General features: G+C 65.3%; 55 protein-coding genes and 2 pseudogenes (1 of these 57 only partly in view). 37 read left to right on the plus strand and 20 right to left on the minus strand.

Translation table 11 applies throughout. The features are described from left to right. Positions 1-106 precede the first annotated feature (106 nt). The gene (locus P9254_RS20985; RefSeq protein WP_278057075.1) at positions 107-1,369 is read right to left on the minus strand and encodes a ubiquinone biosynthesis hydroxylase; all 1,263 of its coding nucleotides are present in this window, start codon (positions 1,367-1,369) and stop codon (positions 107-109) included. Between the two features lie 107 nt (positions 1,370-1,476). Between P9254_RS20985 and tesB the strand changes: the two genes are divergently transcribed. From tesB to P9254_RS21020, 7 genes are all read left to right on the plus strand, one after another. Further along, entirely contained in the window at positions 1,477-2,340 is an 864-nt protein-coding gene (gene tesB, locus P9254_RS20990) for an acyl-CoA thioesterase II (protein WP_066998363.1), read from the plus strand. Positions 2,341-2,587: 247 nt separating this feature from the next. Then, complete coding sequence (locus tag P9254_RS20995) at positions 2,588-2,926, plus strand: P-II family nitrogen regulator (RefSeq protein ID WP_066998360.1); 339 nt, start codon at positions 2,588-2,590, stop codon at positions 2,924-2,926. A gap of 49 nt (positions 2,927-2,975) precedes the next feature. Next, positions 2,976-4,304: an ammonium transporter gene (locus tag P9254_RS21000; RefSeq protein ID WP_405023091.1), complete on the plus strand. Its 1,329-nt coding sequence runs from the start codon at positions 2,976-2,978 to the stop codon at positions 4,302-4,304. A gap of 294 nt (positions 4,305-4,598) precedes the next feature. After that, on the plus strand, positions 4,599-4,874 hold the full coding sequence (locus P9254_RS21005) for a hypothetical protein (protein ID WP_278057076.1): 276 nt from the start codon (positions 4,599-4,601) through the stop codon (positions 4,872-4,874). A gap of 203 nt (positions 4,875-5,077) precedes the next feature. After that, positions 5,078-7,735 carry a DNA translocase FtsK gene (locus P9254_RS21010; protein WP_278057077.1) on the plus strand — a complete coding sequence of 886 codons (2,658 nt, stop codon included), beginning with the start codon at positions 5,078-5,080 and terminating at the stop codon, positions 7,733-7,735. Positions 7,736-7,878: 143 nt separating this feature from the next. Next, positions 7,879-8,547: an outer-membrane lipoprotein carrier protein LolA gene (locus P9254_RS21015; protein WP_066998340.1), complete on the plus strand. Its 669-nt coding sequence runs from the start codon at positions 7,879-7,881 to the stop codon at positions 8,545-8,547. Positions 8,548-8,650: 103 nt separating this feature from the next. Next, positions 8,651-9,451 (plus strand): exodeoxyribonuclease III, encoded by an 801-nt coding sequence (locus P9254_RS21020; RefSeq protein ID WP_095799650.1) that lies wholly within the window; start codon positions 8,651-8,653, stop codon positions 9,449-9,451. Positions 9,452-9,484: 33 nt separating this feature from the next. Here P9254_RS21020 and P9254_RS21025 read toward each other — a convergent pair whose 3' ends face one another. Both P9254_RS21025 and P9254_RS21030 read right to left on the minus strand, forming a co-directional pair. Then, positions 9,485-9,943, minus strand: coding sequence for a cyclic nucleotide-binding domain-containing protein (locus P9254_RS21025; protein WP_067322970.1), 459 nt, complete (start codon positions 9,941-9,943; stop codon positions 9,485-9,487). A gap of 246 nt (positions 9,944-10,189) precedes the next feature. Beyond that, positions 10,190-10,873: a response regulator transcription factor gene (locus P9254_RS21030; protein WP_066998380.1), complete on the minus strand. Its 684-nt coding sequence runs from the start codon at positions 10,871-10,873 to the stop codon at positions 10,190-10,192. A 146-nt stretch (positions 10,874-11,019) separates the two neighbouring features. Between P9254_RS21030 and P9254_RS21035 the strand changes: the two genes are divergently transcribed. Next, positions 11,020-11,553, plus strand: a complete 534-nt coding sequence (locus P9254_RS21035) for a L,D-transpeptidase family protein (RefSeq protein ID WP_245466583.1) — start codon at positions 11,020-11,022, stop codon at positions 11,551-11,553. Between the two features lie 77 nt (positions 11,554-11,630). On the opposite strand, the gene P9254_RS21040 is transcribed toward P9254_RS21035, so the two are convergent. Further along, positions 11,631-11,888 carry a DUF1127 domain-containing protein gene (locus P9254_RS21040; protein ID WP_127216602.1) on the minus strand — a complete coding sequence of 86 codons (258 nt, stop codon included), beginning with the start codon at positions 11,886-11,888 and terminating at the stop codon, positions 11,631-11,633. A gap of 131 nt (positions 11,889-12,019) precedes the next feature. Here P9254_RS21040 and gcvA point away from each other — a divergent pair, with 131 nt between their 5' ends. Continuing rightward, positions 12,020-12,946 (plus strand): transcriptional regulator GcvA, encoded by a 927-nt coding sequence (gcvA, locus tag P9254_RS21045; RefSeq protein WP_278057078.1) that lies wholly within the window; start codon positions 12,020-12,022, stop codon positions 12,944-12,946. A 72-nt stretch (positions 12,947-13,018) separates the two neighbouring features. Here the strand turns inward: gcvA and P9254_RS21050 are convergent, their stop codons facing one another. The 6 genes from P9254_RS21050 to tsaD all read right to left on the minus strand — a co-directional run bounded on the left by P9254_RS21050 (position 13,019) and on the right by tsaD (position 17,112). After that, positions 13,019-13,444, minus strand: coding sequence for a DUF1761 domain-containing protein (locus P9254_RS21050; protein ID WP_095779794.1), 426 nt, complete (start codon positions 13,442-13,444; stop codon positions 13,019-13,021). Between the two features lie 50 nt (positions 13,445-13,494). Then, positions 13,495-14,166 carry a class I SAM-dependent methyltransferase gene (locus P9254_RS21055; RefSeq protein WP_278057079.1) on the minus strand — a complete coding sequence of 224 codons (672 nt, stop codon included), beginning with the start codon at positions 14,164-14,166 and terminating at the stop codon, positions 13,495-13,497. Next, the gene (locus P9254_RS21060) at positions 14,163-14,588 is read right to left on the minus strand and encodes an EVE domain-containing protein (RefSeq protein WP_067322984.1); all 426 of its coding nucleotides are present in this window, start codon (positions 14,586-14,588) and stop codon (positions 14,163-14,165) included. Before P9254_RS21060 ends, P9254_RS21055 begins: the two co-directional genes overlap by 4 nt. A 102-nt stretch (positions 14,589-14,690) precedes the next feature. Next, on the minus strand, positions 14,691-14,987 hold the full coding sequence (locus P9254_RS21065) for a YciI-like protein (protein WP_278051713.1): 297 nt from the start codon (positions 14,985-14,987) through the stop codon (positions 14,691-14,693). A 17-nt stretch (positions 14,988-15,004) separates the two neighbouring features. Next, a complete protein-coding gene (locus P9254_RS21070) occupies positions 15,005-16,030 on the minus strand; it encodes an NAD(P)H-dependent glycerol-3-phosphate dehydrogenase (protein ID WP_278057080.1) in 1,026 nt (341 codons plus the stop codon). Then, positions 16,027-17,112, minus strand: coding sequence for a tRNA (adenosine(37)-N6)-threonylcarbamoyltransferase complex transferase subunit TsaD (gene tsaD / locus P9254_RS21075; RefSeq protein ID WP_278057123.1), 1,086 nt, complete (start codon positions 17,110-17,112; stop codon positions 16,027-16,029). Before tsaD ends, P9254_RS21070 begins: the two co-directional genes overlap by 4 nt. A gap of 229 nt (positions 17,113-17,341) precedes the next feature. Between tsaD and hemC the strand changes: the two genes are divergently transcribed. From hemC to P9254_RS21105, 6 genes are all read left to right on the plus strand, one after another. Then, the gene (hemC, locus tag P9254_RS21080; protein ID WP_127216349.1) at positions 17,342-18,268 is read left to right on the plus strand and encodes a hydroxymethylbilane synthase; all 927 of its coding nucleotides are present in this window, start codon (positions 17,342-17,344) and stop codon (positions 18,266-18,268) included. A gap of 1 nt (position 18,269) precedes the next feature. Further along, positions 18,270-18,983: a uroporphyrinogen-III synthase gene (locus P9254_RS21085; protein ID WP_278057081.1), complete on the plus strand. Its 714-nt coding sequence runs from the start codon at positions 18,270-18,272 to the stop codon at positions 18,981-18,983. Between the two features lie 105 nt (positions 18,984-19,088). After that, positions 19,089-20,561, plus strand: a complete 1,473-nt coding sequence (locus P9254_RS21090) for a COG4223 family protein (RefSeq protein ID WP_278057082.1) — start codon at positions 19,089-19,091, stop codon at positions 20,559-20,561. Between the two features lie 10 nt (positions 20,562-20,571). Then, entirely contained in the window at positions 20,572-22,143 is a 1,572-nt protein-coding gene (locus P9254_RS21095; RefSeq protein ID WP_278057083.1) for a heme biosynthesis protein HemY, read from the plus strand. A 32-nt stretch (positions 22,144-22,175) separates the two neighbouring features. Then, positions 22,176-22,655: a tellurite resistance TerB family protein gene (locus P9254_RS21100; RefSeq protein ID WP_278057084.1), complete on the plus strand. Its 480-nt coding sequence runs from the start codon at positions 22,176-22,178 to the stop codon at positions 22,653-22,655. An 18-nt stretch (positions 22,656-22,673) separates the two neighbouring features. Next, complete coding sequence (locus P9254_RS21105; RefSeq protein WP_278057085.1) at positions 22,674-23,390, plus strand: glutamine amidotransferase; 717 nt, start codon at positions 22,674-22,676, stop codon at positions 23,388-23,390. A 69-nt stretch (positions 23,391-23,459) separates the two neighbouring features. Here P9254_RS21105 and P9254_RS21110 read toward each other — a convergent pair whose 3' ends face one another. The 7 genes and pseudogenes from P9254_RS21110 to P9254_RS21140 all read right to left on the minus strand — a co-directional run bounded on the left by P9254_RS21110 (position 23,460) and on the right by P9254_RS21140 (position 32,287). Then, a complete protein-coding gene (locus tag P9254_RS21110) occupies positions 23,460-24,698 on the minus strand; it encodes an MFS transporter (RefSeq protein WP_278057086.1) in 1,239 nt (412 codons plus the stop codon). A gap of 157 nt (positions 24,699-24,855) precedes the next feature. After that, the gene (locus P9254_RS21115; protein WP_278057087.1) at positions 24,856-25,956 is read right to left on the minus strand and encodes an aminotransferase class I/II-fold pyridoxal phosphate-dependent enzyme; all 1,101 of its coding nucleotides are present in this window, start codon (positions 25,954-25,956) and stop codon (positions 24,856-24,858) included. A gap of 110 nt (positions 25,957-26,066) precedes the next feature. Next, positions 26,067-26,531, minus strand: coding sequence for a MucR family transcriptional regulator (locus tag P9254_RS21120; protein WP_095782679.1), 465 nt, complete (start codon positions 26,529-26,531; stop codon positions 26,067-26,069). A gap of 190 nt (positions 26,532-26,721) precedes the next feature. After that, complete coding sequence (locus P9254_RS21125) at positions 26,722-27,426, minus strand: ROK family protein (protein ID WP_278051701.1); 705 nt, start codon at positions 27,424-27,426, stop codon at positions 26,722-26,724. A 16-nt stretch (positions 27,427-27,442) separates the two neighbouring features. Beyond that, entirely contained in the window at positions 27,443-28,819 is a 1,377-nt protein-coding gene (gene zwf / locus P9254_RS21130; protein ID WP_278051700.1) for a glucose-6-phosphate dehydrogenase, read from the minus strand. 16 nt (positions 28,820-28,835) lie between these two features. Next, positions 28,836-29,843, minus strand: coding sequence for a phosphogluconate dehydrogenase (NAD(+)-dependent, decarboxylating) (gene gnd, locus P9254_RS21135; protein WP_095779804.1), 1,008 nt, complete (start codon positions 29,841-29,843; stop codon positions 28,836-28,838). 31 nt (positions 29,844-29,874) lie between these two features. Further along, positions 29,875-32,287: pseudogene (locus P9254_RS21140) on the minus strand (glucan 1,4-alpha-glucosidase). A 222-nt stretch (positions 32,288-32,509) separates the two neighbouring features. On the opposite strand from P9254_RS21140, the gene P9254_RS21145 reads away from it, so the two are divergent. Together P9254_RS21145 and P9254_RS21150 are read left to right on the plus strand one after the other, a co-directional pair. Continuing rightward, positions 32,510-33,787, plus strand: a complete 1,278-nt coding sequence (locus P9254_RS21145) for a sensor histidine kinase (protein ID WP_095826252.1) — start codon at positions 32,510-32,512, stop codon at positions 33,785-33,787. Then, entirely contained in the window at positions 33,787-34,527 is a 741-nt protein-coding gene (locus tag P9254_RS21150; RefSeq protein WP_066998258.1) for a response regulator transcription factor, read from the plus strand. The genes P9254_RS21145 and P9254_RS21150 overlap by 1 nt, the downstream gene beginning before the upstream one ends. Before the next feature lie 22 nt (positions 34,528-34,549). Here the strand turns inward: P9254_RS21150 and P9254_RS21155 are convergent, their stop codons facing one another. After that, positions 34,550-34,888 (minus strand): putative quinol monooxygenase, encoded by a 339-nt coding sequence (locus P9254_RS21155; protein ID WP_095826251.1) that lies wholly within the window; start codon positions 34,886-34,888, stop codon positions 34,550-34,552. Between the two features lie 142 nt (positions 34,889-35,030). Between P9254_RS21155 and P9254_RS21160 the strand changes: the two genes are divergently transcribed. The 10 genes from P9254_RS21160 (at position 35,031) to P9254_RS21205 (ending at position 45,537) form a co-directional block, all read left to right on the plus strand. Further along, on the plus strand, positions 35,031-35,225 hold the full coding sequence (locus tag P9254_RS21160; protein WP_067323038.1) for a tautomerase family protein: 195 nt from the start codon (positions 35,031-35,033) through the stop codon (positions 35,223-35,225). After that, on the plus strand, positions 35,225-36,115 hold the full coding sequence (locus tag P9254_RS21165; RefSeq protein ID WP_095826272.1) for an SMP-30/gluconolactonase/LRE family protein: 891 nt from the start codon (positions 35,225-35,227) through the stop codon (positions 36,113-36,115). Before P9254_RS21160 ends, P9254_RS21165 begins: the two co-directional genes overlap by 1 nt. A gap of 95 nt (positions 36,116-36,210) precedes the next feature. Continuing rightward, complete coding sequence (locus tag P9254_RS21170) at positions 36,211-37,227, plus strand: ABC transporter substrate-binding protein (protein WP_066998252.1); 1,017 nt, start codon at positions 36,211-36,213, stop codon at positions 37,225-37,227. A gap of 45 nt (positions 37,228-37,272) precedes the next feature. Then, the gene (locus P9254_RS21175) at positions 37,273-38,736 is read left to right on the plus strand and encodes a sugar ABC transporter ATP-binding protein (protein WP_278057088.1); all 1,464 of its coding nucleotides are present in this window, start codon (positions 37,273-37,275) and stop codon (positions 38,734-38,736) included. A gap of 1 nt (position 38,737) precedes the next feature. Continuing rightward, positions 38,738-39,712 carry an ABC transporter permease gene (locus tag P9254_RS21180; RefSeq protein ID WP_127247317.1) on the plus strand — a complete coding sequence of 325 codons (975 nt, stop codon included), beginning with the start codon at positions 38,738-38,740 and terminating at the stop codon, positions 39,710-39,712. Between the two features lie 3 nt (positions 39,713-39,715). After that, complete coding sequence (locus tag P9254_RS21185; RefSeq protein WP_095779808.1) at positions 39,716-40,663, plus strand: ABC transporter permease; 948 nt, start codon at positions 39,716-39,718, stop codon at positions 40,661-40,663. Positions 40,664-40,809: 146 nt separating this feature from the next. Then, a complete protein-coding gene (locus P9254_RS21190; protein ID WP_067323051.1) occupies positions 40,810-41,835 on the plus strand; it encodes a BMP family protein in 1,026 nt (341 codons plus the stop codon). Positions 41,836-41,998: 163 nt separating this feature from the next. Next, complete coding sequence (locus P9254_RS21195; protein ID WP_278057089.1) at positions 41,999-43,510, plus strand: ABC transporter ATP-binding protein; 1,512 nt, start codon at positions 41,999-42,001, stop codon at positions 43,508-43,510. 30 nt (positions 43,511-43,540) lie between these two features. Beyond that, positions 43,541-44,596: an ABC transporter permease gene (locus tag P9254_RS21200; RefSeq protein ID WP_095826246.1), complete on the plus strand. Its 1,056-nt coding sequence runs from the start codon at positions 43,541-43,543 to the stop codon at positions 44,594-44,596. Then, entirely contained in the window at positions 44,593-45,537 is a 945-nt protein-coding gene (locus P9254_RS21205; RefSeq protein ID WP_278057090.1) for an ABC transporter permease, read from the plus strand. Before P9254_RS21200 ends, P9254_RS21205 begins: the two co-directional genes overlap by 4 nt. A 161-nt stretch (positions 45,538-45,698) precedes the next feature. Here the strand turns inward: P9254_RS21205 and P9254_RS21210 are convergent, their stop codons facing one another. Next, positions 45,699-46,466, minus strand: coding sequence for an SDR family NAD(P)-dependent oxidoreductase (locus P9254_RS21210; RefSeq protein WP_095799677.1), 768 nt, complete (start codon positions 46,464-46,466; stop codon positions 45,699-45,701). 280 nt (positions 46,467-46,746) lie between these two features. On the opposite strand from P9254_RS21210, the gene P9254_RS21215 reads away from it, so the two are divergent. After that, positions 46,747-46,896, plus strand: a complete 150-nt coding sequence (locus P9254_RS21215) for a hypothetical protein (protein WP_082953811.1) — start codon at positions 46,747-46,749, stop codon at positions 46,894-46,896. A gap of 155 nt (positions 46,897-47,051) precedes the next feature. Further along, entirely contained in the window at positions 47,052-48,053 is a 1,002-nt protein-coding gene (locus tag P9254_RS21220; protein ID WP_278057091.1) for an LLM class flavin-dependent oxidoreductase, read from the plus strand. A 158-nt stretch (positions 48,054-48,211) separates the two neighbouring features. Here the strand turns inward: P9254_RS21220 and P9254_RS21225 are convergent. Beyond that, positions 48,212-48,870: pseudogene (locus P9254_RS21225) on the minus strand (cysteine hydrolase family protein). A 190-nt stretch (positions 48,871-49,060) separates the two neighbouring features. On the opposite strand from P9254_RS21225, the gene exbB reads away from it, so the two are divergent. From exbB to P9254_RS21265, 8 genes are all read left to right on the plus strand, one after another. Further along, positions 49,061-50,059: a tonB-system energizer ExbB gene (exbB, locus tag P9254_RS21230; RefSeq protein WP_278057092.1), complete on the plus strand. Its 999-nt coding sequence runs from the start codon at positions 49,061-49,063 to the stop codon at positions 50,057-50,059. Positions 50,060-50,066: 7 nt separating this feature from the next. After that, positions 50,067-50,546 carry a TonB system transport protein ExbD gene (exbD, locus tag P9254_RS21235; protein ID WP_278051694.1) on the plus strand — a complete coding sequence of 160 codons (480 nt, stop codon included), beginning with the start codon at positions 50,067-50,069 and terminating at the stop codon, positions 50,544-50,546. After that, a complete protein-coding gene (locus P9254_RS21240) occupies positions 50,543-51,520 on the plus strand; it encodes an energy transducer TonB family protein (protein WP_278057093.1) in 978 nt (325 codons plus the stop codon). The genes exbD and P9254_RS21240 overlap by 4 nt, the downstream gene beginning before the upstream one ends. 159 nt (positions 51,521-51,679) lie before the next feature. Then, positions 51,680-52,774, plus strand: coding sequence for a transporter substrate-binding protein (locus tag P9254_RS21245; protein WP_278057094.1), 1,095 nt, complete (start codon positions 51,680-51,682; stop codon positions 52,772-52,774). Then, the gene (locus P9254_RS21250; protein ID WP_095826241.1) at positions 52,771-53,373 is read left to right on the plus strand and encodes an ANTAR domain-containing response regulator; all 603 of its coding nucleotides are present in this window, start codon (positions 52,771-52,773) and stop codon (positions 53,371-53,373) included. Before P9254_RS21245 ends, P9254_RS21250 begins: the two co-directional genes overlap by 4 nt. 19 nt (positions 53,374-53,392) lie before the next feature. Further along, positions 53,393-54,259: an ABC transporter permease gene (locus tag P9254_RS21255; protein WP_176478976.1), complete on the plus strand. Its 867-nt coding sequence runs from the start codon at positions 53,393-53,395 to the stop codon at positions 54,257-54,259. Continuing rightward, positions 54,256-55,176, plus strand: a complete 921-nt coding sequence (locus P9254_RS21260) for an ABC transporter permease (RefSeq protein ID WP_067323079.1) — start codon at positions 54,256-54,258, stop codon at positions 55,174-55,176. Before P9254_RS21255 ends, P9254_RS21260 begins: the two co-directional genes overlap by 4 nt. 33 nt (positions 55,177-55,209) lie before the next feature. Next, positions 55,210-56,764, plus strand: the 5' portion of a protein-coding gene (locus tag P9254_RS21265; RefSeq protein ID WP_095827469.1) for an ABC transporter substrate-binding protein. 89 nt of this gene lie beyond the right edge of the window; 1,555 of the gene's 1,644 nt are visible here — the first part of the coding sequence; the start codon lies at positions 55,210-55,212; its stop codon lies off the right edge, out of view.

The following is a 56,764-nucleotide window of genomic DNA, read 5'->3' on the forward strand; positions in this document are numbered from 1 at the left end:
TCTTCGACCAAGGTCACCGCATGGATCCTCGGGTCTTGGCGTCCGCTTCGCTCCCGCTCCGCCCGTGGATGACGACGTCGCGTAGGCACCGGCCAATTGCTAGGCGCTAGATCGCTTCGCCCTTCAATAGCCGCGGCGTGTCGCCTGACAGGCCAGACGCCTGACGGATGAAGAAGTCCTTGAGCTTCGGCATGCGCTCGACGAGGCCGAGGCCGAGGTCGCGCACGGCGCGCAGCGGGCCGATGTCGTTGGAAAACAGGCGGTTCAGCACGTCGGTGGTGACGCCCATCTGCAGCGTGTCGAAGCGGCGCCATTGCTGGTAGCGCTCGAGCACGTCGAGCGCGCCGATATCCTGGCCGAGCCGGTCGGCCTCGACCACCACTTCGGCAAGTGCTGCGACATCCTTGAAGCCGAGATTGAGGCCCTGACCGGCGATCGGATGGATGCCGTGCGCCGCATCGCCGGCGAGCGCGATGCGCGGTGCGACGAAGGCGCGCGCAAGGATCAGGCCGAGCGGCCAGGCGCGCGGCTTGTCGGCGACGCGGATCTCGCCGAGCTTCAGCCCAAAGCGCTGCTCCAGCCCATGCTCGAAGACGAATTCGTCACCCTCGACCAGCTTCTGCGCGTCTTCCGTGCGCTCCACCCAGACGATCGAGGAGCGATTGGTGCCGTCCTCCTCAGGCTTCAGCGGCAAGGTGGCGAAGGGGCCGGCGGGCAAAAAATGTTCCTCGGCGCGGCCATTGTGCGGGCGCTCATGCGCGACCGTGCAGACGATACCGGACTGGCCGTATTCCCATTTCACCGTCTTGATGCCGGCCATGTCGCGCAGCTTCGAATTGACGCCGTCAGCGGCGACGAGCAGGCAGGCCTTAAGCGCGGCGCCGTCGGCCAGATGCACGGTGATGCCGGCGCCGTTCGTGTCGAAGGCGCTGACAGCCATGCCTTCGATGACGTCGATGCCGAGTTTTTCGGCGCGGCGGCGCAGCGCGCCGTTGAGGACCCGGTTGGCCACCATATGGGCGAAGGGTTCGCCGGGCGCCACCTCGCCGTCGAAGGTCAAAAACACCGGGCGCACCGGATCGGCGGCGCGCGAATCGGTGATGATCATCTCGGTGATAGCCTGCGCCTCGGGCGCGATCTCGTCCCAGACGCCGAGCTGCTCCAGCATGCGGCAGGCCGCGGCGGCGATCGCCGAGGCGCGGCCGTCCTTCTGCCAGACGCCGGCAGGTGCCGCATCGACAATGGCGACGGCAAGGCTCGGTCGCGCCTGCTTCAGCGACACGGCCGCGGCAAGGCCGACGTAACCGGCGCCCGCCACCAGCACGTCCACCGAGGTTTTGTCCGCTGCATCCGCCTTGCGGTCGACCATGGCACTTTCCTTTCGCGGCCTCCGGCCACCGCGCCGGCCGTTGCAGCTTGACTGCCCGGCTCTCCTGTCCGAAACCCGCCATGACACATCTTCAAGGGAGGTGGAACATGACGGCGGCCATGGACGAGCTTCTCGACATTCTCGACCTCGAGCAGCTCGAACACAACCTGTATCGTGGTCGCAGCCCCAAGCTCGACTGGCAGCGCGTGTTCGGCGGCCAGACGATCGCTCAGGCGCTGGTCGCCGCCCAGCGCACTGTCGAGCCCGGGCGCCATGTGCATTCGCTGCACGGCTATTTCATGCGGCCCGGCGACACCAAGGTTCCGATCGTCTATGAGGTCGACCGCATCCGCGACGGCGGCTCTTTCACGACGCGCCGGGTGGTGGCGATCCAGCATGGGCAGGCGATCTTCTCGCTGGAAGCCTCGTTCCAGCAGGACGAGGTCGGGCTGGAGCATCAGCTGCCGATGCCACGCAACGTGCCGGCGCCCGACACGCTTTTGTCGCAGCGCGAGCTGCTCGGCAAGTTCGGCGAGGCGGTGCCGGAAGGCATCAAACGCTACTGGGAGCGCGACCGGCCGATCGAGATGAAGCCGGTAATGCTCAAGCACTATACCAGCCGCGAAAAGCTGGAGCCGGAGCAGAATATCTGGATCCGCACCACAGGCCCGGTGCCGGAAGACCGCGCCACGCAGGCGGCGGTGCTTGCCTATCTCTCCGACATGACGCTGCTCGACACCTCGACCTTCGCGCATGGCCGCGCCATCTTCGATCGCGACATCCAGGCGGCCAGCCTCGACCATGCCATGTGGTTCCACCGCAGTCATTCGCTGGACGACTGGATCCTCTACACGCAGGACAGCCCCTCCACGCAAGGCTCGCGCGGTTTCACCCGCGGATCGCTGTTCGCCCGCGACGGAACGCTGATCGCCTCGGTCGCCCAGGAAGGCCTCATCCGGCTGAAACGCTGAGCCGCTTCGAGGCAAGCCTAGAAAGTAGGCATTTTCCAAATTTTGCCCATTTTTTAATCATGAGCCATTGCGGCACTGCGCCCGTTTGTTGAGCAAGGGCTGCGGATCCCGTTTGTTTACAACAGGTTAATGTCCTGCTTCGGCAATTGGCACGGAGCTTGAATCCTGTCCTGCACTCTCCGGCTCTCCTCGGGATCGGTGAAGGTGTGCAAACGCGGGGGACCGCAACAGCAAAGGGTGAAACCTTATGAAAATCGTGATGGCAATCATCAAGCCGTTCAAGCTCGACGAGGTGCGCGAAGCGCTCACCGCCGTCGGCATCCAGGGCCTGACCGTCACCGAAGTCAAAGGCTACGGGCGTCAGAAGGGACATACGGAAATCTATCGCGGCGCCGAATACGCGGTCAGCTTCCTGCCCAAAATCAAGATCGAGGTCGCCGTCGGCGCCGACATGGTCGACAAGGCCGTCGAAGCCATCAGCTCCGCCGCCAAGACCGGCCAGATCGGCGACGGCAAGATCTTCGTCTTCGGCATCGACCAGGCGGTGCGCATCCGCACCGGCGAAACAGACACCGACGCGCTCTGAGCGGCGACCAGCTATTCCAACGGAGAGTTCAATGAATATTCCTTCCCCCTTGAAGACGACGGGACGCGCGGCCGCTGCGCTCGCTCTCGTAGCGTTCAGCACCGCCGCCGCTTTCGCGCAGGAGGCCGCTCCGGCAGCCACGGCCGCAGCGCCGGCCGCCCCGGCGCCCGCGCTCGACACTGGCAACACCGCCTGGATGCTGACCTCGACGGCGCTGGTGCTGATGATGACCATCCCGGGCCTGGCGCTGTTTTACGGCGGCATGGTGCGCAAGAAGAACGTGCTCGCCACCATCATGCAGAGCTTCGCCATCACCTGCCTGGTGACGGTGCTGTGGTTCATGTTCGGCTACTCGCTGGCCTTCTCCGACGGCGGCGGCATGAACAAGTTTATCGGCGGTGCCTCGAAATTCTTCCACCACGGCATCACCACTTCCTCGCTGTGGGCGCCCGGTGTGGCGAACATCCCTGAATTCGTCTTCTCGATGTTCCAGATGACCTTCGCCATCATCACCCCCGCGCTGATCGCCGGCGCCTTCGCCGAACGCTTGAAGTTCTCGGCGCTGCTCATCTTCATGGCGCTGTGGCTGCTGGTCGTCTACGCGCCTGTCGCCCACTGGGTATGGGGCGGCGGCTTCCTCGCCACCGCCGGTGTGCTCGATTTCGCCGGCGGCACCGTCGTCCATATCAATGCCGGTGTCGCGGGCCTGGTCTGCGCGCTCGTTCTCGGCAAGCGCGAGGGCTACGGCACCACCAACATGGCGCCGCACAACCTGGTCTATTCGGTCATCGGCGCCTCGCTGCTGTGGGTCGGCTGGTTCGGCTTCAACGCCGGTTCGGAACTGGCCGCCGACGGCCTCGCCGGCGCTGCGATGTTGAACACGCAGGTCGCCACCGCCGCGGCGGCGCTGGCCTGGATGTTCGCCGAATGGATCGTCGCCAAGAAGCCTTCGGTGCTCGGCATCATCTCGGGCGCCGTCGCGGGCCTTGTCGCGGTGACGCCTGCTTCCGGCTTCGTCAACCCGACCGGCGCCTTCTTCGTCGGCATCATCGCCGGCGTCGTCTGCTACCTGTCGGCGGTCAAGCTCAAGCACGCCATGGGCTATGACGATTCACTCGACGCCTTCGGCGTCCACGGCGTCGGCGGCATCGTCGGCGCACTGCTGACCGGTGTGCTCGCCGATCCGGCGATCAACAGCCTGTCGTCGGGCGCCTCGCTCGCCAAGCAGGCATACGGCGTCGCTGTCACCATCGTATGGACGGCGGTCGCCACCTTGGTGATCCTCTACATCGTCAAGGCGCTGGTCGGCCTGCGTCCGAGCACCCAGGAAGAGGTCGAGGGTCTCGACGTCACCCAGCACGGCGAAGTCGTGCCGTAAGGCCGACCCTGCCAAGGACCGGCGGATACTCCTCCCGCCGGTCCGGATATCAAGGAAAGCCGCGGCGCGGCTTTCCGATTTACTCCCAAGATCCCGTCGTGATGCTCTCGAAAGGGGCTCACGCCTTGAGGCCCGGAAGATCTTCCGGGCCTCCTTTTTTCTCGGATATGAGCATTGAGCGTTTCGATCACATTCACTTGATCGCGAATGTGTGAAACGTCCGCCCTTCCGGTTCCGTACTGGGATTGCGACCGCCATCGTGGTGTCGCCAAATATCAGGGAAGGAACCGACCAATGAACTGCAAGAACATCTTCCTGGGAGCAATGGCTCTGTCGATGGTCAGCGGTGTTGCACTTGCTGGCGCGCTCGACTCGCCTGACAACATGGCCCCGTTCTTCACCGATTCCAGCATGAAGACCATGAAGTCCGAGGCCGATTTCAAGGCCGCCTGGGCGACGACAGCAAAAGACAAGCAGGACGCGATGATGAAGGAGTGCCAGGACGCGGCGATGAGCAAGCCGCATGCCGAATTCTGCGTCAACCTGATGCAGTACGCCGGCCATAAGTGATTTGCGGCAGGTCGGGTCCTTACGGGCCTGATCGTTTCATCTTTGAGATGGCGAGCTTCATGGGCCCGCCATCTCCTTTCCGGGAGCATCTCGGTAAAAGGCCATGGTTAATGCGCCCTTAACCTTCCCGCCGATAGTCTGGGAGACGAATCTCCCGGCATGCGCCACGCATCCGGCCAGGCATCGACACACGGGGAAGAGGCATGCGTTCAGGCGCTTCAGCACCGCTCGCGCTGACCGATACGGGGCACGGCATCCAGGCGTTCGCGCGGCGGCAGGTTGGGCGCCTGGTCGGCGCCGGGATGTTCGTGTTCACCGCTTTCGGCGTCGCCAGCCTCGCTACCTGGAACGTCGCCGATCCAAGCTTCTCGCACGCCACCAACAATCTCGTCACCAACGCCATGGGCTATGCGGGCGCGGTGTTTTCCGACGTTGCCATGCAGTTCTTCGGCCTTGCCGCCGTCGCCGGGCTGGTGCCGGCGGTGATCTGGGGTTTTCTGCTCTTCTCCGCCCGCGGCGTCAACAGGCTGGGCAAGCGCGGGCTTGCCTGGTTCGGCTTCGCGCTGCTTGCCGCGGCGATTGTCGGCTGCGTGACGCCGCCCAACACCTGGCCTCTGCCGACCGGTCTCGGCGGCGTGTTCGGCGATATGGTGCTGAAGATCCCGGGCATCGCCGTCGGCGGCTATCCGAAGGGCCTTTTCGCCACCATCATCGCCGTTGTGCTCGCCATGCCGGCGCTCTGGCTGTTCGCCTATGGCTCGGCGCTGATCGCGCGCAAGAACGGCTTTGCCGTCATGGAGCGCGCCGCCGAGCCGGAACCGCGCGAGCACGACGATCTGCTCTTCGATGAGGATGAAGACGAGGGCGACGAAGGCATTCTTGCGCTCGGCGCCATCACCCATTGGTGGCTGTCCTTCCGTGCATGGATGCATCGGCGTGCCGCGCGCCGCAGGCAGGAGCGTGACGAGTTCGAGCCTCAGATTGAGCCGCGGGCCAGCGCCTGGCGCCGCGCCGCCGAACGGGTCGAATCGGCCGAGTACGCCGAATCCAGGATGAGCCCCGGCGGCCGCGCCCGTGTCGAGCCGGAATTCTTCGCCGCAATGGTCAACGACCGCAGCGCTTCGGTCGATCCCGTGGACGACAACGTCTTCGACGACGAGGAGGCCGATCTCGACGACTTCGACGACGAAGAGCCGGTCCAGCGCCGCGCCAATGTGCGCAATTTCCGCTCGGACGCGGCGACGCGCGTGGAGGCGCCTGCGCCGCGTCCGGTGCAAGGCGCACGCGTTCAGCGCGAGGCGCAGACCTCGCTCATTAGCTCCGGTACGTTCGAGATGCCGTCGCTGCATTTCCTGTCCGAACCGAAGAACGTGGCGAAAGACCCTAGCCTGTCGAAGGACGCGCTGGAGCAGAACGCAAGGCTGCTCGAAGGCGTGCTCGAGGATTTCGGCGTCAAGGGCGAGATCATCCATGTCCGCCCGGGTCCGGTCGTCACCCTCTATGAGCTGGAGCCTGCGCCCGGCATCAAATCCTCGCGCGTCATCGGCCTTTCCGACGACATCGCCCGCTCGATGAGCGCGATCGCCTGCCGCGTCGCCGTCGTGCCCGGCCGCAACGCCATCGGCATCGAGCTGCCGAATGCCAAGCGCGAGACGGTCTATCTGCGCGAGATCATGGCGAGCCGCGACTTCGAAACCACCAAGGCGAAGCTCGCCTTGGCGCTCGGCAAGACCATCAACGGCGAGGCGGTCATCGTCGACATCGCCAAGATGCCGCATGTGCTGGTCGCCGGCACCACCGGCTCGGGCAAGTCGGTCGCCATCAACACGATGATCCTGTCGCTGCTCTACCGGCTCACCCCGCAGGAATGCCGGCTGATCATGATCGATCCGAAGATGCTCGAGCTCTCGGTCTATGACGGCATCCCGCATCTGCTCACGCCCGTCGTCACCGATCCGAAGAAGGCCGTGGTGGCGCTGAAATGGACGGTGCGCGAGATGGAGGACCGCTACCGCAAGATGTCCAAGGTCGGCGTGCGCAATATCGACGGCTTCAACGCACGCGTCAGCCAGGCCGAGAAGAAGGGCGAGAAAATCTCGCGCACCGTGCAGACCGGCTTCGACCGCCAGACCGGCGAGGCGATCTACGAGACGGAGGATCTCGACCTCGAGCCGATGCCCTATATCGTCGTCATCATCGACGAAATGGCCGACCTGATGATGGTGGCCGGCAAGGACATCGAAGGCGCGGTGCAGCGCCTGGCGCAGATGGCGCGCGCCGCCGGCATCCACGTCATCATGGCGACGCAGCGCCCGTCGGTCGACGTCATAACCGGCACCATCAAAGCCAACTTCCCCACCCGCATCTCCTTCCAGGTGACGTCGAAGATCGACAGCCGCACCATCCTCGGCGAGCAGGGCGCCGAGCAGCTGCTCGGCATGGGCGACATGCTCTACATGGCGGGCGGCGGCCGCATCCAGCGTGTCCACGGTCCCTTCGTCTCGGACGACGAGGTCGAACGCATCGTCGGCCATCTCAAACTGCAGGGCGTGCCGGAGTATCTCGACGCCATCACCGAGGATGACGAGGAAGACGACGAGGACGGCGCCTCGGGCCGGGGCGGTTCCGGCGGCGGCGGGAGCGGCAATTTCGAGGATTCCGACGATCCCTACGATCAGGCGGTGGCCGTGGTGCTGCGCGACGGCAAGGCCTCGACCAGCTACATCCAGCGCCGGCTGGGCATCGGCTACAACCGCGCGGCGTCAATCATCGAAAAGATGGAGAAGGAAGGCATCGTCGGCCCGGCCAACCACGCCGGCAAACGCGAGATTCTCGTTCCCACCGAGGACGATAAGTTCTAGCCCGGCGAAGCCTGCGAGAGGCGGCCGGCAACTTTGAACCCTCTGGCGCGTTGATGCGACCAACCGCCGTGCGACCCGCCAAACTTAGGCCCAACTGGCGGTCCAGAGACTGCGACCAAGGCAAATCACAGGAAGTGACCGGCATGAAGACCCAGACAGATTTCGCTCCGACCCGCCGACAGCTGCTCGGCCTTGGCCTGGTGCTTGCGGGCGCCGCCGCCATCAATGTCGTGCCGGGCTTCCAACTTCTGGCCTTGGCTCAGGCCGCCGTTCCGCCGGCGGCGCAAAAGATCGCCGACCATTTTTCCTCGGTCAAATCGATGAGCGGCGAATTCGTGCAGTTCGGCCCGAAGGGCGAGCAGACCGGCGGCAAGTTCTTCCTCGAACGTCCCGGCAAAATCCGTTTCAACTATGACGGATCGTCGAATTTCCGAGTGATCTCGGACGGCAAGTCGGTCGTCATCCTCAACAAGAAGCTGAACACCTCCGACCTCTATCCGCTGTCGAAGACGCCCTTGAAGCTTTTGCTCGACGACCGGATCGATCTCTCCGGCGGGCGCGTGAAAGCCGTCAAGGAAGAAGACGACCTCACCACCATCCAACTCTCCGACAAGTCGGTGTTCGGCAACGCCAAGATCACCATGATGTTCGATCCGAAGACCTATGAACTGCGCCAGTGGACGATCACCGACGCGCAGGGCAAGGACACGACGGTGATGATCTTCAACGTCAAGGAAGGCGTCTCCATTCCGGACGGCACCTTCGCGATCGACTATACGGCGAACCGCGAGCTCAATACCAAGACGCGGTAGGTCCGCCCATATTCAGGGCAGGGCCGGCTTGCAGCGCGGGCCGGCTTGTCTTTATGGCGCGTGGCTGGCAGTAGATCGGCGATCTTTTGCCGGACCTGCCTGAATGCCCTTCACCATAGCCACCTGGAACATCAACTCGGTGCGTCTGCGCATGCCGATCGTCGAGCGGCTGCTCAAGGAGCACGCGCCGGACGTGCTCTGCCTGCAGGAAACCAAGGTCCCGGACGAGCTGTTTCCGGAAAAGGCTTTCCGCAAGGCCGGATACCAGCACATCCTGTTCCACGGCCAGAAAGGCTATCACGGCGTGGCGACGGTGGCGCGCCGGCCGATCGCGCTGGTCGAGAAGCGGCGTTTCTGCGAGATCGACGACAGCCGGCATCTCTCGGTCAGGGTCCAGGCCGGCGGCAGGTCGATTCTGCTGCACAATTTCTACGTTCCGGCCGGCGGCGATGAACCCGACCCGGACATCAACCGGAAATTCCGCCACAAGCTCGATTTCGTCTATGAGATGAACAGCGTGCCGGCGAGCGAGCACGATGCCTCGATCCTGGTGGGCGACCTCAACATCGCGCCGCAGGAGCATGACGTGTGGTCGCACAAGCAATTGCTCAACGTCGTCAGCCACACGCCGGTCGAGACCGAAAACTTCGAGGCGATGCGGCGGGCCGGCGGCTGGGTTGACCTGATGCGGCTCAACGTGCCGGCCGAGCAAAAGCTCTACACCTGGTGGAGCTACCGCGCGAAGGACTGGCAAGCATCGGACCGCGGCCGGCGGCTCGACCATATCTGGTCGTCCGCCAATCTGGTGCCGAGCTTTGCCGGTTACGAGATTGTCAAGGCGGCGCGCGGCTGGGAGAAGCCGTCGGACCATGTGCCGGTCATCGCGAAGTTTGAATTGGATTGAGCGCTATCAATCGGCAGAGACGCTGCGGCGCGTCTATTCCGTAAACCGTGGCGCGAGCTCCTCGATGCGGGCGATCATCTCTTGGAATTCCTCCAGGATGCGCTCATGCAGCTGCACCGCGAGCTCCGGATATTCCTCGAGGATGCGGCGAAACATCTTTCGGCTCAAGCGGATAACTTCCGAATCGATCGCGGCCGAGGCGCTGGTCAGCCGGTTGGTGTCGGCGATAAGGGCCAGTTCGCTGAGCATGGCGCCGGGGCCTGCCGTGCCGATCGGGACGCGTTCGCCGGTGCCTTGCTCGCGATAGAGGACTATGCGCCCGCTGACGACGATATAGGCCGAGTCGGCCACGTCATCCTCGCGGTAGAGCTTGTGGTCGGCCTGCAGAAAAGTGGTCTCGGCGCCGAAGGCCAGCAGGCGCAATTGTTCCTGCGTGAAGCCCTGAAAAAGCTTCACGGCGGACAGGATGCGGATGTCGTCATCCAGCGCCATGCTAGCTGTGTCCCCGAGCGGTCAGTCCAGTCCCTCCTTTGGAGCGCCGTCTCCTTGCGGGAGCGCGCACTCCAACTTTCAATCACGCATCGTGCGATGCGTGCAGCGAGCCGATCCATCACCCTCCAGCATCAGGATCGTACCCGAGGCAATCCCGCCCGACCGCCTATCTGTTTGGTTCGACGCAATTCCGATCGGAAAACCGCTTTCACACTTTTCCTGGAATCGCTCTAGATCATGAAATGTTTAAGGAACCAGCTTGTAGCCGCCGCTTTCTGTCACAAGAATTTCGGCATTGGAAGGATCGCGCTCAATCTTCTGGCGCAGCCGGTAGACATGGGTTTCCAGCGTGTGGGTGGTGACGCCGGAATTGTAACCCCACACTTCTTCCAAGAGCACGTCGCGCGTTACCACCTTCTGGTCGGCGCGATAGAGATATTTGATGATCGAGGCTTCCTTTTCGGTCAGCCGCACCTTGGCGCCGCGCGGATCGATCAAAAGCTTCTGGCTGGGCTTGAAGGTGTAGGGGCCGACCGAGAAGGTGGCGTCCTCGCTCTGCTCGTGCTGGCGCAACTGCGCACGGATGCGCGCCAAGAGCACCGCGAAGCGGAAAGGCTTGGTGACGTAATCGTTGGCGCCGGCCTCGAGCCCCAGAATGGTGTCGGAATCGGTGTCGTGGCCGGTCAGCATGATGATCGGGGCCTTATAGCCGCCCTTGCGCAGGATCTTCACCGCCTCGCGACCGTCCATGTCTGGCAGGCCGACGTCCATGATGAGCAGATCGACAAGGCCGCCGCGCGCCGTGGCGACGCCTTTTGCGGCAGTGGCTTCCTGCTGGACGTCGAATTCCTCGTAAAGCGCCAGTTGCTCGACGAGGGTGGCTCGCAGGTCGTCGTCGTCGTCAACGATCAGAATGGTGCGTGATGTCATGATCAATCCGTTGTTTTAAAAAGAATATTCAGTTGACCTCCCCCCATTTATGCGGAAGCTCACCGGCGCAACAGTCGTTCACAGTGATTTGTTCCGTGAGACAATCATACAAGAAAAAACGCGCGCGCAATGCGGCAGGCGAATTTTTGCCGAAGGGGCTGCATGTCCTGGTTGTGCGTGCGAGGCCCGGCAACCCTGCGCAGGGATTGCTGCAAGCCGGCCAAACGGTGTTTCCCTGCGCCCTCGGGCGCGGCGGCATTTCCGCCAGCAAGCGTGAGGGCGACGGCGCGACGCCACTGGCTGCGATGCGGATATTGTCAGGCTATTTCCGCAACGACCAGTTTCCCGGCGGCCGCCGGACGGGGCTGGCGATGGCGCCGATCGGCCCGGATCTCGGCTGGTGCGAGGTGCCGGACGACCGCAACTACAATCGGCCGGTGAAGATCCCTTACGGCGCCAGCCATGAACGGATGCGGCGCGCCGACCGGCTCTACGATGTGTGCCTGGTGCTGGACTGGAACATCGTGCCGCGCCGGCGCGGGTGCGGCAGCGCGATCTTCTTCCATCTGGCGCGTCCCGGCTTCACGCCGACGCAAGGCTGCGTCGCGGTGACGGCGCGCACCATGGCGAGGCTGCTGCCGCTGCTGTCGGACCGGACCGTGGTGAAGGTGGTGAGGTAGGGGAGTAGGGGAGTAGGATATGTCACGGAGGACGCACGTCCACCGAAGCGAGATTCTCTGCCTACTCCCCTATTCCCTCAGTGCCGCTTAGGCTGCTGCCAGCCGGTATCCAGCAATCCGATCCGGCCAAGCTCCCGGTTCATCGCCTTTGCGACGTCCCTGCGCTCGACGCCGATGTCGCGCAGCTGACGGTCGGAGAGATCCTCGACGGATTCGTCGGGAAGCCGAGCGGCGACCCCGGCCTGGCGCAGCCACTCGAATGCCGAACGCAGCCAAAGCGTGATGCCGGAGTTGGATTTCGGAGCGGCGTGGGACTTCAGGACGATCTCGGTCATGGCGCTATCCGTGTTCTCCGGATATCAAATCCGGTTTGATGGTTTATCGATGCAGCCATCTTGCCGGATTGAAAAACAAACGGGAAACGAGTAGTTCTTGTCCGATTATCAAGTTTTTTTTGGAGATAGGGATGGCCCGCTTGCTGCCCGGAACGCGTGCGTTGAGGACGTTCGAGGCAGCGGCGAGGCACCTCAATTTTACCCGTGCCGCGGACGAGCTTGGCCTGACGCCGGCGGCGGTCAGCCACCAGATCAAGGAAATAGAGGATCAGCTCGACCTCGTGCTGTTCACGCGCACCAGCCGCACGATGCGGCTGACCGAAGCGGGAAACGTTCTGTTCGAAGCCTCGGTCGATGCGCTCGACCTGCTTGGCCGCGCCGTTACCCGCGCGCGCAAGATGGCGAGAGGCACGGCGCTGCTGAAAGCGACGCTCGACGCGCAGTTCGCAACCAAGTGGCTGATGCGGCGCGTCGACGGTTTCCGCCGGCAAAAGCCGGGCGTCGAGTTGCGCTTCGACATTACCTATGAAGTCAGGGATTTCGAGCGGGACGATGTCGATATCGGCATTCGTTTCGGTACCGGTAAATATCCCGGGCTCTGCGCGCACCGGCTGTTCGAGAACATCATCATCCCCGTCTGCAGCCCGGCGCTGCTCGCCTCAGGCCCGCCGCTGAAGGAGCCGCGCGATCTCTTCCACCATACGCTGGCGCATATCGAATGGTCACGGCAGGGCGTCACTTGGCCGAACTGGAGCATGTGGATGCACGCGGCAGGGGTCGAAGATTTCGACGACAGCCGCACCCTTGTCTTCGGGTCCTCGGCCGACGCCGCGCAGGCGGCGCTCGACGGCAATGCGGTGGCGCTTGCCGACTTCGCCATGGTGGCCAACGACCTTTCGCAAGGGCGGCTGATCCGGCCCTTCGAACTCGGCATCAAGGTCGCGGCGGAGTTCGCCTATTTCCTGGTTTATCCGGAAGCGATGAAGGACGACGCGCGCATCGTCGCCTTCCGCGAATGGCTTCTCGACGAAGTCACGAAAGACGCAGACGCGGGTTAGCGACGCTCCGGACCGCTCTCTCTGTTTATCGGGCGCAATTCCGACGGAACCGTTTCACTTCCTGGAATTGCTCTAGCCTGCCGGCGCGGCCGGCGCGCCGAACCAACCGATCACGGCGCCGATGATGAGCAGCACGCCGAGCCAATGGCCGGCATCGATCAGCGTGAGGTCCCAGCCAAAGCCCTGATAGCGGTGGTTGACCGACAACGTGGTGGCGACGAAGCCAAACCAGAGCACAAAGCCGAAGATCACGCCGGCGAGCGGGTTGGGCTCGCCGCCGGTCATCGCGCCGACCACCAGCGTCATGACCAGCGCCATGACGAGCTCGGCGACGAAGCTGACGATGAACGGAACGGCCGAGCGCTTCATCGTCGCCGGATCGAGCTTTGCCGCCTTCAGCCAGGGCCTGCTCAGGCCCATGTACCAGGCGGCACCGAACAGCCACGCCACGACGGCTGCGGCGATCACCGCCAGCCAGTTCACCGTTGAGAAATCCATAGAATTCCCTCCCGAAAGATGAGCGATGGAATCCCTGTTCGCCGGCTGCGTCAAGCCGAAGCGGCGGAAACCCATCGCCACACGGTCGTGCGCTTGACCTCGGCATCCTCCAGCACGCGCGTCACCGGCACCTGGTAGACGGCGAGCGATTGCAGTCCGGTCTTCGGCAGATAGGCGCGCCCGGGATCGCCGACGAGGATGTCGGCGCCGCGCGCGTTGAGGCTTGTGAACCACGGCGTCAGCCTCTCCGCCAAAGGCTTGTCGTAGAAGACATCGCCGGCCAAGACGACGTCCCAGCCGTCATCCGTGCCGATGGAGTCCGCATCCACTAAATCGGCCTTCACGCCATTGGCTTCCAGGTTGAGGGTGATGACCGTCGCGCAAAAGGGATCGATATCGGCCGCGGTCACTTCAGCCGCGCCGGCTTTCAAGGCAGCGATGGCGACCATGCCGGAGCCGGAAGCGAAGTCGAGCACGCGTTTGCCCTGCACCGTCGCCGGATGGTCGAGCACATAGCGGGCAAGGCCTTGGCCGCCGGCCCAGGCGAAAGCCCAGAAGGGCGGCGGCAGGCCGATCTCGGCCAGCTCCTCCTCGGTGCGCAGCCAGAGGTCGTGCGCCTCGTCAGCCAGGTGCAGCAGCACTTCCGGCACGTGCGGCGGCGCCATCAGCGCCGTATTGTCGAGGATGAATGTCTTTGCGTTTTTGGGGGTGAGTCTGGTCACGGCGCCGGGTCGAGGCCGGCCATGCGGCAGACTTCTTTCCACTCTGCCGGCGTCACCGGCTGCACGGAAAGCCGGCCAAGCCGCACCAGCGCCATGTCGGCCAGCTTCGGATTGGCCTTGACCTGTTCCAGCGTCACCGGCTTCGGCACGTCCTTGCAGGCGCGGATGTCGACGCATTCCCAGCGTGGGTCGTCGGTGGTGGTGTCGGGGTGGGCAAGCGCGCAAACCTCGGCGATGCCGACGATGTCGAGGCCTTCATTGGAATGGTAGAAAAAGCCGAGATCGCCGATCTGCATGGCTTTCATGTTGTTGCGCGCGGCGTAGTTGCGCACGCCGTCCCACTGCGTGCCGGCCTTGCCCTTCGCCTTCAGCGCCTCGAAGGAAAAGACCGAAGGTTCGGACTTGAACAGCCAGTAGTTCATCTCAGTTGTCCCCTTGCCATTGTCGGTTCGCCACGATTGAAGCGTTGGCGCTCTTCCTTATCCTTTCCCCGTTCTCGCGGGGAGAGGGAGCGCCGCGACCGGTCACGCGGCGGCGGGCTTCTGGAAGACCCAGTTCCATGGACGGATTTCGACGCTTTCGAACAGGCCGGCCTTGGCATAGGGGTCGGCGGCCGCCAGGGCTTGCGCGCCGGCCATGTCGGGCGCCTCGATCATCACCAGGCTTCCGTCAGGCTTGCCGGCAGCGTCGAGGAAGGGCCCTGCAAAGGCAAGTCTTCCTTCGTTGATCAGGCCTTCCAGGAACGCCGCATGCGCCGGCCTCGTGTCGGCGCGCAGCTGCAAGCTGCCGGGCTTGTCCTTGCAAATCAACGCAAACAGCATGTTTCAACTCCGAGGCTTCAAATGTCGGTTTCGGTCTTGAGCGGCCGCGTCATCAGCGCCGTCACAGCCTGGCCGATGGTCACCTTGCCATCGAGAATGGCGGCGACCGCGGCAATGATCGGCGCCTCGATGCCGCGCTCGGCGGCTATGCGGGCGGCAATGGCGGCCGTCGGCACACCTTCGGCGAGCGGCAGGCCGGTGAGCTCCTTGCCTTGGCCGAGCGCCAGGCCGTAGGCGAAGTTGCGCGACTGCGCCGAGGAACAGGTGAGCAGCAGGTCGCCGAGGCCGGAGAGTCCCATCAGCGTTTCCGGCCTGGCACCGAAGGCGGCGCCGATGCGGCGCAGCTCGACGAAGCCGCGCGTCACCATGGCGGCCTGGGCGCTGGCGCCAAGCCCGGCGCCCGTTACCGCGCCGGCGGCGATGGCAAAGACGTTCTTCAGCGCGCCGCCGATCTCGACGCCGATGAGATCGTCGCTGGAATAGCAGCGCAGATTCTCGGCCGAGAAGCGGGCGGCGAGATCGGCCGCCAGTTCTCCGTTGCGGCCGGCCACCACCACGGCCGTCGGCAGGCCGCGCGCGACATCGCTGGCGAAGCTCGGGCCGGAAAGTGCCGCGACCGGGTTGTCGGGCAGGTTTTTCTCGACGATCGAGGACAGCAGCGCGCCGGTATCGCGCTCGATGCCCTTGGCGCAGAGGACGAGCGGCACGCCGGATGGCACATGGCCGGCGGCGACGGTTAGCACCGCGCGCAGCGATTGCGCGGGCGTTACCGCCAGCACGCAATTCGCACCGTCGAGCGCAGCAGCGATATCGCTGGTGGCGACGATGCCGGGCTCGATCGCGATGCCGGGCAGATAGTGCGGGTTTTCGCCACGGTCGATCGCTGCGACGGTGTCGGGATCGCGGGCATAGAGGCGGACAAAATGGCCGGCGCGCAGCATGGCGAGCGCCAGCGCCGTGCCCCAGGCGCCGCCGCCAAGCACCGCTACGCGCCAGCCGCTGGGCGCCTTGGCCTGTGCGCCGTTCGTGACCGCGTCAGTCATGCCTTTGCCCCGCGACGGCCCGAGCCGACCAAGGGAGCGGAAACACTGTCCAGCGGCCAGCGCGAGCGCGGCACGAAGTCGGCGGCGCTCGCGTCGACCATCCCGGCGCGCAGCCGCTCGATGCCCGCCCAGGCGATCATCGCGGCATTGTCGGTGCAAAGCTTTTGCGGCGGCGCGACGAATGCGAAGCCGGCCTTGGAACAGCGCGCCTCCAACGTCGCCTTGATCGCGCGGTTGGCGGCGACGCCGCCGGCGACGACCAGCGCCGGCTTTGCCGTGTCGGGAAATTCCTTGCGGAAACGGGCGAGCGCCCGCGCGACACGGTCGCCCAGCGCATCGGCCACCGACGCCTGGAAGGAGGCGCAGATGTCGGCGACGTCCTGGTCGCTGAGCGGCGCGATTGCCGTTGCCGCCTGGCGCACAGCCGTCTTCAGGCCGGAGAAGGAGAAATCCGGCTGCGCCGAGCCTTTCATCGGACGCGGGAAGGCAAAGCGGCTCGCATCGCCGCCGGCCGCGGCCTTTTCGACATTCGGCCCGCCCGGATAGGGGAGGCCAAGCATCTTGGCCGTCTTGTCGAAGGCTTCGCCCAGCGCATCGTCGATGGTCGTTGCCCAGCGCTGGTAGTCGCCGACGCCGCGTACAGCGACGATCTGGGTGTGGCCGCCGGAGACCAGCAAGAGCAGATAGGGAAAGTCGAGCCCCTCGGTCAGCCGGGCAGTCAGCGCGTGACCTTCGAGGTGGTTGATGGCGATCAGCGGCTTATTCGCAGCGGCGGCAATCGCCTTGGCAGTCATCAGACCAACGATCAGCCCGCCGACCAGCCCCGGCCCGGCAGTCGCGGCGACGGCGTCGACCTCATCGAGCGATACGGCCGAATCGGTCAGTGCTGCCTCGACGATCCCATCCAGCGCCTCGACATGGGCGCGCGCGGCAATCTCGGGCACGACGCCGCCGAAGGCGGCATGCTCCTCGATCTGGCTCAAGACGACATTGGAGAGGATTTCGGGCGCGGAGTCGCCGTCCAGCGCCACCACGCTGGCGGCCGTCTCATCGCAGCTTGTCTCAATGCCCAGAACGCGGATCAATTCGTCGCTGTCCTCGAAGATTGTGTCTCCGACCTTTCCTATATAGGAGGTCTGTCGATAGTCAGGTGGTGCCGGCCTGCGAATGGCGGTTTTCTGCGCTTCCGGCGCTCACGTACCCAAAAGTACGCTCCGCTCCGGTTCTCGAAATCCGCCATTTTCGGCTCGGCCTGACCTGAATCTCGGCAGACCTCGGAATCGCCTCGGGGGTTATCACGGACCGCGCGCCATGCAAACAACCTTGAAAATCGGAACACGCGGCAGCCCGCTGGCGCTCGCCCAGGCGCATGAAACGCGGGCGCGGCTCATGCAGGCGCATGGCCTGCCCGAGCAGGCCTTCGAAATTGTGCCGATCTCGACCAGCGGCGACCGCATTCAGGACCGGCCGTTGTCGGAAGCGGGCGGCAAGGGCCTGTTCACCAAGGAGATCGAGGAAGCGCTGCTCGATCGCCGCATCGATATCGCCGTGCATTCCTCGAAGGACATGCCGACGGTGCTGCCCAACGGGCTGGAGCTTTCCGTCTTCCTGCCGCGCGAGGACGCGCGCGACGCCTTCATCGGCAAGACCGCGAAGCGGATCGCCGATCTGCCGCATGGCGCCACGATCGGCTCGTCGTCGCTCCGGCGCCAGGCGCTGCTCCGCCGGATGCGGCCGGACCTCAATGTGGTGATGTTCCGCGGCAATGTGCAGACCAGACTGCGCAAGCTGGATGAGGGCGTGGCCGAAGGCACCATCCTCGCCTATGCCGGGCTGAAGCGGCTCGGGCTCGAGAGCGTGATCACCGATCTGATGCCGCTGGATGTCTTTCCGCCGGCGCCGGGGCAGGGGGCGATCGGCATCGAAAGCCGCATCGGCGACGGCGTGGTCGAAAATATGCTGGCGGCTATTCACGACATGCCGACCGGCCAGGCGCTGGCCTGTGAGCGCGCCTTTCTTGCTGCGCTCGACGGCTCCTGCCGCACGCCGATCGCCGGCCATGCGACCGTCTCGGACGAAAACCTGTCTTTCGCCGGGCTGATCATCTCGCCCGACGGCACCGAGTCGCATGAGGTCAGATTGAACGGCCCGGCCCGGGACGCGGCGAATATCGGCGCGGAAGCCGCGCGGGCCGTTCGCGCCAAGGCCGGCGCAAAATTCTTCGACGGCTGGGCCTGACATGGTCCGCGTCCTGGTGACGAGGCCGGAACCGGGCGCCTCCCGCACGGCCCGGCGGCTTCAGGCCCAGGGGTTCCAGCCCGTCCTGCTGCCACTGACGGAAACAGTGGCGTTGCCGGTCGAGGCAAGCGTCTTGCCCGCTGCTGCCGCGGTTGCCGTCACCAGCGCCAATGCGGTGCGCTATGCGCCCAAGGAACTGGTCGCCGCGCTTGCCGCCCTGCCTTGCCATGCGGTCGGGACAAGGACGGCGGAAGCCTGCCGTGCGGCTGGATTTACGTCCGTCTTTGAAGGCCCAGGCGATGCCGAAGCACTGGCCGGCCAGATAACCGCCGAACTTACGGGCAAGGAGATGGTTTATCTTTGTGGCCGGGTGCGCTTTCCGGTGTTCGAAGAACGGCTGGCGGCAGCCCGGGTGCGTGTCCGGCCTGTCGAGACCTACGACACCATCGAATTCGATTATGGCGACGATGCCGTCGTTGCCCGATTGTCGGGCACGCCGGTCGAGGCAGTGCTGCTCTATTCGGCCAAGGCGGCACCCGTGATGATTGGCCTGGCCATGCGCCCAGCACTGCGGCATCTCTTTGAACGGGCGGAGTTTTTGGCCCTTTCCGCGCGAATCGCCAACCCATTGGACGGGGTTGGCGGGCAAAAGGTTCGCATTGCCTCTCAACCCGACGAGGACGCGCTGTTCCAGCTTTTGTCGCTACCGGGCTGAGCCGCGTCATCACACCGCCCCTTTTCACCGCTTGGTGATGTGGTAGAGCATCCTTGAGCTCTAGACCCTTCGAACCATCCTCAAGCCAATTTGCGGAGCCCAAGCATGGTCAAGACGCCTAAGGTGCGACATTCGAAGAGCCGCCGCGAGCCGGTGACCATCGAACTCGAACCCGGCGCCGTCTCGCGAATCACCGACGAGGATGCCGCCAATACCGATACCAACACGGAACGAACCGACGAGGCGAAGGCAGAGGAAGGGGCTGCTGCTTCGCAGCCGGAAGCTCCCGAAGAGCCGATCCATGCCGAACAGGCCGACATCGAGCCGTGGGAACACACCGACGCGGCGCGGGGCGGAGCTGACCAGGCTGGAACCAACAAGGATGGGGCGCAAGCCTCCTATCCGGGCACGGATGAGGCTCCGAAGAGCGAACCAAAAAGCTTCGGCTACAGTTTCGAGGATGCGTCGGCAGCCAAGACCAGTTCTGCCGCCTCGGCGTCGAAGCCGAGCGAAACCCGAAGCGACGATCGCGACTTCCCGGCCGCCAGGCGCTCAGGCGTCAACATGATTGCTGCCGGCGTGATCGGCGGCGTTGTCGCGCTTGCCGGCGCCGGTCTTCTGCAAGCGGTAGGGCTGCTCGGTTCTCCGACTTCGGTCGGCGGGCCCTCGCCCGACGGCGTCACCGGCGAGATCGCTTCGCTGAGAAGCCAAATCGCGGCACTTAAGGAGGCGGCCGATACCGGCGCTTCGGCCAAGGTCGACGGCCTGTCCTCGGCGCTCGACCAGGTGAAGTCGGACGTCGCGGCGCTGAAATCCTCGCCCGGCCAGGGCGACGACGGCGCCGCGCTCAAGGCGCTCACCGACAAGGTCGGCCAGGTCGAGACGTCGGTCGCCGACCTGCAGAAGGCCGGAAATGCTGCACCGGTCGATCTCGCCCCGCTCAACGAGAAGCTCGCCGGGCTCGACGCGCTTGTGAAATCGGCGGGCGACGCGGCGAAGGCGGCGGACAGCCGGATCGCGGCGCTGGAACAGTCGGTGCAGCAGCTCTCCGGCAAGGTCGAGGCGCAGGCCTCGCAGCCGAAGATCGCGTTGGCGATTGCCGCTTCGGCGCTGAAGGCGGCGCTCGATCGCGGCGCGCCGTTCACGACCGAGCTCGACACGTTCGCCGCGATTGCGCCCAACGCGCCGGAGCTTGGCGTTCTGCGCGGCTATGCGGAAAAAGGCCTGCCCACGCGAGCCACCATCGCTTCCGAGGCCGACGCCGCCGCCAACGCCATGGTCGAAGCGGCAACGCCGGTCGACCAGAATGCCGGCTTCTTCCAAAGCCTGGTGTCGAGCGCGAAATCGCTGGTGCAGGTGCGGCCGGTCGGCGCCGTCGAAGGCAAGGGCGTGCCGGAAACGGTCGCGCGCATTGAAGTGGCAGTCAGCCAGGGCGACTATGCCAAGGCTCTCGCCGAATACGATACCCTGCCCGATGCGTCGAAGGCGGCCGGCGCCGATTTCGCCGGCAAACTGAAGGCGCGGCTCGAGGTCGAAAAGCAGATCGAAGCGCTGATTGCCGGCGCGACCAAGGCATGAGGAACGTCAGATGATCCGCATCCTCGCCTTCCTCGCCGTCGTGTTCGCGCTGGGGCTCGGCTTTGCCTGGCTGGCCGACCGGCCGGGCGAGATGATCGTCACCTTCAACGGTTACCAGTACCAGGTCACGCTGATGGTGGCGGCGGTGGCGATCGTCGCCGTGGTCTCAGCGGTGATGATCGTCTGGTGGCTGATCAAGTCGCTGTGGAACAGCCCCTACGCGATCTCGCGCTATTTCCGGGTCCGCCGCCGCGATCGCGGCTACCAGGCGCTGTCGACGGGGATGATCGCGGCCGGCGCCGGCGACGGCGCGCTGGCGCGTAAGAAGACCAAGGAGGCGGCCAAGTTGATCAGTTCCGACCAGGAGCCGCTGATCAACCTGCTCGATGCGCAGGCCTCGCTGCTCGAAGGCGACCATGACGGCGCGCGGGAAAAGTTCGAGCGCATGCTCGATGATCCGGAGATGCGGCTGCTCGGCCTGCGCGGGCTCTATCTCGAAGCTGAGCGACTGGGCGACCGCAACGCCGCGCGCCACTATGCCGGTCGTGCCGCAGCCGTGGCACCGCAGCTTGCCTGGGCGGCGGAATCGACGCTTGAAGAGCTGACCGAGTGCGGCGACTGGGACGGCGCGTTGAAGCTGGTCGAGGCGCAGAAATCGACAAGGCAAATCGAACGCGATGCCGCCAACCGCCGCCGCGCCGTGCTGCTCACTGCCAAGGCGCAGGCGCTGGTCGACAGCGATCCGAACGCTGCCCGGACCGCGGCCCTCGAAGCCAACAAGCTGGCGCCCGGTTTCGCGCCGGCCGCGGTGATCGCGGCCAACCTGCTGATTAAGCACAACGATGTGCGCAAGGGTTCCAAAATCCTGGAGACCGCTTGGCGGGCCGAACCGCATCCGGATATTGCCGAGCTCTACATCCATGCGAGGCCGGGCGATGCCGTGCTCGATCGCCTCAACCGGGCGAAAAAGCTGCAGGAATTGAAGAAGAACCATGCCGAATCGTCGATGGCCGTGGCACGCGCCGCGCTCGACGCGCAGGATTTCGCCACCGCCAGGCGCGAGGCGGAATCCGCCATCCGCATTGATCGCCGCGAAGGCGCCTATCTGTTGCTGACCGACATCGAGGAGGCCGAAAGCGGCGACCAGGGCAAGGTGCGGCAGCTGCTGTCCAAGGCTGTGCGCGCGCCGCGCGATCCGGCCTGGGTGGCGGACGGTGTCGTCTCGGAGCGCTGGGCGCCGGTATCGCCGATCACCGGCAAGCTCGACGCGTTCACTTGGCGCGCGCCGATGGAGCGGCTCGGGCAACTAATCGACAGCGAGGTTGAGGAGGCGGTTCCCGCGATCGCTGCATCGGCGCCCGCTTTGCCGGCTGACGAGAGAGCGATCGACCTTGAGCCCGATAGTTCGGCCGAGAAGGCGGCCGCCGAGGCGCCGAACGGCATCGAGAGGGAAACCGAGGTCGCCGCCGCCGATGACACGGTGGTCGAGCAGGCGCCGGAGTTGCCGCGCTTGCCGGATGATCCCGGCGTGACGCCGGAAGACGAGGCGGAAAAATCGCCGCGCCGGTTTCGTTTGTTTTGAGGCTCGGCTTGGCGGACAGGGAAAAAGCATCGATGTTCGAACGCGTATTGTCCTTCCTGAGGGATTTGCCTGCTGCGGGCGCGAGCAAGCCAAGCGCGGACGATCCGCGCGTCGCGGCCTCGGCGCTGCTCTATCACGTGATGAACGCCGACGGCGTGCGCCAGGATATCGAGTGGGAGCGCTTCAAGGAGATCCTGGCCGAGACCTATTCGATCAGCGGCGACGAGCTCGACGCGCTGGCCGCCGCCGGCGAGCGTGCCGATAACGAGGCGATCGACCTCTATGCCTTCACGAGCGTGCTCAAGCGCCATCTGGATGCCGAGGCGCGCAAGGGCTTCATCGGCCTGATGTGGGAGATCGTCTACGCCGACGGCGAGCTGCACGAGCTCGAGGACAACACCGTCTGGCGCGTCGCCGAACTGATCGGTGTCGAGCGCCACGACCGCATCGAGGCGCGCCGCAAGGCGGCGGCCGAAGCCCCGGGCGCTCGGGGCACATCGAGCGACGAATAGCTGGACTTTTCTTCTTCCATGCGACCCAGACCCAGGCCGAGACCAAAAATCCTGATCGTGCTGCATCAGGAGACTTCGAGCCCCGGCCGCGTCGGCCATATGCTTCTGGAAGAAGGTTTCGATCTCGACATTCGCCGGCCGCCGCTTGGCGAAGAGCTTCCCTGCACTTTGGACGGCCACGCCGGGGCGGTGATCTTCGGCGGGCTGATGAGCGCCAACGACCAGGACGAGTTCGTCCGGCGTGAGACCGAGTGGCTCGAAATCCCGCTCAAGGAAAACCGGCCTTTTCTTGGGATCTGCCTCGGCGCGCAAATGCTCGCCAGGTATCTTGGCGGCAGGGTCGAGGGTCATGGCGAAGGACTGGTCGAGATCGGCTGGTATCCGCTGAAGGCGACCGACGCCGGCAAGAAACTGCTGCACTGGCCGGAGATGGTCTACCAATTCCACCGCGAGGGCTTTTCCCTGCCGAAGGACGCGACGCTGCTCGCCACGGCCGAAACCTATCCCAACCAGGCTTTTCGTTATGGCGAGAATGCCTGGGGCATTCAGTTTCATGGCGAGCTGACCAGGGTGATGATGCAGCGCTGGGTGGTGCGAGGCGCGCATCGCTTCGAGCTGCCCGGCGCGCAGCCCGGCCGCGATCATCTCGGCGGCCGGCTGATCTGGGACATGCACCTCAAGCGCTGGCTCGGCGAATTTTTGAGCCTGATCTTCGGCAAGCCGGCCGTCGGATAGATTTGCCGCAATTGCAGAGGGAAGCCGCTGCACTCTTCTAGTCCGGCCGTCAAGTTGCTGCGCCGGCAATTAGTTCCTGCTATTCAAATGCCGCACCTGCCGCAGCGCAGGGAACAACCAAGCCCAGATCCCGGCGACCGCGACGGCGCCGATGCCGCCGATCACCACCGCCGGCACAGTTCCGATCAGCGCCGCCATGGTGCCGGCGCGGAACTCGCCGACTTCATTGGAAGCGCCGACGAAGACCTGGTTGACGGCGTTGACGCGGCCGCGCACCTCGTCCGGCGTCCAGAGCTGGATCAGCGTCTCGCGGATATAGACGCTGAACATATCGGTGGCTCCGAGCATGGCGAGCGCCACGATCGACAGCCAGGTGATGGTCGAGACGCCGAACAGGACGGTGAAGGCGCCGAACAAGGCGACGAAACCGAGCATGATCTTGCCGGCATGGTCGCGGATCGGATGGCCGGCGAGCCAGACCGCCACGGCGATGGCGCCGATGCCGGGCGCCGAGCGCAGCAGGCCGAGGCCCCAGGGCCCAAGCTCCAGAATGTCGCGGGCATAGACCGGCAGCAGCGCCGAGGCGCCGGAGAGCAGCACCGCGAACAGGTCGAGCGAGATCGCGCCGAGCACGATCTTCTCGCCCCAGATGTAACGAAAGCCGGCAAACAGGGTCTGCATCGTCGGCTTGTCGGTAGCCGTCTGCTGCGCGGGCTTGGGGATGGTGAAGACGAGCAGCGCGGCGAAAAGCATCAGGATCGCCGCAGTAGCGTAGGCGATCTCCGCCGAAAGGCCGTAGAGCAGGCCGCCGGCGACCGGGCCAACGATGGTTGCCGTCTGCCAGGCGGACGAATTCCAGGCAATGGCGTTGGCGAAATCCTGTGGCGGCACCAGATTGGCGACCAGCGAGGACGAGGCCGGCCCGTAGAAGGCGCGGGCGATGCCGAACATGGCGAGCACGACGAAGATCGGCAGCGGGCCGCCAAGGCCGCGCAGCGTCAGCAACAACAGAGTGAGCGCACAGCCGGCCTCGACGAACGACGCCAATGTCATGATCAGGCGGCGGCCGAAGCGGTCGGCGACGACGCCGGTGACAAGCACCAGGAGCAGCGACGGCAGGAACTGGACGATGCCGACGATGCCGAGGTCGAAGGGATTGCGCGTCAGGTCGTAGATCTGCCAGCCGACGGCGACGGAGACGATCTGGGTGGCGAAAGTGGTGAGGAAGCGCGCCGTCCAGTAGCTGAGATACGGCCGGTGCCGGAAGGCGGCGTAGCGCTGTTCAGGTGAAGTTGCTTCGGCGGTCATGATTCGAGGGCCCCGTTGTGACATCGGCCGGCGGGGCACTTCCACGGTGGGCGCTGTTCCGGTCGGAGACCTTTAGCCCAGTTCGCCTCGTCGCGCGCGCAAAAAATCGGCGCGGCATGAAGGATCTTCGGGATTGTCGTTCGCGGTGGAAAGAGGCTCAGTCTCTCAGCGCGGCGGAAATCGCTTGCAACCCGCCGCGCAATTCCGCCTCCTTCGGCCAGCCGAAGCCGACGCGGAAGAAGCGCTTCGGCATCTCGAACCAGTGGCCGGGGCCGACATAAGTGCCGTGTTCTTCCAGGAGCCGCAAGTAGAACCGGTCGAGGTCGAAGCCTGCATCGACATTCAGCCGCGGGAAGCCGACCACACCGCCTTGCGGACGCACCCAGTCGACCAGCGGCTCGCCGTCGATCCAAGCCTGGACGATATCGCGGCGCTTGGCCATCTCCGGCAACAACGATGCAAGGAAGGCATCGCGCCGCTCGAGCATGAAGCGTGCGATCGCCTCGTCGATGACACTGCCGCAGATGCCGATCTGCTCCTTGGCGGCGAGGAACGTCTCTTGCAGAGCGTGGTCCTTGCTGACCAGCCAGCCGATGCGGATGCCCGGAATGCCGAATGCTTTCGAAAGGGAACAGACGCTGATCGCGCTTGGACTGAGCGATGCCGCGGAGGGCAGGCGCTCGCCATAGGACAGATCGCGATAGGTTTCGTCGACCAGCAGCCGGCAGCGGCTGCTTTCGGCAAGCGCGACCAACGCGTCGAGATCGGCGCCGGTCATCATCGTGCCGGTCGGGTTGTGCGGGCAGGTGACGCTGATCAGCCTGGTGTTCGGCCGCACCGCCGCCGCGACGCGCGCGACATCCACGGCGAAGCCCCGGTCGAAGTCGAGATCGACATAGCTGATCGCGCAGCCGATCGCCTTGGGCGTCCCGATATTGGTGGCATAGTTCGGCCGCACGACGACGAGATGGTCATCGGCCGAAAGCAGCGAGGTAGCAATGATGAACAGCGCGCCGGCAGCGCCGGCTGTAACCAGCACGTCGTCCGGGGATAGCGCTTTGTCTTGCCCGGCGATCAGCGCGCGCAATTGCTTATCGCCGCGATGCTCGCCGTAGAACAAGGTGAGGTCGGGCAGCGAGAGGCCGATATCGGCAAGCTTCTGGTCGGCGATCGAGCTTTCGGAGAGATTGAAGCGGATCCGGTCGTAGCCGTATTCCTCCGGCGCTTCTTTCTCGATCACCATCCTCGCATAGTTCATGGCTCACCCGAACAGCCTTCGCTTGTCTTATCCAAGCCAAAAGCAGGAAGCCTGCCAAGGCGGATTTCTTGACAGGCTTCTTCAAACCGTTGGCACAGGGCCAAGATCGACTAGGCGGGGGCCTTTACCTTCCTGGCCTTTGCCGGCTTCTCCGGCTCGGCTTCGGCCTTGCGGCCGAGGCCGATCGACTTGGCGAGCTCGGAGCGCGATGCCGCGTAGTTAGGCGCGACCATCGGGTAGTCTGCCGGCAGGCCCCATTTGGTCCGGTAGGCTTCCGGGCTCAGCCCGAAATGCACGCCGATATGACGCTTCAGCGATTTGAACTTCTTGCCGTCCTCGAGGCAGATGATGTAGTCCGGCGTCACCGAGCGCCGGGGATTGACGGCAGGAACGGGCGGCGGTGCCGGCGGAGTCGGCGGCTGGTTCAGCGCGCCGATCGAGGAGGCGACATTGGCGATGAGTTCGCCCAGGCCCGAAGCAGGCAGCCGGTTCTTGGCGACATAGGCCGACACGATGTGGGCGGTGAGCTCGAGCAGGTCGACATCTTCCTTGGCTGTATTGGTTTCCTCGTCCACGTCAGTCCTCCTCTATGCCGCACGGCCGCAAATCGGGATGAAAAATCAGCGCGCTGCCGCGCTCTTGGCGCGCCGAGGCGGGCGCATGTGCGGCAGGCCGGCGGATTCCTAGTCGGCAAATCTGCGCGGCGCAACGACAGGTCGTGCGACTACACGTTATTTTGAACGACTATACTGAAAAGTAAAAATATCAGACGATCAGCGCCTTATCGCGCCACAGTCGAAACCCGCCTTCGAAGGCACGTGTGTTGTCGCCGCGCCTGGATTTTGCAGGCAATTCATCGAGCTTGTCGACATTGCCGCCGCCGATGACCACATAGTCCGGCTGCAAGGCGGCGCGAAGCCTGTTTACGACATCGAAAACGTATCTGCGCCATTTTTTCTTGCCGTGCTTTTCCAGGCCGCGCTCGCCGACATAGTCCTCGAAGCTGCCGCCCTTCTTGTAAGGAAGATGAGCAAGCTCCATCGGCTGCCCGACATTGTCGAGGATCATGGCGGCGCCCAGGCCGGTGCCGAGGCCGAGGAACAGCATACGGCCGCCGTCATAGCTGCCGATCGCCTGCAGGAGCGCGTCGTTGACGACTTTGACCGGCTTGCCGAAGGCGGCGGCGAAATCATAGCCGTTCCAGCCCTTGCCGAGATTGAAGGGATCGAGCGACGGCTTGTTGTCCCTGACCGGACCGGGATAGCCCATCGAAATGACGTCGTAATCCAGGCCCTCGGCCAGCTTCTTCACCGAAGCCACCATCTGCTCAGGTGTCAGGCCCGGCCCGGACTCGGTGCGGCGCATCTCGCCGCCCGCGCTGGTGAGAATTTTCACACGCGATCCGCCGACGTCGATGGTGAGGACGACTTGCCCGTCCTTCGTCGAAGCCCGTTTTGCTGCTTTCGCCATCCGGTCCCCTGAGAAGCTATTTCGTCGGATTGATCCAGCCATTGGGCGGGCCGAAGCCGTTCATGGCGTCGGCCGGCCCCCAGGTCTTCGGCGCGTAAATCGGAGGCGGCGTGGTGTCGCCAAGCACCGGTCCGACGATCCGCCATGCAAGCTCGGCCGCGTCCTGGCGCGTGAAGAGCTGGCCGTTGCCGTTCATCGCGTCGCCGATCAGCCGCTCATAGGGCGGCATGTCGCCCTTGGTGTCGTCGAGCGCGGTCAGTTCCACCTGCTCGCCGATCATGTCGTCGCCGGCTACCTTGCGCTGGGCGCCGATCGAGATCGCCACCTGCGGATCGATACGGAAACGGACATAGTTGGCGTCGCCCGGCTTGATCGGATCGAACACGTCGAGCGGCGGACGCTTCAGCCGCACGATCACTTCTGTCGCATGCACCGGCATGTTCTTGCCGGCGCGGATGAAGAAGGGCACGTCCTGCCAGCGCCAGGTGTCGACGAAGAAGCGTACGGCGGCGAAGGTCTCGACCGGCGAGTTCGGCCGCACGCCCGGTTCGGCCAGATAGCCGTCGAACTGGCCGCGCACGACATCGTCCTTGGTAAGCGTTCGGATGGCGCGCAGCACCTGAACCTTCTCGTCGATCAAATCGTCGGCAGAGCGGCCGACCGGCGGCTCCATGGCGAGCAACAGCAGGATGTTGAGCAGATGGTTCTCGATGACGTCGCGGATGCAGCCGACGTCGTCATAGAATTTGCCGCGGCCTTCGATGCCAAAATCCTCGGCCATGGTTATCTGCACGCTCTCGACGAAGTTGCGGTTCCAGATCGGCTCGAGGAAAGCGTTGGCGAAACGGAAATAGAGCAGGTTCTGGATCGCTTCCTTGCCGAGATAGTGGTCGATGCGGAAGATGGACTGTTCGTCGAACACCAGGTGCAACACGCGGTTCAGCCAGCGGGCCGACTGCAAATCGTGGCCGAAAGGCTTTTCGACCATCAATCTGGCGCCCCGCGCGGTGCCGGATTGTTCGAGCCCCTGGACGACGGTTTCGAACATGGTGGGCGGCACTGCCATGTAATGCAGCGGCCGCTGCGCCGAGCCGAGCGCCGTCTTCAATCTCTCGAATGTCACCGGGTCGCGATAGTCGCCGCTGACATAGCGCAGCAGCGAGGCGAGCTTGGCGAACACCGTGTCGTCGACGGCGCCCAGCGCATTGACGATGCCGTCGCGGGCACGGTCCACCAGCTTGCCAAGATCCCAAGGATCGAAAGCGACGCCGATCACCGGCTCGCTCAGCGTTCCCTTGGCGACCATGTGATAGAGCGCCGGAAATATCTTCTTGTGCGCAAGATCGCCGGTTGCCCCGAAAAGCACCAGCGTGTCGGACCTCTCCTGGCTCATCCCGTCACTCCCGCTCTCACGCCTTCGGCTTTTCGACATGGCCGCCGAAAGCGTAGCGCATGGCGGACAAGAGCTTGTCGGCGAAGGCGGATTCGCCTTGCGAGGAGAAGCGGTCGAACAGCGCCGAGGAGAGCACCGGCGCCGGAACGCCGGTGTCGATCGCGGCCTTCAAGGTCCAGCGGCCTTCGCCGGAATCGGAGACGCGGCCGCCGAACTGGGCGAGCGACGGATCGTTCTTCAGCGCGCCGGCGGTGAGATCGAGCAGCCAGGAGCCGATGACGCTGCCGTGGCGCCAGACTTCGGCCACGGCGGGCAGGTCGATGTCGAACTGATAGTATTGCGGGCTTTCGAGCGGGCTGGTTTCGGCGTCCGCCGTGCGGGCGCGCTTGCCGGCATTGGCCGATTTCAGGATGTTGATGCCCTCGGCGTAAGCGGCCATGACGCCGTATTCGATGCCGTTATGAACCATCTTGACGAAATGGCCGGCGCCGCTCGGCCCGCAATGCAGATAGCCGTAAGGCGCGGTTCCTGCGTCCTTCGGCGGATTGGAGCCCGGGTCGGCGCCCGGCGCCAGCGTGGCGAAGACCGAATCCAGGTGCTTCACGGCGTCGTCGGGGCCGCCGATCATCAGGCAGTAGCCGCGCTCCAGCCCCCAGACGCCGCCGCTGGTGCCGACATCGACGAAATTGATGCCCTTGGTCGCCAGCTTCGCGGCCTGGTCGACGGCGTCGTGATAATAGGAATTGCCGCCGTCGATGATGATATCGCCCGGCTCCATCAGCGCCGCAACCTGGTCGACGATCCTGCCGGTGATCGCCGCCGGCAGCATCAGCCAGGCGCAGCGCGGCTTGGCGAGCTTGGCGACGAACTCCTCCAGCGAGGCGGCGCCGATGGCGCCGTCCTTGACCATGCCGGCGACACTTGCCGAATTGATGTCGTAGACGACGCATTCGTGGCCGTCGCGCATCAGGCGGCGCACCATGTTGGCGCCCATCCTGCCCAGTCCCATCATTCCGATCTGCATGGTGTTATCCTAATAGCTTGAGGAAAGAACCTTACTGGCTATCCGAAGGATCGATGCCGACGGTGAAGTCGACATTCTCCCAACGGCTCGCTTCGGGCCAGAAAAATGTGAAGACGACCGTCGATCCCGGCTGCAGGCCGGCGACATCCAGGTCAACCAGGTGGACGCCGAAGGCGTTCTCCACCGTGTTGTCGTCGCGCACCGTCAGCCACTTGTCGCTACTCCAGTGAACCACGCCGCGCGCCGCAAGTTCCACGCGCAGGAGCTTGCCGGCGGGAAGCGAGCGGATCTTGTTGTTGAAGCGCCATGTCCTAAACGGCGACACGGTCTTGCGCTCGATGTAGCGCTCGACGCCCTGCGGCGGCATGTCGAAGACCTTGCCGTCGCGCAGCGAGCGCAGCAGCTTGATGTGCTCGGCATGCGCCCAGACCAGCGGCATGGCGCTGCCCGATGGCGCGCCGAGCCGCAATTCGCGCTCCGGCAGGTCGGGTCTGTCCCAGACCTGCTCCGGCAGCAGGCCGCCTGCACCGGCAGAGCGCTCGAAGGTCTCGAGCAGCTCGGCCGCTTTGCCGGGTCGCCCCGCGGCCAGCTCGTAATGCGCGCGCTCGCCGGCGAGCAGCGGCCAGGGCCGGCCCCGGCCGGTGCCATCGAAGGGCGAACCATCCTCATGCTCGCCATAGCCGTCGCCGGAATAGCGGTACCAGAGCGGGCCCTGCGGCAACTCGCAGCGCAGAAGCGCGTCGATGGCTTTGACGGTGTTGACGATCCGCGTATCGTCGGCGGCTCTCAGCCCGAAGCGGACCAGCGCCAGCGCATCGGGACTTATGATGGCCTCGGCCGGCCGATGGCTATCGCCGGGCGGCCGGTTCTTGATCGGCACGAAACCGTCCTTCGGCGAAGCGGCGCCAGCACGGTCGGGCGGTGCGATGCGGACATAGTAGCCGTCGACGCCCTCCCTGGCGCAGAGTTCGGTGCCGGTGACATAGGTCCAGCGCTCGATCTGGTCGTTCCAGCAATCGGCCGTCTCGCGCAGATAGTTTGCCGGCTCTTTTTTGTCGCAAGCATCCAGCATGTCAGCCGCCGCAAGCAGCGCCGCGATCTCGACGCCGAGCGTGAACGGGCTGTAGCCGGCGTCCTCTTCCCAGCGGTCCTCGCCGGTGACCGGGCCGTTGCGCACCACATAGGAAGCCGCGCTTTCGATCATGGCTAGGAAGTCGTCGAGCTTCGCGCGCGGCAGATGACCCGCGCGGCGGAGCGCGTCGGCAAGCAGCAGCGGAAAGGCGCATTCGTCCATCTGAATGCCAGGCCAGTAGGGCGTGCCGCTCGCCCAGCAGTTCTGCGGCCAATGACCGTCCGGCTGTTGGATCGAGCGGAGATAGGTGAGAATATCGAGCGCCTGCCAGGCGTCGCCGGCTGCAAGGAAGCCCCCCGCCGTTTCGACCAGGTCGCGCGGCCAGACCAGATGGTAGCCGCCGAGATCGTCGTCGCCCTTGTTGAAGCCCCAGGGGATCGAAAGACTGGCGACTGCGGCTCCAGGCCTGGCGATCGACAGATGCGAGGCAAGCACCGCGGTACTGACGCGGTAGGAGGCCGGAGGCGGCTTGCCTGTCGAGCGTCTCCAGGCCGGACTGAAATTTCCGCCAGCTGGCGGCATAGGTTTCGGCGGCCGCATCGAAACCGTCCTTCAGGCTGGCCAGCGCGGCTTCAGCCGCCTCTTCCGGCGAGGCGCCGAAGCCGAGCGCCAGCAATGCGGTGCCCTTGCCTGTCGAGAAGCCGATCTCGCCGGTCAGCGCCACATTGCCATCCTCCGCGCGCTCAGCGGCAGGATCGAGCGCGCCGCTATTTCGCAGCTGCTGCCAGCCGTCGGAGAAACCGACATAGCCGGCCGAGCAGGCGCCACAGGGCAGCGAGGCGGCAAGCGCGAGCGAGACGCCGCGGCCTGACGCAAAGAGGATACGCTGCCCCTTGTGCTCGCCGAGCCAGGCGGTGTTGCCCATGCCGCGATTGACGAGATGCGGCGCGAGCAGCGCGTAGACCTGGTAGTCCGAGGCTGAGCCTTTGAGCGCCGCGAATGTAATTTCCTGCAGCAGAACGGGCCGTTTCGAATCCGTAACAATGCGCTTTTCAATCCGATAGGAGCCATTGACCGCCGTGTTGACCAGGCGATAGCCGGGGACGCCGGCTTCGAATGGCTCGACAAGATGGGCGGCATCGCGTTTCTCTTCCGAGAAATAGCCATCGGGACCGGTAATGATCAGCCCCAGGTCGCGCGTGCAGGCGCTGTCGAGGCGGGGATAATAGACCTCGTTCAATATGCCGTGACTGATGGTGAACCAAAGCAGGCTGTTCGCTGAAAGCCCGGTGCCGACGCCGCTCTTGGCGCTTGACGTCCAGCGCGCGGGAATTCCCGGGGCGCCCTGAGCAACGGTCGGCGTCACTGCCATCAATTGGCCTCCTGCGGCCGTTCCTAGACCAGGAGCCGGCGGCTTTTCAATCGCCGCACCCGAAGTTGATCGGGCTCGGGTCGCTTGACCCATCGTTGACAGCGGCGCCGTCAAGCGCTCACTATTTCTCGGGCAGGGAGGAACTGCGGAAACAGGATCGAGGCCGCGCGGCGCAGCTTGGCTGTCGTTCCACGGCATTCATCAGGGGGACAGGGAGGAGACATGTCGGAGGTATCTCCCCAGCTGATCGATCGGCTGCTCGCGATCTCGCGGGCGCTCGCCGGCCATATCGATCCGGGCTCAGCGTTCCGGGCGACAGCGATCGAAATCGGCACGCTCATCCCGCACGACCATATCGATCTGGCGGTGTTGTCGCTCGATGGGCGCATGCATGCCTGCTACGAGGCCGGCTTCCATACCAGCTGGAGCGATCTGGCGCAGCATCCGGTCGAGGGCAGCCCGATCCGGCGCGTGCTGTGGGGCGACACGCCTTATCTTCTGACCGACAACGCGCTTCTCGACGACCGATTCCACTTCGAGGGAGCGTTCGACGGACCGATCTTCGCCGCCAAGCTGCGCAGCCGCATCATCGTGCCGCTGCGGGCACGCGGCAGCGTGATCGGCGCGCTCAACATCAGCCGGCACAAGGCCGGCTGCTACTCGCAAGAGGACGTCGAGGTCGCTCAGCAATGCGCCGACCTCATCGGGCCCTATATGTTCGCGCTGATCCAGACAGAGGAAGCGCGCCGCGCCATGCTCGCCGAAAGCGAGGCGCGCAACCGGGCGGAACTGCTGAGAGTCGGCGCCTCGCAACTGACCGAGGGCATGGAGCGCGAGCGGCGCCGCATGGCCATGGACCTGCACGACCAGACGCTCGCCGACCTTGCCCGCATCGCACGTCAGGTTTCTGCGTTCCGCAGCCGGGGCGTGGCGCGGACGGCCCAGCTTGCCGATCTCGAGCAGGAGGTGGCGGGCTGCCTCGCGGAGCTGCGCCACATCGTCGACGACATGCGGCCGAGCGTCCTGGAACTGTTCGGCCTGCGCGACGCGGTCGAGGCACATCTCAACCGCAGCGTTGCCAGGGCCAAGCCGCCGATCGCGGTGCGCATCGCCGACACCAGCGACGGCAGCGCCGACGGCCTGTCGGAAACGCTTCGCACCGCGCTCTACCGCATCGTGCAGGAAGCCATCAACAATGCGGTCCGTCATGCCGCGCCAAGCCGCATCGAGGTGCAGCTGGCGTCGACGGCAACCACATTCAACGTGACCGTCACCGACGACGGGCATGGCTGCGGCGCGATCGATCCCGCCGCTCAAGGCGGCATCGGCCACATGCACACGCGAGCGGCCCTTGTCGGGGCGCGGCTGCGTTTCGAGCCGGCCGACCGCAAGGGCGGCACCAGGGTCGTGATCGAGATCGATCGCGAGTCCGCCGAGGCCGAGGCGGCGGCGTGCGGCACCGCGATAACCGAAGCTCAGCCGGTGGCGGAGGCAGTCTGATGCTGGTCATGATCGCCGAAAATGACGGGCTGCACCGCACCTTCGCGCGGCGGACCGTCGAGCAATTGTGGCCCGGCGATGTCGAGGTGATCGAAGCCGGCGACGGCGAGGACGCCATCAATCTTGCGGCGGAACGGCAGCCGCCGCATGTCGTGCTCGACCTGCAACTGCCCAAGGCGACCGGAATCGAGGTGGCGCGCGCCATCTGGAGCCAGCGCGCCGGCACGCATATCCTGTTCTGGTCCAACTTCGCCGACGAGGCCTATGTGCGCGGCGTGGCGCGCATCGTGCCGCCGGGGTCGGTCTATGGCTATGTGCTGAAATCGGCGACGGAAGAAGGCATGCGCTCGGCGCTGCGGGGCGTGTTCCGCGAGGGGCATTGCATCATCGACCGCGAGATCCGCGGCATCCAGCACCGCGTCCAGGACCGGTTCGAGGGCATCACCGACGGCGAATATGAAAGCCTGATCGACATCGCGCTCGGCCTCACCGACCGAGCGATCGCGGCGCGGCGCGGCCTGTCGATCCGCGGCGCGCAGAGCCGCATCAAGCATGTCTACGAGAAGCTCGGAATAGTGCCGCCGGAGGAGGGTGCTGGCGAGGCGTCGGTGTTCAATTCGCGCACCCGCGCGATCTATCTGGCCATGGCCCGAGGCCTGATCAACATCGATGCGCTGCGGCGCGAGCAGGAGCAACTCGACGCCTGGCTCGCGCAGGCAACGCCGTTGCAGGAGCAGTAAGCCCCGCGATGGGCGGACAGGCTCAGCTTGAATGCTGATTGCTCTTGGCCCTCAGAACGATCGGCTCGGTCTCGATCAATCGAAGCGACCTGACCATATCAGCCGTCCGCGCCTTGTATTTGAGAAAGTGCGGCGCGGTCAGGTGAGCTTGGTATGCGGAATGATCGACATAGCATTCGATGACGCGCACCGTTTCGGGCGAACCCTTTATCGAGACCGCGTGCAGGAACAACACGCCAGGCTCGTTCTGCACCGAGGCCTCGATCTCTTCGGCGAGCAAGGCCCTGAAGCTTTCGAGCTGGGATGCCTCGATCTCCAGTTCCGCAATCCGCACGATCGGCCTGCCGCATCTCTCTGCCATCCATGGTTCTCCTGTCTGCAGCCGTGGATGCCGGTGCCGACTGTGCAAAACCACAGTCGGTGCTGCGCTTAGACCGCTATCGCCCGGTCCGCGTCCCGACTAGCTTTTGTCCTACAAAAACAAAAATCCCGGGGAAGCGCTCATGCCGTTCGTCAGCATACGGATACTCGAGGGTCATTCGCAAAAGCGCAAGAACGAGATCTCTCGCCGGGTCACCGAGGCGATCAGCGAGGTCGCCGGACTGCCCATGGACGCGATCTGGGTGGTGATCGAGGACGTGCCGGGCAGCGACTGGTTCGTCGCCGGCAAGCCGGTGCGGGAACCCAAGAGCCCGTGATGTCGATCCCGGCGCGCGCCCGTCATTCCGGCTTTGATGACGTCGTCGGCAATGCGGCGATGGAGCGGCTCGCCACCGGCTACGGCTTCATCGAAGGTCCGGTGTGGCATCCCTATGAGAAATGGCTGGTCTTTTCCGATATTCCGCAAAGCCGCATGTACCGGCGCAGCGCTTCCGGCGAAATCGCGGCGTTCCGCGACCCGAGCCACATGGCCAACGGCAACACGCTCGACCGGCAGGGGCGGCTGGTGACCTGCGAGCACGCCAGCAGCCGCGTTACCCGCGCCGAGCCGGGCGGCACCACGACCGTTCTCGCCACGCATTACCAGGGCAAGCAGCTCAACAGCCCGAACGACATTGTCGTTGCTACTGGAGGCTCGATCTATTTCACCGATCCGACCTACGGCCGAGCGGAATTTTACGGCGTGCCGAGGCCGCAGGAACTGTCCTACCAGGGTGTCTACCGGATCGACGGCGACGGCGCCGGGCTGACGTTGCTTGCCGACGATTTCGCGCAGCCCAACGGGCTCTGCTTCTCGCTCGATGAATCGCGGCTCTTCGTCAACGATACCACGCGTGGCCACATCCGTGTGTTCGGCGTCGAATCCAATGGTGACCTCAATGGCGGCGCCGTATGGGCTGTGACCGAGGGCGATGCGCCAGGCGCGCCGGATGGGATGAAGATCGACAGCCGCGGCAACCTCTATTGCACCGGCCCGGGCGGCATCCATGTCTTTGACGCGTCGGGCGATCTCCTCGGCGTCATCGCGACGCCGGAAGATTGTGCCAATTTCACCTTCGGCGACGAGGACCTGCGGAGCCTCTACATCGCCGCGTCGACGTCGCTCTACCGGCTGAGGGTACGGGTGCCGGGATTGAGGCTGTTTTGAGCGGGACCGTTCGCGCTCAGATCGGATGGGAGTGAAGCCGGCCCGCAGGGGCCGGTGGGAAGTGCAGCAGTCAACACATCTGGGAGGATAATGACATGAAGAAACTACTGGTCTTGAGCGCCTTTGCAGCCATGCTCGCCTCGGGCACCGCGCTTGCCGACACGAGCGGCAAGAAGATCGCCTTCTCCAACAATTATGCCGGCAATTCGTGGCGCCAGGCGATGCTCGACAGCTACGCCATCGTCACCAAGAAAGCGGTCGAGGACAAGGTCGTGGCGGCGGCGGATGTCTTCACCACCGCCGACAAGGAAGTGCCGACGCAAGCCGCGCAGGTGCAGAACCTGATCCTGCAGGGCTATGACGCCATCGTCATCAACGCCGCCTCGCCGGATGCGCTGAACGGCGCCATCAAGCAGGCCTGCGACGCCGGCATCGTCGTCGTTTCCTTCGACGGCATCGTGACCGAGCCTTGCGCCTACCGCGTCGTCGTCGACTTCAAGGACATGGGTAGGCAGGAAGTCGAGCAGATGGCCAAGTTCCAGCCGAAGGGCGGCAATTTGCTGGAAATCCGCGGGCTGGCAGGCACCTCGATCGACGATGCCATCCATGCCGGTATCCTCGAAGGCGTCGCCGCCCATCCCGAGTTCAAGATCGTCGGCTCCGTGACCGGCGACTGGGACCAGACCACGGCGCAGAAGGCGGTGGCGACCATCCTGCCGTCGCTGCCGGAGATCGTCGGCGTCGTCGACCAGGGCGGCGACGGCTACGGCGCCGCGCAAGCGTTCGCCGCCGCCGGCAAGCCGCGTCCGACCATCATCATGGGCAACCGTCAGGACGAGCTGAAGTGGTGGAAGGAGCAGAAGGACAAGGACGGCTACCAGACCTGGTCGGCCTCGATCGCGCCTGGCGTGTCGACGCTCGCCTTCTGGGTAGCGCAGCAGGTGCTCGACGGCCGCAAGGACGTGCCGCACGATCTGCTGGTGCCGTATCTCGCCTTCACCCAGGACAATTTCGAGGCCGCGCTGCCGAAGATCAAGGAAGGCGGCGTCGCTACCCACGAATACACCCAGGAAGACGCGATCGCGGCCATCAAGGCCAACATCAAGCAATAGCGGCGCGACGTTGCCAGCCGCATCGCCGACCGGATATCGTTGAGGATGCTCCAGGCTATTGCAGACATCGTCAGGCTGGACGGCGCCGAAAAGCACTTCGGCGCCGTCCGCGCGCTCAACGGCGTCGACTTCCATGTCGGCGCCGGCGAATGCGTCGGGCTGGTCGGGCACAATGGCGCCGGCAAGTCGACGCTGATGCATATGGTTGCGGGCACGCTGCGGCCCGATGGCGGGCAGATCGCGGTGCGCGGCAATCAGGAAGCGAGCTATTCCGTGGCGCGCGCGCTCGAGCTCGGCATACGCTGCGTGTTCCAGGAGCTGTCGCTCTGCCCAAACCTCAGCGTCGCCGAGAACACGCGCATCAACCATCCCTCGCTCAGCGGGCTCGGCTGGCGGCGCAAGGCCGCCGATCTCATCCAGGCCAAGCTCGACGAGATCTTTCCCGACCACGGCATCGCGGCGGACGACATTGCCGGCGATCTGTCGATCGGACGCCGCCAGATGGTCGAGGTGGCGCGCGCCTTCACGCTGACCCGCGAGCCGCTGCATCTGGTCATCCTCGACGAGCCGACCTCGTCGCTCGATGCGCACACGGCCGGCCAGCTGCTTTCATTCGTGCGCCGCTTCGTCGCCGCGGGCGGCAGCTGCATCCTGATCTCCCATGTGCTGGGCGAGGTGCTGCAGAATGCCGACCGCATCGTGGTGATGCGCGACGGCAAGGTGGTCGCCGCCGACGCCGCAAGCGCGTTCGACCGGGACAAGCTGGTCGCCGCGATGGGCGGCGCCGGGGAACATCAGAAGGCCGCCGCCGAGACCCGCAAGGTCGCGGTCGGGGCGCTCAGGGTGCGGGCGCGCCCGGCGCGGCAGCAGGATGGCAAGGAGCTTGTCGCCCGCGCCGGCGAGATCATCGGCCTTGCCGGACTCGCGGGGCATGGCCAGACGGACCTGCTCCTCGCGATCTTCTCGGCCGCCTCGCGCGCCAGGGCCGGCATCGAAGTGACGGCGCCGGTGGCGCTGGTCGCCGGCGACCGCCAGGCGGACGGCATCTTCGCCCAATGGTCGATCGCCCGGAACATCGGCATCCGCTCGCTTCAGCGCCTGCGCGACGGCCTGCTGATCTCGCCGCAGCGCGAGGCGGAGCTGGCCGAATTTTGGAAGAAGAAGATCGGCATCCGCACGCCGGACATGAACAACAACATCTATTCGCTGTCGGGCGGCAATCAGCAGAAGGCGCTGTTTGCGCGCGCGCTCGGCTCCGATGCCGAGATCGTGCTGATGGACGATCCGATGCGCGGCGTCGACATCGGCACCAAGCTCGAAGTCTACGACCTCGTGCGCGAGGAGGCCGGAAAGGGCCGCACCTTCCTCTGGTACACGACCGAAACCGAAGAGCTCGACAATTGCGACCATGTCTATGTCTTCAAGAACGGCCGCATCGTCGCCAATCTTGGGCGCGACGAACTGACGGAGGAGAAGATCATCCAGTCCTCGTTCGGCGACACGGCCTGAGATGACGGCGATCGCTCCCGGCACGGTCCCCAAATCCTCGCGCGGCAGCGCGGCCCGCGCACGCACGCTGCGCAGCCTGCTGCCGGCGCTGTCGCTGGCGCTGGTGCTGATGGCCATCGCCTGGCTCAATCCGCGCGCCATCAGCTATTTCGGCTTCAATCTAATGCTGAACCTGGCGATCCCGATCGCGCTGGCGACGATCGCCCAGATGTTCGTCATCGCCGGCAATGAGCTCGATCTCTCGATCGGCACTTTCGTCGGCTTTGTCGGCTGCGTCACCGCCACCTGGCTCAGGGATGCGCCGTTCATCGGTGTCGCTGTGCTGCTCGGTTCAATCGGCGTCTACGCGCTGCTCGGCGCGCTGATCCATCTGCGCAACCTGCCCTCGATCGTGGTGACGCTCGGCATGAGCTTCGTCTGGCAGGGGCTGGCTATCCTCATCCTGCCGAAGCCGGGCGGCAAGGCTCCGGACTGGCTGCTGGCGATCATGTCTTTCAAGCCGCCCTATATCCCGTTCCCTATCCTGGCGGCATTGCTCATCGCGGCGATCGTGCATTTTGGCCTGATGCGCACTTCATATGGCGTCATCCTGCGCGGTTCCGGCGGCAATGCCGCGGCGCTCAGGCGCGCCGGCTGGTCGCTGCTCAAGACAAAGATCGTGCTCTTCGCGCTGACGGGCCTGTTCGGCGTGCTTTCCGGCATGGCGCTGATCGGCATCACCACTTCGGCCGACGCCAATATCGGCAACGGCTACACGCTGCTTTCGATTGCCGGCGTCATCCTTGGCGGCGGCGAGTTCGTCGGCGGCCGGGTGTCGCCGATCGGCGCGGTCATCGGCGCGCTGACGCTGGCTTTGGCCGCCTCGCCGCTCCTGACCTTCATGCACATCCCGCCCGATTGGCAAGTGGCCGCCAATGGCGCGATCCTGATCATCGTGCTGGCGGCCCGGGTGCTGATCAGCCGCAGGGAGAGGTGAACGATGACCTCTGTCCGGATGCTGCTTGAAAAACCCTGGCTCTGGTCCTTCGTCGGCGCCGTTCTCGTGTGGGTGGCGACCGTCGCCTTCACCGGCGGCTATGGCGCCGGCGGTATGGTCACGGCGGCACTTTCGCTTGCCGTCTTCACCGTCATCGTCGGCGTCGGCCAGATGTTCGTCATCACGCTCGGCCCCGGCAATGTCGACCTGTCGCTGCCCGCCAATATCGGACTGGCGAGCGCGGTGGCGATGAAGGTTATGGGCGGCAGCGATTCGATGATCGTCGTCGGGCTGTTGGCGGCGCTCGCCTGCGGCGCGGCGATCGGCGCCATCAACTATCTGCTGATCTGGGCGCTCAGGATTCCGCCGATCATCGCGACGCTGTCGGCGAGCTTCATCATCCAGTCGGTCGACATCAGCTACGGGCGCGGCCTGCAGATCAAGCCGCCGCCTGGCTTTGCCGATTTCACCAACTGGCAGGTGCTGGGGATCCCGGTGCTGGCGATACTGACGGTGGTCTTCACCATCGCCGCGGCGCTGGCGCTGCAGCGCATGATCTATGGCCGCTCGGTGCTGGCGATCGGGCAGAACATCCGCGCCGCCTGGCTGGCCGGCGTCAATGTCGGCCGCATCCGCTTCCTCACCTACACGCTTTGCGGCGCGCTGGGTGGCATCGACGGCGCGCTGCTTGCCGGCTATTTCCGCGGCGCCAATGTCGATATCGGCAATGAATATCTGCTCGCCTCCATCGCGGTCGTCGTCATCGGCGGCACCTCGGTCGCCGGCGGCAAGGCCAACGTGCCCGGCGTCTGGGGCGCCGGCCTGTTCCTGGTGCTTTTGCTCACCATGCTCAACACCTTCGGCGTCAGCGCCGGCGTGCGGCTGGTGCTGACCGGGCTGATCATCGTCGGGGTGATCACGGCGGCGGGTGGCGAGAAGGCTGTGCGGTGACAAGTCGCGAGGAGGGGGTCGCTCTGCGGGGTCTCTCCAGCCAAATTTGACCATGTGGACAAAGGTCGGGCGTCGTTCCATAGTCCTCCCGTCTGACATGTTTTGAACGGCCGGCTCGACACGGTCGTCGAGCAGAGGGGATTTCAATGGAAAACGATCATCGCAAAACGCAACGCGCCGGCCTGTCGCGGCGCAATGTGCTGGAACTCGGCGCCCTCGGGCTGACCGCGGCGGCGCTGCCCGGCGTGGCCTTCGCCAAGGACAAGAAGCTGAAGGTGGCGGCGATCTTCGCGACGCCGATCGAGGAGCCCTGGGACAACCAGATCCATGTCGCCCTGCAGAAGGCCGAGAAGGAGCTGGGCATCGAATACAAATGGTCGGAGAAGGTGCAGACCGCCGACTTCAGCCGCGTGATGCGCGAATATGCGCAAGGCGGCTACCAGTTGGTGCTGGGCGACGCCTTCGCCGCCGAGCGCGAATCGCGGCGCACGGCAAAACAGTTCCCGAAGACGGCCTGGCTGTTCGGCTCCGGCGCCGGGCCTGCGGAACCCAATTTCGGCGTCTTCGACAACTGGATCCACGAGCCGGCCTATCTCTCCGGGCTGATCGCCGGCAAGATGTCGAAGTCGGGCACGATCGGCGCTGTCGCGGCAATGGGCATTCCGGAAGTGAACCGCCTGGTCAACGCCTTCTTCGCCGGCGCCAAGGAGGTCAATCCAAACATCAAGCGGAAGGTCGCCTTCATCGGCTCCTTCTTCGATCCGCCGAAGGCCAAGGAGGCCGCGATCGCGCAGATCGATGCCGGCGTCGACGTCATCTATGCCGAGCGTTTCGGCGTCATCGAAGCGGCGGTCGAAAAGAAGATCTACGCCATCTCCAACATGTCCGATCAGTCGAGCCTCGGACCCGACACGGTGATCACCGGCCCGGTATGGAATATGTATCCGACGGTCGAGCAGGCGATCAAGCTGGTCAAGGCGGGCGTCTTCACCGCGCAGGACTATGGCGACTTCTCGCGCATGGCCAAGGGCGGCTCCGATCTCGCCCCCTATCACAAGTTCGAGAAGACGCTGCCGGCCGAGGTCAAGGACCTGGTCGCCAAGAAGAGAGCCGAGATCCTGGAAGGCAATTTCCGCGTCGACGTCGACGAGAACACGCCGGTGTCGGATTGACCAGTACCCTCCCCCTTGCGGGGAGGGGTGCCGAGCGAAGCGAGGCGGGAGGGGTCGTCTCAACCGCTCGACCTTGACGACTGAAGATGGAGCGCGTCGCGGGCGACCCCACCCGGCCCTGCAGGCCACCCTCCCCTCGAGGGGAGGGATATTAGGAGCATCCTTGCCCGTCCCACTGATCGAAATGCGCGGCATCACCAAGAGCTTCGGCGCCGTCAAGGCGAACGAGGGCGTAGATCTCAGCGTCGCCCCCGGCGAGATCCTTGGCCTGCTCGGCGAGAACGGCGCCGGCAAGACGACGCTCATGAACGTGCTGTTCGGCGCTTATGCGCCGGATGCGGGCGAGATCCTGGTCGAGGGCAGGCCGGTCGCCATCCACAATTCGGCCGATGCACTCGCGGCCGGCATCGGCATGGTGCATCAGCATTTTCATCTGGCGCCGCGGCTGACGGTGCTGGAAAACCTCTTGATCGGCATTGCCGGCAAGTCCGGCCGCATCGACCGCACGGGCGGGCTGGCGCGGCTGAAGGAGATCGGCCGCCAACATGGCTTACATCTCGATCCCGGCCTGCCGGTCTCGGCGCTCTCGATCGGCGAGCAGCAGCGGCTGGAAATCATCAAGGCGCTGTTTCGCGGCGCCAGGCTCCTGATCCTCGACGAGCCGACGGCGGTGCTGGCGCCCAGCGAGGTCGATGGCCTCTTCGCCGCGCTGCGCTCGATGGCGGCGCAAGGGCTCGGCATCATCTTCATCTCGCACAAGCTCAACGAAGTCAGGGCGCTCACGCATCGTTGCGTCGTGCTTCGGCATGGCAAGGTCGCCGGCCGCGTCGATCATCCGGCAGGAACCACCTCGGCCGAGATGGCCAAGCTGATGTGCGGCCACGAAATCATGCCGCCGATCAAGGAGGTCTCGACGCCGGGCGCGCCCGTGCTGACGCTCGACGGCGTTTCCACCTCAGGTCATGGCGGCACGCCGCTGCGCGAGGTCTCGCTCTTTGTCCGCGCCGGTGAGATCCTCGGCGTTGCCGGCGTCTCCGGCAATGGCCAGCGGGCGCTGGCTGATGTGATCTCCGGCATGCTGTCGCCGAGTGCCGGTTCGATGACGATAGCCGGCAAAGCAGTTGCGCAATTTTCGCCGCGCGAGCTGCAGGCGCTCGGCCTTGGCCGCATTCCGGAGGACCGGATGACGACCGGGCTGGTCACCAACCTGCCTTTAGCCGACTCCATGGTGCTGCCCCGCATCGGCACCGAGGCTTTCAGCCGCAAGGGGCTGCTCGATCCGGCGGCGATCCGCGCCTTCGCGGAGGCGCAGATCAAGGCCTATGACATACGCTGTCCCGGCCCCATGACGCGCGCCGGCGCGCTTTCCGGCGGCAATCTGCAGAAGGCGCTTTTGGCGCGCGAGCTCGCCTTCGACCCGAAGGTGCTGATCGTTTCGCAGCCGACGCGCGGCCTCGACATCGGCGCTGCACGGTTCATCCACGAAAAATTCCTGGCCATGCGGGCGAAGGGTTGCGGGATCATTGTGATTGGCGAGGATCTCGAGGAATTGCTGATGCTCTGCGACCGCATCACGGTGATGTATGAGGGTCGCATCGCCGGCACGCTTTCCGGCCCGGAGGCCACCGTCGCGAGGCTTGGGCTGCTGATGACCGGCGCGGAGGGGAGGGCGTAGAGCTATGGAATTGCCTCGGGAGCACGCCTGATGTTCCGTCTCGAAGTCCGCAGCTCGACGCCGGCCTGGTTCAATCTCGCACTGCCGCTACTCGCCATCGCCGTCGCGCTGGTTTTGTGCAGCGGTCTCATCGCCGTCGCCGGCGCCGGTGTCATCGAGGCCTATGGCGTGATGCTCTCGGCCTCGCTCGGCGACAGCTACGCAATCACCGAGACGCTGGTGCGCGCCGCGCCGATGATCTTCACCGGCCTTGCGGTGGCGATCGCCTTCCGCGCCAAATTCTGGAACATCGGGGCCGAAGGCCAGCTGCTGGCCGGCGCGGTTGCGAGTTGTGCCGTAGGCGCCATCCCGATGCCGGGACCGCTCGCCATCCTGCTGATGGCGCTGGCCGGCGCGGCGGCCGGCGCCCTCGTCGCGCTGGTGCCGGCGACGTTGCGCGTCAAATTCAAGGTCGACGACGTGGTCAGCTCGCTGCTGCTCAACTCGGTCATCTATTACGCGCTGATGGCGCTGATCGAGGGGCCCTGGAAGGACACCTTTTCCGGTTATCCGATCTCGCCGCCAATCGAGGATTCCGCCTATTTCCCGGTGCTGATCGAAGGCACAAGGCTGCATATCGGCGTCGTCGTGGCGCTGATCGCAGCGCCCGTTTGCTGGTTCCTGATCGCGCGCACCACGCTCGGCTTCCGCATCCGCGTCACCGGCGAGAATGCGGAGGCGGCCCGCTATGGCGGCATCAATACCCAGCGCGTGCTGCTCTCCACCGCGCTGCTTTCCGGCGCGCTGGCCGGACTGGCCGGCGTCGGCGAGGTTGGTGGCGTCCATTTCCAGGTGATGAGCGACATCTCGCCGGGCTACGGCTATTCCGGCATCGTCGTCGCGATGCTCGCCAGGCTCAATCCGCTCGGCGTCGTGCCGGCCGCGATCTTCCTTGCCGCGGTCATGACCGGCGCCGAGGCGATGTCGCGCGCGACCGGCGTGCCGGCCTTCCTCAGTGAGGTCATCCAGGGTACAGCGCTGCTTGCGATGCTGGTGGCGCTGCTCTTCACCGCCTATCGCATCCGCCGCGTGGGGGCGCCCGCATGAGCGCGGTGTTCGAGCAGATTTTTCAGGTCGGCTTTCTCGCAGCCATCATCCGCATCGCCACACCGCTCGCCTTCGCCACGCTAGGCGAAATGTTTTCCGAGCGGGCCGGCGTGCTCAATTTGGGCATCGAAGGCATCATGCTGTTGGCGGCCATGGCCGGCTTCACCGCCGCCAGCCTGAGCGGCAGCCTGTGGCTGGGCGTGCTGGTGGCCTTGCTTGTCGGGGCGGCGATGGGCGCGCTGCATGCGCTGTTCACGGTGGCCTTGGGCCTCAGCCAGCATGTCTGCGGCATCGGCGTGACGCTGTTCTGCTCTGGGCTCGCCTATTTCCTCTACCGACTGATCTTCGGCCAGCAATCGGTGCCGCCCAGCATCAAGGGCTTTCAGCCGGCGCCGATCCCCCTGCTGTCGGACATTCCGATCCTGGGTCCGGCGGTGTTCAACCAGTTCACGCTGGTTTATCTCGCGATCATCGCCGTTCCGTTTGCCGCCTTCGTCCTCTACCGCACGCCCTGGGGGCTGTCGGTGCGCATGGTCGGCGAGAACCCGCGCGCGGCGGATTCCGCCGGCGTCAGCGTGATCGCCACGCGCTTCCAGGCGGTGATCCTCGGCGGCGCGCTGATGGGTCTTGCCGGCGCCTTTCTCACCATGGCGCAGTTCAACGCCTTCACCTTCGGCGTGGTGTCGGGGCGCGGCTGGGTGGCGATCGCGCTGGTGGTGTTCGGCCGCTGGGACCCGTGGCGTTCGGCGGGCGCGGCATTGCTCTTTGCCTTCGTCGACGCGCTGCAGCTCAGGATGCAGGCCAGCGGCCTCGGGCACATCCCTTACGAAGCCTTCCTGATGCTGCCCTTCATCTTCACCATCGTCGCCATGGCCTTCATTTCGCGCAACGCGGTCGCGCCTTCGGCGCTGCTGAAGCCGTTTCGACGCGAGGAACGGTAGGTAGATTCTTTCCTCGACGGTTGCAAGGTGGTTCCCCCAACGGATCAAGGTGCAAGAACCTTCCTGCACCGCCAAGGGTCGCCCCCCCACTCCGTCGAGCTGCGCTCGACACCTCTCCCCCGATCGACGGGGTAGAGGAAGGGCGCCCAGCTTGGGACGCCTCAGATCGCCGTGAAGGCGTTGTCGACGAACAGATGCGCGCCGTTGACGAAGCTCGATTCGTCGCTCGCCAGGAACAGCGCCGCCTTGGCCACTTCCTCCGGCTCGCCGATGCGGCCCTGTTGCGCGGCCATGGCGGCATCGGAAACATCGACGCCGAGCTTCCCGAGGTCGGCGACCTCGCGCATTCCGTGCGGCGTGCGGATGAAGCCGGGACAGATGGCATTGCAGCGGATGTTGCGATCGCGGAACTCCACCGCGATGGCACGCGCGAACATGTGGCAGGCGCCTTTAGTGGTGTCATAGAGCACTTCGTTCGGCGTCGCTGCCACCGCCGAGATCGACGAGGTGCAGACGATCGAGCCGCCGCCGGCGGCGATCATGCCGGGCAGCACCGCGCGCGTCATCAGGAACATCGAGCGCACATTGACGGCGTGCAGCCAGTCCCATTCCTGCAGGGTCGTCTCCAAGAAGGGTTTAATCACGATGGTGCCGGCGTGGTTGAACAGCACGGTCACCGGCCCGAATTTTTCCGCGGCCGCCTTCGCCGCCGCCTCGACCTGCGCCTCGTCGGAAACGTCGGCTACGAAATGCTCCGCGACATGGCCGCGCGCGCGGATCGCCACGGCGGTCTTGCCGGCGGCCCCGCCATTGCGGTCGATGATCGCAACCTTGGCGCCTTCGGCGGCAAACAGCTCGGAAGCCGCTCCACCCATGCCCGTCGCGCCGCCCGAGATTATGGCGACCTTGCCCGCCAGCCTTCCACCCATGTTTTTCTCCCTGAGTCCTGTGAGACTATTTTGATGCTATCCCCTCGCGTACCGAATAGCCAAGCGCTTGAACGAGGCCGTTTGCCGCCGAAAAGCCGGAGCTACAGGCATTTTGTCGGATCCTCCCGGTGGCGCATCTCCGCACGTTTTTCGATCTCGGTGAGAATAAACGCCCCTCAAGTTGCCGTTTCCGAGGACGTCCTTCCAAAAACCGGCGCAAAATAGCACTCGACAAAGTCTACTAACTTTATAGATTAATGGCCGAGAACGAGGTTCGACCATGACCTACATGCAGAATGCTCAGCGCAAGGGCCAGAGGCTGACCGCCGACCAGAGCTGGAGGCCCGCCTATGGCGGAACCTTCGCCTATCTCGTTTTCGCGCTGGCATTCGTGTTCACCGGCGCGGTGGTGCTTGGGATCATCCCCTGACAGAGCCGGGGGCCCTACGGCCCCGCCGTCCAAAAATCTGAGTTGGAGTAACCGGAGTAGATAACTGGCCGAGCGCCAGGGCGCGTCGGCGCGCCTGCGCGCATTGGATTGTTCGAGGTGGAGCGGGGCAAGCCAACGTGACGGAGGAGATGGCAATGCCGATCGAGTTCACGCATGTTCCCGGTAAGCCTGCGAATGGCAGCTTCTTCTACGATTTCGCCGAGACGGCGACCAAGCTGTCGCTGATCGAGGATGCGGGGTTCCGCAAGCTGGTGATCGACGATCCGGCCGGCCTGCTCGCCAACATGGACATCGCCGCGCAGACGCTCGACCGCACCCCGGCGCTGGAAGTGGTGCTGACGCACTGGGCCGGCGTGGTCGAGCCGACCGTGGCGGCAAGGCAGCTCGCGGCGCTCGACTTGAGAGGCGGCGGCCGCCTGTCGCTCAGGATGCTGAGCGAGCCGCTCCAGGACAGTGATGCCGAGGCGCGGCCGGTCGGCCACAGCGTGGTGTGGCAGCGCATCGACGAATATCTTGTGCTGCTGAAGCGGCTGTGGTCGAACGACGAGCCCTTCGACCATGAAGGCGCCTTCTACAGCGTCAAAGGCGGTTACGTGCCGCGCAAGGGCCCGCATGGCGGCGACCTCACCATCCGGCTCGGCGGCCAGTCCGGCACCGCGCTGAAGGTCGCCGGCCGGCATGCCGATATATTCGAGCTGGCGGCCGGCTCGCCGGACGAAGTCGCGCAGCTGATGCAGCGTGTGCGCGGCGCTGCAGCCGAGCACGGCCGCGCCGGCAGATTGCGCTTCGCGCTTCCCGTCCGCATTCGCCCCGAAGGCTGGTCCGGCGCCTCCGACCACAAGGCGGTCGAGGTCGCGGGGCCGCCGGCGCGGCTTGCGCTCTCGCTGTTGCCCTATGCCGCGCTAGGCATCGAGGAATTCATGATCTGCGGTATCGACCGTCCCAGCGAGATCGCGCGGATCGGCCGCGAGACGGTCACGCTGATCGCGAAATTCGCTGGCGCGGTGCGACGCCGACACCCTGGCGCCAGGAACGTTCGCGTCGCGCTCGTTCACCGGGGCACACCTTCGGTGAAATCGCCGGATGGCGGTGAGACCGGCCGCTGCGGCTGCCGGTTTCATCAAGACGGGACATAGTGAAGACATTGATCAAGGTCACTGCGGTTGACATGGCTTGGCTCCGTCTGTCCTGGCGGCGGCGGCTAAACGTGAAGACGAAAGCGTCGCCGGCAACGGAACGGTGCACGCAAAAAGATTTGTGACCGATGGATTCTTGTGATCCCGAAATCCCGATATCAATCCCGTTCTTCTGCGATCCGCGACAGCGCGGCGATGACCGCCTCCGAGCTCGCCAGCGCGCCGAAGACGCCGTCCTCGACCGTCACCATATGCAGCGCGGCTTCGTGCGCCCGGCCGTCGCCGCTGGCGCAGGCGTCCGCAATCGTCAGGCATTGGAAATTGCGGTCGCAGGCCTCGCGCAGCGTCGTGTGAACGCAGACATCGGTCGTGCAGCCGGTGAACATCAGATGGGTGATGCCGCGCGCCCTCAGCACCAGTTCCAGATCCGTATAGGTGAAGGCGCCGTTACAGGTCTTGTCGACAATGATGTCCTCGGGCCTGACTTCTATGTCGGCGACGATCTGGAAGCCTGGGCTGGAGCGCAGCAGGATATCGGTGCCGTCCAGTCCCGCCCGCTTGCGGCGCCATTTTTCGTAAGCCGTCATATCGGCCATGTCGGCGCGGTAGCCTTGCCTCGTATGGACGATTGCGAGGCCGGCGGCGCGCGCGGCCGCAATCAGCCGATTCACCGTCGGCAGAATGGCCCGCAGCGGCGAAGGGTCATAGCCTTTCCTGGCGAAATAGCCTCCTCCTGCAGGTCGATCACGAGCAGGGCGGTGTCTTGCGGCACCAGCCTTCCGTCATAGGGGAAGTCGAACGGGGTCGCCCTGATCATCGCCTGCTGCCTCGGTTGTGGCTGACATGGTGGCCCAGCGACGGCGTCGCAGTCCAGACCTCACGGCGTCCCCGGCTACCGGCGCGCGACCCGGATATTTGATGGTGATGGACATCTTAATAGTTGACTCGCTAACTCATGTTTTCTAGTCAGACGGCATTGGCGTGCAATGATGAAGCGAGGACTAGCCTTGTCCCGGAACAGTCTTTTTGTGGTGCTGGCCGCGTTCGCCATTCTTGCGGCCGGCTCCTTTCTTCCCGACGTCGCGCTGGCGCAGGAGCAGCCGGCACCCGCGGCACCGGCCGCACAAGCGCCCGCTCAGCAGCCCATAACAGCTCCGGCAGCCGTGCAGGCAGCTCAGGCCCCGGCCGCGGCACAGCCCCCGGCGACGGAGGCACCAACCGCTGCCGCACCGACCGAACCGCGCGTTCAGCCGGCGCCGGGCACTGCCGGGGGCGAAGAGACTTCCGCCATTGCGCTGACGCTGCCGCATGACCTGTCGCCCTGGGGCATGTTCATGAATGCCGACATCGTGGTGAAGGCGGTGATGGTCGGACTTGCTCTCGCTTCTCTGGTCACCTGGACGATCTGGCTCGCCAAGTCGCTGGAGATCCTCGGCGGCAAGCTCAAGGCGCGGCGCGCGGCGAACGCGATCGGCAATGCCGCGACGCTGATGCAGGCCGGCCGCGCGCTCGGCCACAGCGGCGGCCCGGGCGCGCTGCTGGTGCGGGCGGCGGAGGAAGAGCGCGCGCTCTCGGCCGGCGCGTTGGATCACATCTCGGGCGACGGCCTGAAGGAGCGCGTCACCTCGCGGCTGTCGCGCATCGAGGCGGCAGCGTCCCGGCGCATGTCGCGCGGCACCGGCCTGCTCGCCACCATCGGCTCCACGGCGCCCTTCGTCGGCCTGTTCGGCACCGTCTGGGGCATCATGAACGCCTTCATCGGCATCTCGCAGGCGCAGACCATCAATCTTGCGGTGGTGGCGCCGGGCATCGCCGAAGCCCTGCTCGCCACGGCAATGGGTCTGGTGGCTGCGATCCCGGCGGTGGTGATCTACAACGTCTTCGCGCGATCGATAGCCGGCTACAGGCAGATCCTCGCCGACGCCTCGGCAGGCGTCGAGCGGCTGGTCAGCCGCGACCTCGATTTTCGCACGGTGCCGCCGGCAACCGCGTTGGCAGCGGAGTGAGCGGCCAATGGCGGCGCGGATTCGCGAGACGGCCGGCGACGATCTCGAGGAAAGCCACGAGATCAACGTCACCCCGTTCATCGACGTCATCCTGGTGCTTTTGATCATCTTCATGGTCGCGGCTCCGCTTGCGACCGTCGACGTCAATGTCGACCTGCCCGGGTCGACGGCGACGCCGGCGCCACGGCCGGAGACACCGCTGTTCCTGACGCTGAAAAGCGATCTTTCTCTGGCGATCGGCAATGAGGCTGTGCCGCGACCGAGCTTCGCCACCGTGCTCCACAGCCGCACCAAGGGCGACAAGCAGACCCGCATCTTCCTGCGCGCCGACAAGACGGTGGGCTATGGCGAGCTGATGGAGGCGATGAACCTGCTGCGCGCTGCGGGCTACCTCAAGATCGCGCTGGTCGGGCTGGAGACGGCGTCCGGCACCGGGGCTGCGGCCGCCACCTCCGCGCCGGCGACAAGCGGAAGCGCGGCGCAATGACGCAAGCGATCGCCGCCTTGTCCACCCAGCCACGCTTCGGCTTCCGCGAAGCCGGTCTGTGGGCAAGCGCGGCCACGGTTATTTTCGCCGCGCATGTCGCGGTCGCTTATGCGGTGCAGAATCTGAGCTTTACCGAGGTGCCGGACGGCGGCCCGCCGCCGGCGCTGGCTGTCGAATTGGCGCCGCTGCCGACGACGCCTGCCGTGCCGGAAGAGGCGGCCATGCTGGACACGGTCACGCCGGAGCCGCCCGATGCAATCGAGGAGGCGCCGGCGGTCGGCGAAGTGAAACCGGTGACCGATCCGGCGCCGGTCGTGAAAAGGGTCGAGCCGGTCGCCGAGCCGCCGGTCGTTTCCGACAAGGCGGCGGAGGCCGAACCGGCGGAGACAGCAGCTGCGCTCAGCGAGCGGCCGCCGCTGGACGAGGTCGTGCCCGACCCTGTCGAGACAGCTACTCCCGACGTCGTCGTTCCGCTGCCGCAGCCAAAGCCTGTCGAGGCGCAGCCGAAGGCAAGCCAGCCCGTCGAGGCGAGGAAAAAAGTGGAAAAGAAGCCGGTCGAAAAGCCGAACCAGAGGAAAAGGGCAAAGGCCGCGCCGCCAAAGGCCGTGACGATGGCCGGCATCGATGCCAACGCAGGCGCGAAGGCCGCCGCGCCGCAATCCTCCGACTCGGTGTCGCGATCGAGCGTCAGCCCGTCGCGCTGGAATTCCAACTTGGCGGCATGGATCAGGCGGCATACCCGCTATCCGAGCGCGGCGCGCTCCAGGCGCGTCGAGGGCACGCCTACTGTAACCTTCACGGTAGACGTCTCCGGCAGGGTGGTCTCTGCCCGGCTGGCGCAATCCTCGGGCGATCCGGATCTCGATCGCGCCGCGCTCGGCGTGTTGCAGGGCGCGTCGGTGCCGGCGCCGCCGGCCGAACTCGGCGCCCACGTCACCCGCACCGCGCCTTTCGTCTTCAGCCTGCGCGATTAGATGCCCCGCCGCGCCATGCAACTTTGAGGCTTGACTGGCGGGCGGTAGGGAATAGGGTAGCTGCGAACATATCGGCCTCGGTCGCCGGACGGCAAGAATGCCTCGTATGCCTCGCCTGTCGGCGGCGGCTGCGGGGCTTTTTCATTTTTGGGGCATTGCTTGAAACGGCGTATCGAGATCGGCGTCCTCTATTCGCGATCCGGCAGCTACCAGCTCGTCTCGGACGCGTGCCGCACGGGCGCGATGCGGGCGATCGCCGACATCAATGCCGACCGAAGCTGCGGGATCGAGCTGGTGCCGGTCGAACGCGATCCGCAAAGCAATGCCGACCGCTACGCCTCACTTTGCGAGGATATCTTCCGGACCAGCAGCGCCCGCCACGTGATCGGCTGCATTACCTCCTGGAGCCGCAAGGAGACGATCCCTGTGCTGGAGAAGGCGGGCGGCATGCTCTGGTATGCCTGCCCCTATGAGGGGTTCGAGGCCAACGAGCATGTCGTCTACATGCATGCCTGCCCGAACCAGCATCTGGTTCCGCTGATGGCTCATGTAGCGCCGCGTTTCGGCGCCAACGGCTTCCTGCTCGGCTCGAACTATATCTGGGGCTGGGAGATGAACCGCGTCGCGCGCGACCTGATCGCCGACGCTGCGGGCAAGGTGCTCGGCGAGCGCTACCTGCGCATCGGCGAAACCGACGTTTCGCGCCTAATCGATGAAATCCGCGCCACGCGGCCGAATTTCATCCTCAACAACCTCATCGGCACCTCGTCCTATGCCTTCCTGGCGGCATATCGCGACTTGGGACTCGAGAATGCGGCCTTCAAGGCCGATGCCTGCCCGGTCATATCCTGCAATCTCACCGAGGGCGAGTTGCCGGCGATCGGCGAAACGGGCAGGGGCCATTTGTCGGCCGGACCCTATTTCGCGCCGCGCCCGGCTGCCTTCGCCTCGTCCTTCGAGGCGTCCGCCTATGCATCGGTGCAAGTGATGGCGGACGTGCTCTCCGGCGATCCCGACGCCGGCCCGGCGGCGTTCTCAAAAGCCTTCGCCGGGCGCCGCTTCACGACGCGCCTGGGGCCTATCGCAATCGATCCGCACACGCAGCATGCAACCCTGCCGGTGATCATCGGGCGCATCGCCGATGGATTTTTCGAGGTCGTCAGCCGCGAGGAAGAGGTGGCGCCCGATCCCTATCTGTCGCGTTACGACCCGGCGAAGACCTTCGGCCGTCCGCGGCTCAGGGTGGTGTCGTGAGCCGGTCCGCACGCATCCCCAATCTCGGCGGCGCGCGGGTTTTCGTGCTGCATCGCCCGCACGCGACGGTGCAGGCGATCACCAGGCAGCTGTCGGCGATCGGCCTTGAGGCGGTCGAATGCTGGCCGCAATTGCCGGCAGAGGCGCTTGCCGCGGATTTCGTCTTCTTCGACGCCGATCTCGGCTTCGACGAGCAGTTCCCGTGGCAGCCGGGCGAGGCGCCGATGCCCCTGGTGGCGCTGATCGGTTCGGAAGCGCCGGGCCGCATCGAATGGGCGCTGTCGCAAAAAGCCGACGCGCAATTGTTGAAACCGGTCGGCAATGCGGGCGTGTACAGCGCGCTGCTGATCGCCCGGCAAAGCTTCGAGGCGGGGAAACGGCTGGCCGACGAGATCGCGTCGCTGCGCCAGCGCGTCGGCGAGCGCCAGACCATCGTGCGCGCGGTCGCGGCGCTGTCGAAAGGCAGCGACGACGATCGCGCCTATGCGCAGTTGCGGTCGCTGGCGATGAGCTGGCAGATCAGCGTCGAGGAAGCGGCCCGGCGGATCGTGGCGATGACGGAAAACGAGGATGGCGGTGACCAATCCCATCGCGCCTGATCTCCCGGCGCCGGGCCAAATGCCGGTCAAGCCGCGCGCCGGCGTCTGGCGCCGGCTGCTCAAGCGGCCGCTGGCGCTGCTCGGACTCTTCATCGTCGCCATCGTGCTTGCTGGCGCCATCCTGGCGCCGTGGCTGACCGGCTACGATCCCAACGAGCAGATGTTCGACGGACTGACGCTGGAAGGTTCGCCCTTGCCGCCGAACGCCAAGTTCTGGCTGGGCACCGACCTGCTCGGCCGCGACCTGTTGACCCGCATCCTGTTCGGCGCCCGCACCTCGCTGATCATCGGCATCGTCGCCAACGGCGTGGCGCTTCTGATCGGTACGCTGGTCGGCGTCACGGCCGGTTATTTCCGCGGCTGGATCGGCAGCGCGCTGATGCGCTTCACCGACCTGATGATGGCCTTCCCGGCACTGCTTCTCGCCATCTGCCTGGCGGCGGTGTTCGAGCCGAGCCTTTGGATCGTTGCCATGGTGATCGCGCTGGTCAACTGGGTGCAGACCGCGCGCGTCATCTACACCGAAACCTCGTCGCTGTCGGAGCGCGAGTTCATCGATGCCGAGCGCACGATAGGGGCGAGCGCGCCGCGCATCCTGTTGCGCCATATCCTGCCGCATCTGCTGCCGACCATCATCGTCTGGGGCACGCTCGGCATCTCGACCACGGTGCTGCTCGAAGCCACGCTCAGCTATCTCGGCATCGGCGTGCAGCCGCCGACGGCCTCCTGGGGCAACATCATCTTCGAGAACCAGACCTATTTCCAGGCGGCGCCCTGGCTGGTGTTCTTCCCCGGCGCCGCGATCCTGGCGCTTGCGCTTGCCTTCAACCTGATCGGCGACGCGCTGCGCGACATCCTCGACCCGACGCAGAGGGGGCGGGCATGATCGCCTATCTCGGCCGACGTCTCATCCAGTCGCTGCTCATCCTGCTCGGCGTCTCGCTGATCACCTTCGCGCTGCTCTATCTGCTGCCGGCTGATCCAGTGCGCCAGATCGCCGGCCGCAGCGCGACGCCCGACACGGTTGAAAACATCCGCAGGCAGCTCGGCCTCGACCAGCCCTTCATCGTCCAGTACTGGCACTATCTCACAAGGCTGCTCAGCGGCGATCTCGGCCGCTCCTACATCCAACGCTCTGAAGTCACCGAGCTCATCGTCTCGCGGCTGCCGGCGAGCCTGCTTCTGATGGTCGGCGCCATCCTGTGCGAGCTCGCGATCGGCCTTACCATGGGCCTGATCGCCGCCGTCAAGCGCGGCACCTCCACCGATCAGACCTTGATGGTCGCCTCCTTTGTAGGCGTCTCGGCGCCGCAATTCGTCGTCGGCCTGCTCCTGCTCTATGTCTTCGCCGTCCGGCTCGGCTGGTTCCCGATCGGCGGCTACGGCAGCTGGCGGCATCTTGTGCTGCCCTCGCTGACCATGGGCATACTCGGCGCCGGCTGGTATGCGCGCATGATGCGCTCGTCCATGATCGACGTTCTGCGCCAGGACTATATGCGCACCGCCCGCGCCAAGGGCCTGGCGCGCGGCGCCATCCTGTTCCGCCATGCGCTGCCCAACGCCATCCTGCCGGTGGTCGCCATGATCGGCATCGACATCGGCGTCTTCATGGGCGGCATCGTGGTGGTCGAAAGCGTCTTCGGCTGGCCCGGCATCGGCCAGCTCGCCTGGCAGGCCATCCAGCGCGTCGACATCCCGATCATCATGGGCGTCACCCTGGTCTCGGCCTTCGCCATCGTGCTCGGCAACCTGCTGGCCGACGTCATCGCGCCCTTCATCGACCCCCGAATTAAACTCAGATGAACAAGGCAACAACCAGAGAAAGGGAACAGTGACATGAGACGATTTCTGGCATCCACCGTGGCGGCCTCGGCGCTTGCGCTGATGCTCGGCATGGCAAGCGCGCGCGCCGACGACGCGGTCGACCCTAACGCCAAGCAGGGCGGCGCCATCACCATCACCTACAAGGACGATGTCGCGACGCTCGATCCGGCGATCGGCTACGACTGGCAGAACTGGTCGATGATCAAAAGCTTGTTCGATGGCCTCATGGACTATGAGCCCGGCACCACCAAGCTGAAGCCCGACCTTGCCGAAAGCTACGAGATCTCGCCGGACGGCAAGACCTTCACCTTCAAGCTGCGCCACGGCGTGAAGTTCCACAATGGCCGGGAGATGACGGCCGACGACGTTAAATACTCGCTCGACCGCGTCACCAATCCGAAGACGCAGAGCCCGGGCGCCGGCTTCTTCGGCTCGATCAAAGGCTATGACGAGGTCGCCGCCGGCAAAGCGAACAGCCTCTCCGGCGTCACCGCGGTCGATCCCTATACGATCAAATTCGAGCTGACCCGCCCGGACGCCACCTTCCTGCATGTCATGGCGATCAATTTCTCGCATGTGGTGCCGAAGGAGGAGGTCGAGAAATACGGCGCCGACTTCGGCAAGCATCCGGTCGGCACCGGCGCCTTCAAGCTTGCCGAATGGACGCTCGGCCAGCGCATCGTCTTCGAGCGCAACCCCGACTACTGGCACAAGGGCCTGCCGCATCTCGACAAGATCACCTTCGAGATCGGCCAGGAGCCGATCGTGGCGCTGCTGCGCCTGCAGAAGGGCGAGATCGACGTGCCCGGCGACGGCATTCCGCCGGCCAAGTTCCAGGAGGTGATGAACGATCCGGAGCAGAAGGCCCGCGTCGTGGTGGGCGGGCAATTGCACACCGGCTACATCACCATGAACACCACCATGCCGCCCTTCGACAATGTGAAGGTGCGCCAGGCGGTGAACATGGCGATCAACAAGGACCGCATCGTTCAGATGATCAACAACCGCGCGGTGCCGGCCAATCAGCCGCTGCCGCCGTCGATGCCCGGTTACGACAAAGCTTTCAAGGGCTACCCCTATGACGTCGCCAAGGCCAAGGCCCTGCTTGCCGAGGCCGGCCACCCCGATGGCTTCGAAACGCAGTTGTTCGCCATGAACACCGACCCCAATCCGCGTATCGCGCAGGCGATCCAGCAGGATCTGGCGGCCATCGGCATCAAGGCCAGCATCCAATCGCTCGCCCAGGCCAACGTGATTGCCGCCGGCGGCGACAAGTCCGGCGCGCCGATGATCTGGTCGGGCGGCATGGCCTGGATCGCCGATTTCCCGGATCCGTCCAACTTCTACGGACCGATCCTCGGCTGCGCCGGCGCGGTGCCGGGCGGCTGGAATTGGGCGTGGTACTGCAACAAGGATCTCGACGCCAAGGCGGCCGAAGCCGATTCGGTCGTCGATCCGGCAAAGTCCGCGGATCGCGAGAAGATGTGGAGCGCGATCTACGACAAGATCATGGAGGACGCACCCTGGGCGCCGGTCTTCAACGAGCAGCGCTTCACGCTGAAGTCGG

Origin of the sequence: Mesorhizobium sp. WSM4983, assembly GCF_029625765.1 — a bacterium.
Taxonomy (GTDB): domain Bacteria; phylum Pseudomonadota; class Alphaproteobacteria; order Rhizobiales; family Rhizobiaceae; genus Mesorhizobium.

Coding starts and splice junctions, on each gene's coding strand:
- P9254_RS21060 (WP_067322984.1), bottom strand. CDS start 14,588: ATGAACTACTGGCTGTTCAAGTCCGAACCTTCGGTCTTTTCCTTCGAG.
- P9254_RS21210 (WP_095799677.1), bottom strand. CDS start 46,466: ATGGGTGGAAGGCTGGCGGGCAAGGTCGCCATAATCTCGGGCGGCGCG.
- P9254_RS21180 (WP_127247317.1), top strand. CDS start 38,738: ATGACGGCGATCGCTCCCGGCACGGTCCCCAAATCCTCGCGCGGCAGC.
- P9254_RS21090 (WP_278057082.1), top strand. CDS start 19,089: ATGGTCAAGACGCCTAAGGTGCGACATTCGAAGAGCCGCCGCGAGCCG.
- P9254_RS21010 (WP_278057077.1), top strand. CDS start 5,078: ATGCGTTCAGGCGCTTCAGCACCGCTCGCGCTGACCGATACGGGGCAC.
- P9254_RS21030 (WP_066998380.1), bottom strand. CDS start 10,873: ATGACATCACGCACCATTCTGATCGTTGACGACGACGACGACCTGCGA.
- P9254_RS21145 (WP_095826252.1), top strand. CDS start 32,510: ATGTCGGAGGTATCTCCCCAGCTGATCGATCGGCTGCTCGCGATCTCG.
- P9254_RS21185 (WP_095779808.1), top strand. CDS start 39,716: ATGACCTCTGTCCGGATGCTGCTTGAAAAACCCTGGCTCTGGTCCTTC.
- P9254_RS21175 (WP_278057088.1), top strand. CDS start 37,273: ATGCTCCAGGCTATTGCAGACATCGTCAGGCTGGACGGCGCCGAAAAG.
- P9254_RS21155 (WP_095826251.1), bottom strand. CDS start 34,888: ATGGCAGAGAGATGCGGCAGGCCGATCGTGCGGATTGCGGAACTGGAG.
- hemC (WP_127216349.1), top strand. CDS start 17,342: ATGCAAACAACCTTGAAAATCGGAACACGCGGCAGCCCGCTGGCGCTC.
- P9254_RS21165 (WP_095826272.1), top strand. CDS start 35,225: ATGTCGATCCCGGCGCGCGCCCGTCATTCCGGCTTTGATGACGTCGTC.
- P9254_RS21005 (WP_278057076.1), top strand. CDS start 4,599: ATGAACTGCAAGAACATCTTCCTGGGAGCAATGGCTCTGTCGATGGTC.
- P9254_RS21040 (WP_127216602.1), bottom strand. CDS start 11,888: ATGACCGAGATCGTCCTGAAGTCCCACGCCGCTCCGAAATCCAACTCC.
- P9254_RS21125 (WP_278051701.1), bottom strand. CDS start 27,426: ATGGCGAAAGCAGCAAAACGGGCTTCGACGAAGGACGGGCAAGTCGTC.
- P9254_RS20995 (WP_066998360.1), top strand. CDS start 2,588: ATGAAAATCGTGATGGCAATCATCAAGCCGTTCAAGCTCGACGAGGTG.
- P9254_RS21015 (WP_066998340.1), top strand. CDS start 7,879: ATGAAGACCCAGACAGATTTCGCTCCGACCCGCCGACAGCTGCTCGGC.
- tesB (WP_066998363.1), top strand. CDS start 1,477: ATGACGGCGGCCATGGACGAGCTTCTCGACATTCTCGACCTCGAGCAG.
- P9254_RS21255 (WP_176478976.1), top strand. CDS start 53,393: ATGCCGGTCAAGCCGCGCGCCGGCGTCTGGCGCCGGCTGCTCAAGCGG.
- P9254_RS21200 (WP_095826246.1), top strand. CDS start 43,541: ATGTTCCGTCTCGAAGTCCGCAGCTCGACGCCGGCCTGGTTCAATCTC.
- P9254_RS21160 (WP_067323038.1), top strand. CDS start 35,031: ATGCCGTTCGTCAGCATACGGATACTCGAGGGTCATTCGCAAAAGCGC.
- P9254_RS21240 (WP_278057093.1), top strand. CDS start 50,543: ATGACGCAAGCGATCGCCGCCTTGTCCACCCAGCCACGCTTCGGCTTC.
- P9254_RS21020 (WP_095799650.1), top strand. CDS start 8,651: ATGCCCTTCACCATAGCCACCTGGAACATCAACTCGGTGCGTCTGCGC.
- P9254_RS21190 (WP_067323051.1), top strand. CDS start 40,810: ATGGAAAACGATCATCGCAAAACGCAACGCGCCGGCCTGTCGCGGCGC.
- P9254_RS21085 (WP_278057081.1), top strand. CDS start 18,270: ATGGTCCGCGTCCTGGTGACGAGGCCGGAACCGGGCGCCTCCCGCACG.
- P9254_RS21150 (WP_066998258.1), top strand. CDS start 33,787: ATGCTGGTCATGATCGCCGAAAATGACGGGCTGCACCGCACCTTCGCG.
- P9254_RS21110 (WP_278057086.1), bottom strand. CDS start 24,698: ATGACCGCCGAAGCAACTTCACCTGAACAGCGCTACGCCGCCTTCCGG.
- P9254_RS21115 (WP_278057087.1), bottom strand. CDS start 25,956: ATGAACTATGCGAGGATGGTGATCGAGAAAGAAGCGCCGGAGGAATAC.
- P9254_RS21215 (WP_082953811.1), top strand. CDS start 46,747: ATGACCTACATGCAGAATGCTCAGCGCAAGGGCCAGAGGCTGACCGCC.
- P9254_RS21095 (WP_278057083.1), top strand. CDS start 20,572: ATGATCCGCATCCTCGCCTTCCTCGCCGTCGTGTTCGCGCTGGGGCTC.
- P9254_RS21065 (WP_278051713.1), bottom strand. CDS start 14,987: ATGCTGTTTGCGTTGATTTGCAAGGACAAGCCCGGCAGCTTGCAGCTG.
- gnd (WP_095779804.1), bottom strand. CDS start 29,843: ATGCAGATCGGAATGATGGGACTGGGCAGGATGGGCGCCAACATGGTG.
- P9254_RS21105 (WP_278057085.1), top strand. CDS start 22,674: ATGCGACCCAGACCCAGGCCGAGACCAAAAATCCTGATCGTGCTGCAT.
- P9254_RS21070 (WP_278057080.1), bottom strand. CDS start 16,030: ATGACTGACGCGGTCACGAACGGCGCACAGGCCAAGGCGCCCAGCGGC.
- P9254_RS21170 (WP_066998252.1), top strand. CDS start 36,211: ATGAAGAAACTACTGGTCTTGAGCGCCTTTGCAGCCATGCTCGCCTCG.
- P9254_RS21205 (WP_278057090.1), top strand. CDS start 44,593: ATGAGCGCGGTGTTCGAGCAGATTTTTCAGGTCGGCTTTCTCGCAGCC.
- P9254_RS21025 (WP_067322970.1), bottom strand. CDS start 9,943: ATGGCGCTGGATGACGACATCCGCATCCTGTCCGCCGTGAAGCTTTTT.
- P9254_RS21050 (WP_095779794.1), bottom strand. CDS start 13,444: ATGGATTTCTCAACGGTGAACTGGCTGGCGGTGATCGCCGCAGCCGTC.
- P9254_RS21100 (WP_278057084.1), top strand. CDS start 22,176: ATGTTCGAACGCGTATTGTCCTTCCTGAGGGATTTGCCTGCTGCGGGC.
- gcvA (WP_278057078.1), top strand. CDS start 12,020: ATGGCCCGCTTGCTGCCCGGAACGCGTGCGTTGAGGACGTTCGAGGCA.
- P9254_RS21260 (WP_067323079.1), top strand. CDS start 54,256: ATGATCGCCTATCTCGGCCGACGTCTCATCCAGTCGCTGCTCATCCTG.
- P9254_RS20985 (WP_278057075.1), bottom strand. CDS start 1,369: ATGGTCGACCGCAAGGCGGATGCAGCGGACAAAACCTCGGTGGACGTG.
- P9254_RS21220 (WP_278057091.1), top strand. CDS start 47,052: ATGCCGATCGAGTTCACGCATGTTCCCGGTAAGCCTGCGAATGGCAGC.
- zwf (WP_278051700.1), bottom strand. CDS start 28,819: ATGAGCCAGGAGAGGTCCGACACGCTGGTGCTTTTCGGGGCAACCGGC.
- exbD (WP_278051694.1), top strand. CDS start 50,067: ATGGCGGCGCGGATTCGCGAGACGGCCGGCGACGATCTCGAGGAAAGC.